This is a genomic window from Mycobacterium sp. E802, from assembly GCF_001666875.1.
Lineage (GTDB): Bacteria > Actinomycetota > Actinomycetes > Mycobacteriales > Mycobacteriaceae > Mycobacterium.
Window position 1 is genome coordinate 1 of the sequence record NZ_LZJD01000165.1, and the last position, 57,098, is coordinate 57,098.

Annotated in this window: 56 protein-coding genes and 1 pseudogene (1 of these 57 running past the window's edge); 22 read left to right on the plus strand and 35 right to left on the minus strand. The window is 67.8% G+C overall.

What is annotated here, in order from left to right; translation table 11 throughout:
• From A5699_RS24305 to A5699_RS24375, 15 genes and pseudogenes are all read right to left on the minus strand, one after another.
• Positions 1-879: pseudogene (locus A5699_RS24305) on the minus strand (hypothetical protein); the annotation flags it as partial.
• Positions 880-900: 21 nt separating this feature from the next.
• Positions 901-1,206 carry a type VII secretion target gene (locus tag A5699_RS24310; protein ID WP_067775129.1) on the minus strand — a complete coding sequence of 102 codons (306 nt, stop codon included), beginning with the start codon at positions 1,204-1,206 and terminating at the stop codon, positions 901-903.
• A gap of 37 nt (positions 1,207-1,243) precedes the next feature.
• On the minus strand, positions 1,244-2,584 hold the full coding sequence (gene glmM / locus A5699_RS24315; RefSeq protein ID WP_067775319.1) for a phosphoglucosamine mutase: 1,341 nt from the start codon (positions 2,582-2,584) through the stop codon (positions 1,244-1,246).
• A gap of 149 nt (positions 2,585-2,733) precedes the next feature.
• The gene (locus tag A5699_RS24320) at positions 2,734-3,204 is read right to left on the minus strand and encodes a hypothetical protein (protein ID WP_067775131.1); all 471 of its coding nucleotides are present in this window, start codon (positions 3,202-3,204) and stop codon (positions 2,734-2,736) included.
• 285 nt (positions 3,205-3,489) lie between these two features.
• The gene (rpsI, locus tag A5699_RS24325) at positions 3,490-3,933 is read right to left on the minus strand and encodes a 30S ribosomal protein S9 (RefSeq protein ID WP_142253955.1); all 444 of its coding nucleotides are present in this window, start codon (positions 3,931-3,933) and stop codon (positions 3,490-3,492) included.
• A 23-nt stretch (positions 3,934-3,956) separates the two neighbouring features.
• Complete coding sequence (gene rplM / locus A5699_RS24330; RefSeq protein ID WP_067775134.1) at positions 3,957-4,400, minus strand: 50S ribosomal protein L13; 444 nt, start codon at positions 4,398-4,400, stop codon at positions 3,957-3,959.
• 281 nt (positions 4,401-4,681) lie between these two features.
• Positions 4,682-5,947 carry an HAD family phosphatase gene (locus A5699_RS24335; protein WP_067775137.1) on the minus strand — a complete coding sequence of 422 codons (1,266 nt, stop codon included), beginning with the start codon at positions 5,945-5,947 and terminating at the stop codon, positions 4,682-4,684.
• Positions 5,948-5,959: 12 nt separating this feature from the next.
• Complete coding sequence (eutC, locus tag A5699_RS24340) at positions 5,960-6,733, minus strand: ethanolamine ammonia-lyase subunit EutC (protein ID WP_067775139.1); 774 nt, start codon at positions 6,731-6,733, stop codon at positions 5,960-5,962.
• On the minus strand, positions 6,730-8,145 hold the full coding sequence (locus A5699_RS24345) for an ethanolamine ammonia-lyase subunit EutB (RefSeq protein ID WP_067775142.1): 1,416 nt from the start codon (positions 8,143-8,145) through the stop codon (positions 6,730-6,732). Before A5699_RS24345 ends, eutC begins: the two co-directional genes overlap by 4 nt.
• The gene (gene eat / locus A5699_RS24350) at positions 8,142-9,557 is read right to left on the minus strand and encodes an ethanolamine permease (RefSeq protein WP_067775144.1); all 1,416 of its coding nucleotides are present in this window, start codon (positions 9,555-9,557) and stop codon (positions 8,142-8,144) included. Before eat ends, A5699_RS24345 begins: the two co-directional genes overlap by 4 nt.
• Positions 9,558-9,691: 134 nt before the next feature.
• On the minus strand, positions 9,692-10,006 hold the full coding sequence (locus A5699_RS24355; RefSeq protein WP_067775325.1) for a glycerol dehydratase reactivase beta/small subunit family protein: 315 nt from the start codon (positions 10,004-10,006) through the stop codon (positions 9,692-9,694).
• 34 nt (positions 10,007-10,040) lie between these two features.
• Positions 10,041-11,900 (minus strand): diol dehydratase reactivase subunit alpha, encoded by a 1,860-nt coding sequence (locus A5699_RS24360; RefSeq protein ID WP_067775147.1) that lies wholly within the window; start codon positions 11,898-11,900, stop codon positions 10,041-10,043.
• Positions 11,900-12,484 (minus strand): propanediol/glycerol family dehydratase medium subunit, encoded by a 585-nt coding sequence (locus A5699_RS24365; RefSeq protein ID WP_067775150.1) that lies wholly within the window; start codon positions 12,482-12,484, stop codon positions 11,900-11,902. The genes A5699_RS24360 and A5699_RS24365 overlap by 1 nt, the downstream gene beginning before the upstream one ends.
• A 1-nt stretch (position 12,485) precedes the next feature.
• Complete coding sequence (locus tag A5699_RS24370; RefSeq protein ID WP_067775153.1) at positions 12,486-14,204, minus strand: propanediol/glycerol family dehydratase large subunit; 1,719 nt, start codon at positions 14,202-14,204, stop codon at positions 12,486-12,488.
• Positions 14,205-14,213: 9 nt separating this feature from the next.
• Entirely contained in the window at positions 14,214-14,642 is a 429-nt protein-coding gene (locus tag A5699_RS24375; protein ID WP_067775157.1) for a diol dehydratase small subunit, read from the minus strand.
• Between the two features lie 124 nt (positions 14,643-14,766).
• Here A5699_RS24375 and A5699_RS24380 point away from each other — a divergent pair, with 124 nt between their 5' ends.
• Positions 14,767-15,465: a (2Fe-2S)-binding protein gene (locus tag A5699_RS24380; RefSeq protein ID WP_067775160.1), complete on the plus strand. Its 699-nt coding sequence runs from the start codon at positions 14,767-14,769 to the stop codon at positions 15,463-15,465.
• A 29-nt stretch (positions 15,466-15,494) separates the two neighbouring features.
• Here A5699_RS24380 and A5699_RS24385 read toward each other — a convergent pair whose 3' ends face one another.
• The 3 genes from A5699_RS24385 to A5699_RS24395 form a co-directional block, all read right to left on the minus strand.
• A complete protein-coding gene (locus A5699_RS24385; protein ID WP_067775163.1) occupies positions 15,495-15,893 on the minus strand; it encodes a heme-binding protein in 399 nt (132 codons plus the stop codon).
• A 91-nt stretch (positions 15,894-15,984) separates the two neighbouring features.
• On the minus strand, positions 15,985-17,508 hold the full coding sequence (adh, locus tag A5699_RS24390) for an aldehyde dehydrogenase (protein ID WP_067775327.1): 1,524 nt from the start codon (positions 17,506-17,508) through the stop codon (positions 15,985-15,987).
• A 132-nt stretch (positions 17,509-17,640) separates the two neighbouring features.
• Positions 17,641-18,906, minus strand: a complete 1,266-nt coding sequence (locus A5699_RS24395) for a GAF domain-containing protein (RefSeq protein WP_067775166.1) — start codon at positions 18,904-18,906, stop codon at positions 17,641-17,643.
• A gap of 277 nt (positions 18,907-19,183) precedes the next feature.
• Between A5699_RS24395 and A5699_RS24400 the strand changes: the two genes are divergently transcribed.
• Positions 19,184-20,569, plus strand: coding sequence for a DEAD/DEAH box helicase (locus tag A5699_RS24400; RefSeq protein WP_067775168.1), 1,386 nt, complete (start codon positions 19,184-19,186; stop codon positions 20,567-20,569).
• A 71-nt stretch (positions 20,570-20,640) separates the two neighbouring features.
• On the opposite strand, the gene A5699_RS24405 is transcribed toward A5699_RS24400, so the two are convergent.
• The 4 genes from A5699_RS24405 to eccCb form a co-directional block, all read right to left on the minus strand.
• Positions 20,641-20,937: a WXG100 family type VII secretion target gene (locus A5699_RS24405; RefSeq protein ID WP_067775171.1), complete on the minus strand. Its 297-nt coding sequence runs from the start codon at positions 20,935-20,937 to the stop codon at positions 20,641-20,643.
• Between the two features lie 10 nt (positions 20,938-20,947).
• Complete coding sequence (locus tag A5699_RS24410; RefSeq protein WP_067775174.1) at positions 20,948-21,271, minus strand: WXG100 family type VII secretion target; 324 nt, start codon at positions 21,269-21,271, stop codon at positions 20,948-20,950.
• A gap of 78 nt (positions 21,272-21,349) precedes the next feature.
• Positions 21,350-22,516: a type VII secretion-associated protein gene (locus A5699_RS24415; RefSeq protein ID WP_231965817.1), complete on the minus strand. Its 1,167-nt coding sequence runs from the start codon at positions 22,514-22,516 to the stop codon at positions 21,350-21,352.
• The gene (gene eccCb / locus A5699_RS24420; protein ID WP_067775184.1) at positions 22,513-26,307 is read right to left on the minus strand and encodes a type VII secretion protein EccCb; all 3,795 of its coding nucleotides are present in this window, start codon (positions 26,305-26,307) and stop codon (positions 22,513-22,515) included. Before eccCb ends, A5699_RS24415 begins: the two co-directional genes overlap by 4 nt.
• A gap of 121 nt (positions 26,308-26,428) precedes the next feature.
• Between eccCb and eccD the strand changes: the two genes are divergently transcribed.
• Positions 26,429-27,778: a type VII secretion integral membrane protein EccD gene (eccD, locus tag A5699_RS30045; RefSeq protein ID WP_067775187.1), complete on the plus strand. Its 1,350-nt coding sequence runs from the start codon at positions 26,429-26,431 to the stop codon at positions 27,776-27,778.
• Positions 27,775-29,088, plus strand: a complete 1,314-nt coding sequence (gene mycP, locus A5699_RS24430; protein WP_067775332.1) for a type VII secretion-associated serine protease mycosin — start codon at positions 27,775-27,777, stop codon at positions 29,086-29,088. The genes eccD and mycP overlap by 4 nt, the downstream gene beginning before the upstream one ends.
• On the opposite strand, the gene eccB is transcribed toward mycP, so the two are convergent.
• On the minus strand, positions 29,068-30,471 hold the full coding sequence (gene eccB / locus A5699_RS24435) for a type VII secretion protein EccB (protein WP_067775190.1): 1,404 nt from the start codon (positions 30,469-30,471) through the stop codon (positions 29,068-29,070). The two genes, mycP and eccB, sit on opposite strands and share 21 nt — an antisense overlap.
• Before the next feature lie 66 nt (positions 30,472-30,537).
• Complete coding sequence (locus A5699_RS24440; RefSeq protein ID WP_067775193.1) at positions 30,538-31,089, minus strand: CGNR zinc finger domain-containing protein; 552 nt, start codon at positions 31,087-31,089, stop codon at positions 30,538-30,540.
• A gap of 92 nt (positions 31,090-31,181) precedes the next feature.
• Here A5699_RS24440 and A5699_RS24445 point away from each other — a divergent pair, with 92 nt between their 5' ends.
• From A5699_RS24445 to A5699_RS24465, 5 genes are all read left to right on the plus strand, one after another.
• A complete protein-coding gene (locus A5699_RS24445; protein WP_067775195.1) occupies positions 31,182-32,150 on the plus strand; it encodes a DMT family transporter in 969 nt (322 codons plus the stop codon).
• A 15-nt stretch (positions 32,151-32,165) separates the two neighbouring features.
• Positions 32,166-32,846, plus strand: a complete 681-nt coding sequence (locus A5699_RS24450) for a cutinase family protein (RefSeq protein ID WP_067775198.1) — start codon at positions 32,166-32,168, stop codon at positions 32,844-32,846.
• Positions 32,847-32,883: 37 nt separating this feature from the next.
• Positions 32,884-33,549: a cutinase family protein gene (locus A5699_RS24455; protein WP_067775200.1), complete on the plus strand. Its 666-nt coding sequence runs from the start codon at positions 32,884-32,886 to the stop codon at positions 33,547-33,549.
• A gap of 63 nt (positions 33,550-33,612) precedes the next feature.
• On the plus strand, positions 33,613-34,266 hold the full coding sequence (locus tag A5699_RS24460) for a cutinase family protein (RefSeq protein WP_369806768.1): 654 nt from the start codon (positions 33,613-33,615) through the stop codon (positions 34,264-34,266).
• A gap of 46 nt (positions 34,267-34,312) precedes the next feature.
• On the plus strand, positions 34,313-35,176 hold the full coding sequence (locus A5699_RS24465) for a hypothetical protein (RefSeq protein WP_067775204.1): 864 nt from the start codon (positions 34,313-34,315) through the stop codon (positions 35,174-35,176).
• Positions 35,177-35,347: 171 nt separating this feature from the next.
• On the opposite strand, the gene truA is transcribed toward A5699_RS24465, so the two are convergent.
• From truA to infA, 8 genes are all read right to left on the minus strand, one after another.
• Entirely contained in the window at positions 35,348-36,241 is an 894-nt protein-coding gene (gene truA, locus A5699_RS24470; RefSeq protein ID WP_369806765.1) for a tRNA pseudouridine(38-40) synthase TruA, read from the minus strand.
• Positions 36,222-36,752, minus strand: coding sequence for a 50S ribosomal protein L17 (gene rplQ, locus A5699_RS24475; RefSeq protein ID WP_067775206.1), 531 nt, complete (start codon positions 36,750-36,752; stop codon positions 36,222-36,224). The genes truA and rplQ overlap by 20 nt, the downstream gene beginning before the upstream one ends.
• A gap of 63 nt (positions 36,753-36,815) precedes the next feature.
• Positions 36,816-37,871: a DNA-directed RNA polymerase subunit alpha gene (locus A5699_RS24480; protein ID WP_019347690.1), complete on the minus strand. Its 1,056-nt coding sequence runs from the start codon at positions 37,869-37,871 to the stop codon at positions 36,816-36,818.
• A gap of 78 nt (positions 37,872-37,949) precedes the next feature.
• Positions 37,950-38,555: a 30S ribosomal protein S4 gene (gene rpsD, locus A5699_RS24485; RefSeq protein WP_067775208.1), complete on the minus strand. Its 606-nt coding sequence runs from the start codon at positions 38,553-38,555 to the stop codon at positions 37,950-37,952.
• A gap of 15 nt (positions 38,556-38,570) precedes the next feature.
• Positions 38,571-38,984 (minus strand): 30S ribosomal protein S11, encoded by a 414-nt coding sequence (rpsK, locus tag A5699_RS24490; protein WP_004571524.1) that lies wholly within the window; start codon positions 38,982-38,984, stop codon positions 38,571-38,573.
• 5 nt (positions 38,985-38,989) lie between these two features.
• Positions 38,990-39,364: a 30S ribosomal protein S13 gene (gene rpsM, locus A5699_RS24495; protein WP_004571523.1), complete on the minus strand. Its 375-nt coding sequence runs from the start codon at positions 39,362-39,364 to the stop codon at positions 38,990-38,992.
• A gap of 187 nt (positions 39,365-39,551) precedes the next feature.
• A complete protein-coding gene (gene rpmJ / locus A5699_RS28800) occupies positions 39,552-39,665 on the minus strand; it encodes a 50S ribosomal protein L36 (RefSeq protein ID WP_003879483.1) in 114 nt (37 codons plus the stop codon).
• An 85-nt stretch (positions 39,666-39,750) separates the two neighbouring features.
• Positions 39,751-39,972: a translation initiation factor IF-1 gene (gene infA, locus A5699_RS24500; RefSeq protein WP_003418601.1), complete on the minus strand. Its 222-nt coding sequence runs from the start codon at positions 39,970-39,972 to the stop codon at positions 39,751-39,753.
• A 281-nt stretch (positions 39,973-40,253) separates the two neighbouring features.
• On the opposite strand from infA, the gene A5699_RS24505 reads away from it, so the two are divergent.
• From A5699_RS24505 to rfbC, 8 genes are all read left to right on the plus strand, one after another.
• Positions 40,254-40,796, plus strand: a complete 543-nt coding sequence (locus tag A5699_RS24505; protein WP_197508379.1) for an NfeD family protein — start codon at positions 40,254-40,256, stop codon at positions 40,794-40,796.
• A 75-nt stretch (positions 40,797-40,871) separates the two neighbouring features.
• Positions 40,872-42,431 carry a flotillin family protein gene (locus tag A5699_RS24510; protein WP_067775210.1) on the plus strand — a complete coding sequence of 520 codons (1,560 nt, stop codon included), beginning with the start codon at positions 40,872-40,874 and terminating at the stop codon, positions 42,429-42,431.
• A gap of 67 nt (positions 42,432-42,498) precedes the next feature.
• Positions 42,499-44,190 carry an FAD-dependent oxidoreductase gene (locus tag A5699_RS24515; protein WP_067775212.1) on the plus strand — a complete coding sequence of 564 codons (1,692 nt, stop codon included), beginning with the start codon at positions 42,499-42,501 and terminating at the stop codon, positions 44,188-44,190.
• Between the two features lie 13 nt (positions 44,191-44,203).
• Positions 44,204-45,706, plus strand: coding sequence for an ATP-binding protein (locus A5699_RS24520; protein WP_067775214.1), 1,503 nt, complete (start codon positions 44,204-44,206; stop codon positions 45,704-45,706).
• A 43-nt stretch (positions 45,707-45,749) separates the two neighbouring features.
• Positions 45,750-46,613, plus strand: a complete 864-nt coding sequence (locus A5699_RS24525; RefSeq protein WP_067775342.1) for an LLM class F420-dependent oxidoreductase — start codon at positions 45,750-45,752, stop codon at positions 46,611-46,613.
• 27 nt (positions 46,614-46,640) lie between these two features.
• Positions 46,641-47,492, plus strand: coding sequence for an LLM class F420-dependent oxidoreductase (locus tag A5699_RS24530; protein WP_067775217.1), 852 nt, complete (start codon positions 46,641-46,643; stop codon positions 47,490-47,492).
• A gap of 25 nt (positions 47,493-47,517) precedes the next feature.
• Complete coding sequence (gene rfbB / locus A5699_RS24535) at positions 47,518-48,513, plus strand: dTDP-glucose 4,6-dehydratase (protein ID WP_067775220.1); 996 nt, start codon at positions 47,518-47,520, stop codon at positions 48,511-48,513.
• The gene (gene rfbC / locus A5699_RS24540) at positions 48,510-49,121 is read left to right on the plus strand and encodes a dTDP-4-dehydrorhamnose 3,5-epimerase (protein WP_067775223.1); all 612 of its coding nucleotides are present in this window, start codon (positions 48,510-48,512) and stop codon (positions 49,119-49,121) included. Before rfbB ends, rfbC begins: the two co-directional genes overlap by 4 nt.
• Here rfbC and A5699_RS24545 read toward each other — a convergent pair.
• Together A5699_RS24545 and A5699_RS24550 are read right to left on the minus strand one after the other, a co-directional pair.
• Positions 49,112-50,533, minus strand: coding sequence for an APC family permease (locus tag A5699_RS24545; protein ID WP_067775226.1), 1,422 nt, complete (start codon positions 50,531-50,533; stop codon positions 49,112-49,114). The genes rfbC and A5699_RS24545 overlap by 10 nt on opposite strands.
• On the minus strand, positions 50,530-51,654 hold the full coding sequence (locus A5699_RS24550) for a P1 family peptidase (RefSeq protein WP_067775229.1): 1,125 nt from the start codon (positions 51,652-51,654) through the stop codon (positions 50,530-50,532). The genes A5699_RS24545 and A5699_RS24550 overlap by 4 nt, the downstream gene beginning before the upstream one ends.
• 98 nt (positions 51,655-51,752) lie before the next feature.
• Between A5699_RS24550 and A5699_RS24555 the strand changes: the two genes are divergently transcribed.
• From A5699_RS24555 to mmsB, 4 genes are all read left to right on the plus strand, one after another.
• Positions 51,753-52,364: a TetR/AcrR family transcriptional regulator gene (locus tag A5699_RS24555; protein ID WP_231965819.1), complete on the plus strand. Its 612-nt coding sequence runs from the start codon at positions 51,753-51,755 to the stop codon at positions 52,362-52,364.
• A 150-nt stretch (positions 52,365-52,514) separates the two neighbouring features.
• Positions 52,515-54,035, plus strand: coding sequence for a CoA-acylating methylmalonate-semialdehyde dehydrogenase (locus A5699_RS24560; protein ID WP_067775344.1), 1,521 nt, complete (start codon positions 52,515-52,517; stop codon positions 54,033-54,035).
• A gap of 13 nt (positions 54,036-54,048) precedes the next feature.
• Positions 54,049-55,203, plus strand: coding sequence for an isobutyryl-CoA dehydrogenase (locus A5699_RS24565; RefSeq protein WP_067775233.1), 1,155 nt, complete (start codon positions 54,049-54,051; stop codon positions 55,201-55,203).
• Between the two features lie 9 nt (positions 55,204-55,212).
• Complete coding sequence (gene mmsB / locus A5699_RS24570; RefSeq protein WP_067775237.1) at positions 55,213-56,085, plus strand: 3-hydroxyisobutyrate dehydrogenase; 873 nt, start codon at positions 55,213-55,215, stop codon at positions 56,083-56,085.
• A 28-nt stretch (positions 56,086-56,113) separates the two neighbouring features.
• Here the strand turns inward: mmsB and A5699_RS24575 are convergent, their stop codons facing one another.
• Positions 56,114-56,905 (minus strand): HAD family hydrolase, encoded by a 792-nt coding sequence (locus tag A5699_RS24575; RefSeq protein WP_067775240.1) that lies wholly within the window; start codon positions 56,903-56,905, stop codon positions 56,114-56,116.
• Positions 56,906-57,009: 104 nt separating this feature from the next.
• Here A5699_RS24575 and A5699_RS24580 point away from each other — a divergent pair, with 104 nt between their 5' ends.
• On the plus strand, positions 57,010-57,098 hold the start of the coding sequence (locus A5699_RS24580; protein WP_067775243.1) for a response regulator transcription factor. The gene runs 574 nt beyond the window's last position; only the first 89 of its 663 coding nucleotides appear in the window; the start codon lies at positions 57,010-57,012; its stop codon lies beyond the right edge, outside the window.

Genomic DNA, 57,098 nt, shown 5'->3' on the forward strand with positions numbered 1-57,098 from the left:
GGTGACGGGGGCGTCGGCACCGATGCCGCCCACCGGATCTGGAACCGGTGGTTGGGGTGCGGGGCTTCCCGGTGCAGACACCGACGCCGGCGCGGCAGCCGGTGCGGCATACGCAGGCGCGGAGGCGGGTACCGCCGAAACAGTTTGTGCTGGTGGGTAATACGACGGAACGCCCGCAGTGTCGAGCCGCCCTCCGCTTGTCGGCCCCAGCTGCCCGGGAACCGCGAACACAGGCAGCGGCGCGGCCCGGATCGCGCTGAGCGCATCCTCGTACGCGTCGGCCACCGCGGCGGTTCCGGCGCGCATCGCGGTCAGCCAATCACCGCCGACATGCTCGGCAACAAACGGCCTGACCTGTTGGTCGACGAGTTCGGCGGCCGTATCGCGCTGCCCCACCCCGCTGCGCACCGTCCGGGCCGCAGCCAACCAGACGTCGCGGTGCGAGGCGCACCGTTGCTCTATCTCGATGGCAGCCGAGACCTTGTCGTCGACCGCCCGCCACAATCGATCGCCAAGCGTGCCGAGCGCCTCGGCCGCGGTCCGCAACGCCGTGACCAGCTGCTCGGACGCGGTGGCGTGGCCCGTCAGAAAGGTGTGCGAGGCTGCCGCCCCGCCGCCCTGCCAGGCCGCGGCGAGCGCGTCGGCCTGCTCGCGCTGCAGCTGCAACGCTTGTTCGGCGACCGCCGCGGCTGCGGTGAGCGCGGCCCGGTCGGCCTCGAGTGCGCCAAGGTCGAGCCCCTCCTCGGCGCAGTACCGGTCGTACATCGCGGCGGGCTGGGTGGTCAGATCGGGGTGTTGGTAGCCGAGCTGGTGTGCCGCCCAGACGTATTCGGCCAGTGTGTCCACGGCGGGCATGCCCTGCGCCAAAGTCGTTGCCACGTCGCCACTTCGGGACATCACTCAGCCCACCCGGCTCGCGGCCAGCTCGTCGGTGGCCGCATACCGGTCGGCGCAGAGCCGCAGCATCGCCGCGATCTCACCGGCTGCTCGGGCCCACTGCCGCACGGCGTCGGCAAGGTCCTGGGTGCCGGATCGGACAGCCTCACCGTGGGCAACATGCTGTCGGCCGGCGGTGGCGCCGCCGAACGCAGGGCAGCTCAACCGGTTCCGGGAGTTGCCCTCGAGCAGGTCGGCGATCGCGTCGTACTGCTGCGCGGCGGCAAGCACCGCCGCGACGTCAATACGGGCCAGGTCAAGTTGTCCCATGCCCGGTTTAGACGCAACCGGACGCGTTCTGGTTCCCTCAGGCGGACTGGCCGCTGACCGAATCGGCCACGCGCACGGCCACCATCCGGGCCGTGTTCTCGTCGGCCGCTTCGACCATCACCCGAACCACCTGCTCGGTGCCCGACGGCCGCAACAGGATTCGGCCGGTATCGCCGAGTTCGGCCTCGGCCTCGGCGACCGCCGACTGCACGGACGGCGCCTCGGCCACCGCTGCCTTGTCCGCCACGGCCACATTGATGAGGACCTGCGGCAAGGTATGCATCGGCTCGGCGAGCGCGGCCAACGAGCTGAGGGTCTGAGCCATCCGCGACATCAGGCGCAGGCCCGTGACGATGCCGTCACCGGTCGTGCCGAGCCCGGGCAACACGATGTGGCCGGACTGCTCGCCACCGAGCGAATACTCGCCGGCCCGCAGCTCCTCCAGGACGTAACGGTCTCCGACGCCGGTGGTGCGAACCTCGATACCGGCGGCCCGCATGGCCAGGTGCAACCCGAGATTGCTCATCACGGTGGCCACGAGCGTGTTCGACGCCAGCTCGCCGGCCTCCTGCATCGCCAGTGCCAGCACCACCATGATCGCGTCCCCGTCGATCACCTGACCGGAGGCGTCCACGGCCAGGCACCGGTCGGCGTCGCCGTCGTGCGCGAGCCCCAGGTCGGCGCCGTGCTCGAGGACCGCGGCCTGCAGCGTCTCCATATGGGTGGACCCGCAGCCGTCGTTGATGTTGAGGCCGTTGGGCTCGGCGTTGATCGCGATGACGTTCGCTCCGGCGGCCCGGTAAGCCCGCGGCGCGGCGGCCCATGCCGCGCCGTGCGCGCAATCGACCACGACAGTCATGCCCTCCAGCCGGGTGGTGACGGCCTTGGAGGCGTGGCGGAGGTAGCGGTCCAGCGCGTCTTCGGCGTCGAGCACCCGGCCGATACCTGCGCCCGTGGGCCGGTTCCCGGGACCCGCCTGCACGAGTTCCTCGATCCGGTCCTCAGCGGCGTCGTCGAGCTTGTGTCCGCCCGGACCGAAGATCTTGATGCCGTTGTCGGGCATCGGGTTGTGCGACGCGGAGATCATCACCCCGAAGTCGGCGTCGTAGGCGCTGGTCAGATAGGCCACCGCCGGGGTCGGCAGCACCCCGACCCGTAGGGCGTCGACGCCCTCGCTGGTGATACCGGCGATCACCGCGGCTTCCAGCATCTCGCCGCTGGCCCGCGGATCGCGTCCGACGACCGCCACCGGGCGGCGGGTCCCGGAAGAGTTGGCGAGTCGCCGCGCCGCCGCCGAACCGAGCGCAACCGCCAGCTCGGCAGTCAGATCACGGTTGGCGACCCCGCGCACCCCATCGGTGCCGAACAGTCGACCCATGCTCTCAAACTTCTCATAATCGACCGTCAGAAACACAACCGACGAGGTCAGCGACCATCTCGGGGCTCAATCGAGATGACCCCGTGACCCCAGACGCAGATCACCGCCCGCACCTGGATCAGATGCGGGCGGTGATTCAGCGGATCGGATCAGCCGATCGGGGCGTCAGTGTCCTCGCTCGGGGCGGAACCGGGCGCCGGCGTCGTCGTGGGCGACGTCGTGGTGGTCGGCGCGGTATCGCTCTCCTCGGGACCCGTGCCCTCGGTGTAGCTCGACGGCTCGGTGGCGGCCCCGCTATGGGCCGGGGCGGCCTCGTTCTGACGGAAGCTCACGGCTCCGATCGTGTTGTCGCAGACGTTCTGCTCGGTGCCGCTGGCATCGACCTTCTGCGCGGCCGACGTCACCGTGCCGGCATCGGTGTCGCACACCTTGGCCGCCAACTCCGCGGCCGAGGAGACCTCGACATTCTCTAGCACCCCGGCCGAACCGACGGAGACGTCAACCCTGCCGTCCTGGGTATCGGCGTTGGCCAACCCCACACCGGCCGAGAAGAAGAGCGCCCCTCCCAGAGCGGCCCCTACCGTCACTCGTTTGAGGGTGTCGTTCTTCATCGAAAGCATGCAGTACTCCTCTCAGTCGGGAAGCGGTTCGGTCTGTTCCAGGCGCAGTACAGCGCCCCCACTTCGCCTCCACGGGTTGCACGCTTTCGGCGGTACTCAAACCAAAATTTAATAATTCGCCCTGGTCCCCGTCGCCGGTTCGGACCGCCTTGGGGTTCGCCCTGCTCACTTTCGACACTGGTGGCGGGGTCGGCGGCCGCTTGCTGAGGCACCCCGGAAAAAGACCGAAAAAAACCGCCGGGCATGGGAGTTGTCCCCATGCCCGGCGGCCATGACTCGCACAGATCAGCGCTTGCTGTACTGAGGCGCCTTGCGGGCCTTCTTGAGGCCGTACTTCTTGCGCTCGATGGCACGCGGGTCACGCGTCAGGAAGCCGGCACGCTTGAGTGCGGGCCGGTCCTCCGGCTGCACCAGGATCAGCGCACGGGCGATCGCCAGGCGCAGGGCGCCGGCCTGACCCGAGGGGCCGCCACCATCGAGGTGGGCGTAGATGTCGAACTGCTCGAGGCGGTCGACGGTCACCAACGGGGCCTTGATCAGCTGCTGGTGCACCTTGTTCGGGAAGTAGTTCTCCAGGCTGCGGCCGTCCAGGTTGAACTGGCCGGTGCCGGGCACCAGGCGCACCCGCACCACGGCCTCCTTGCGGCGGCCGACGGTCTGGATGGGACGGTCGATGATGACCGGCTCGCGCTGCTCCAGCTCCACGGTCTCGGTCACGGTTTCGACCACGTCACCGTTTTCAATCGTCTCGGTCACTGGGCCACCTGCTTGATCTCGTACGGAACCGGCTGCTGCGCGGCGTGCGGATGATCCGGGCCGGCGTAGACCTTGAGCTTCTTCTGGATCTGCCGACCGAGCTTGGTGTGCGGCAGCATGCCGATGATCGCGTTCTCGACGACGCGGGTCGGGTGCTTCTGCAGCAGCTCGCCGATGGTGCGCTTGCGCAGACCGCCCGGGTAACCCGAGTGGCTGTAAGCGAACTTGTTGGTCAGCTTGTTACCGCTGACGGAGATCTTGTCGGCGTTGATGACGATGACGAAGTCGCCACCGTCGACATTCGGCGTGAATGTCGGCTTGTGCTTGCCGCGCAGCAGATTGGCAGCTGCCGCGGCGAGCCGGCCGAGCACCACGTCTTGGGCGTCGATGACGTACCACTGACGCGTGGTGTCACCCGCCTTCGGCGTGTACGTAGGCACAGCGCTTACCTCTTCTTCTCGGGTTGAGTCCCAGGATGTCCCGGGGGCCGGTCAGGTCTGCGCTCTACGATGTCCCGGCGACCGACGTTGACCCGGGGACCGCGCCCACACGGGCAGCACACACCAACGGAGCAGCTTACCGGTGGGTGTCCGCGCAGGTCAAAACGCGCCTGGCGGCATCGGGAGTGCCCAACGTGAACACGTCGCGAGATTGTCGAGAAATTTCGCGATCGTGTTCACGTTCGGCGCCACTAGGTGTAATTCAACTAGGTGTAATTCAACTAAGACACCGAATCCTTTTGGTCAGGCACCACACTGCCGTCCGGGCGGCGAAGCGGGGCCTGGCTGCCGCTGGGCTCGATGAAGCCCTCCGTCGCGCATTCGTACGCCTCGACCTGCTTCTTCTTCGGGTCGATGAACATCGGGTTCACCAGCCAACGACCGTCGGCGTTGTCGTAGGCCGAGCACATCAGCTCGGTCTTGTTGCGGTTGAGCACAAGGCGCAAGGCGGTGGCATCGGTGAGGAACGTGACGTCGGTGTCGGAGTCCCCGGCGCCGAACGCCGCCCGCTGGGCCTCGGCCTGCTGCTCGAACGCAGCGGGGCCCTTGATCCCGAAGACCTCCTCGTTGACCCGGCATCGCTTGCCCTCGATGTACGGGATGGCCACCTCACCGCCGCACGGCACCAGCTTCGACGTCAGCACATCGCCGTCGCGCTCGGTGCGCACGCCCATCACCTTGTCCGGGGTGAAGCCGAGATCGGCCGCCCACACCCGCACCACCGGCTCGGCCGAGGCGGAGATGATTCGAACGTCGAAACCGTTGGCCCGCAATGTTTTCACCAGGTCGCGCATCTCTGGGTAGTACCGGACCCAGCCGGTCTCGTCACCGCTGCCGACCTTCTGCTCGGTGCCCTCGGGCGCGGCGAGATTCTCCTTGCGGGCGGCCTCGGCGAACCCGGTCAGTTCCGACTCGGGCCAGCCGGCCAGCATCTGGGCCGCCCACGCGTACGACGGCTCGAACCGGCGGGCGTTGAACCCGGCGAAGGCCGGTTCGTCGGCCCGCGTCTGCCCCTCGGTGTACACCGACACCAGTTCGTCGGCGCACCCGAGATCGGTGCCGGTCGGCATCGGCCGGCCCGGAGTGGTTGCGGCACAAGCCTTGCCGAGTGCCGCGGCGGCCTGCGGGGTGAGGTAGGGGCTGGTGGTCGACCAGTCGCCGCCGGCGGGCGCCCGCAACTTGCCGTTGCGCACCATCCAGAAGAAGGTGGCGTCACCGATGTCGTTTTTGACCACGGTGTTGTCCCAGTCGAAGAGCGCCAGCGGAGCACCGTCGGCCACTGAGCCATCCACGCCGCAGGTACCCAACTCCGCGAGCATCGCGTTGATCCGGTCCCGGTTGTCGCCGTACCAACCGGGGTTGTCGACCAGGGTGCGACACCCGGGCGCTTCGGCAGCGGACGACTCCCCCGAGTCCTCGCCGGTGCCGCAACCCGCCAAGGCGACCGTCGTCGCGGCGAGCAGAGACAGGACGGCACGTACGGTCATCGAGACTCCTGTTCAGTTGAGCTGGGTCATGCGGGTCGGGTCGAGCTCCGAGGTGCGTGAGGTGTCCTTCAGGTCGACGCCGGAGCGGCCCAGCGCCAGCGCGCCGTCGACCAGGCCGGCCGCCACCCGGGCGGCTTCGGCATATCCGAGGCCGTCGGGTGGGTGGATGTTGGAGATGCAGTTGCGATCGGCGTCGGTGCGGCCGGGCATCGGCAGGTGCGTGAGATAGATGCCCAGGCTGTCGGCGACGCTCAAGCCGGGGCGCTCCCCGATGATGACCAGCAGAGTCCGGACGTGCGCCTGGGCCCCGATGTGATCACCGAGGGCGACGCGGGCCTGGGTGGCGATCACCGGCGGAGCCAGGGTGTGACGGCCCTTGAGCTCGGCCACCAGGGCCGTCAGCAACGCCACACCGTGGCGGTCCAGCGCCGTCGGCGACAGCCCGTCGGCCAGCACGAAACCGATGTCGGCGCCGCTGTCGGGTACCGACATGCCCTCGGCGGGTTGGCGTCCCAAATCGGGCCGGCGCAGATACTCGTCGCGGGAGGTGGCCTTACTGGTCACCACGGTCGGCTCACCGATGCCCACATCGAGGAGAGCTTCCCGGAGTCGATCCACGTCCAGCGGCACGTGCACGGCATCGCGGGCCGCGGCATGTGCGGCGGACAGTTCCAGCACCCGTCGGGTCGGCAAGGCGTTACCGGCCCGGCCGAGACCGATCCGGGCCTGCGTGGTCTTGCGCAGCTCGTCCCAGAACTCTTGAACCGCAACCTCGTTCGAGCTCATCGCCCCTCCGCCGAGGTCAGCGACCGCAGCACCGACCGCTCCAGGTCGAACGGGGTTAGCTTGCCGGTGTCGTCGACCATGCCGACGCGGCGCAGCCACGCCTCGAACTCTGCGGCCGGCCGCAGGCCCAGCGTGCGCCGGGTGGTCAGCACATCGTGGAACGACAGGCTCTGATAGCCCAGCATCACGTCGTCGGCACCGGGCACGGTGATGACGAAGGCCACCCCCGCCGCCGCCAGCAGGGTCAGCAGTGTGTCCATGTCGTTCTGGTCGGCCTCGGCGTGGTTGGTGTAGCAGACGTCGACACCCATCGGCAGCCCGAGCAACTTGCCGCAGAAGTGGTCTTCGAGACCGGCGCGGATGATCTGCTTGCCGTCGTAGAGGTACTCCGGCCCGATGAACCCGACGACGGTGTTGACCAGCAGGGGTTGCAGGTCGCGAGCCACCGCGTAGGCCCGGGCCTCCAAGGTCTGCTGGTCCACCGGCTTGCCGCCGACACCCAGGTGCGTCCCGGAGCTCAGTACCGAGCCCTGCCCCGTCTCGAGGTACATGACGTTGTCGCCGACGGTGCCGCGGTTCAGGCTGCGCGCAGCATCCCGACCCTCCCGCAACAGCTGCAGATTCACCCCGAACGCCGAGTTGGCCCCTTCCGTGCCCGCGATCGACTGGAAGATCAGGTCCACCGGCGCCCCGGCCTCGACCAGGCCGATCGTGGTGGTGACATGCGACAGCACACAGGACTGCGCCGGGATGTCGTAGCGGGTGCGGATCGAGTCGAGCAGGTACAGCAGGTCGGCGGTGGCCTGTGGCGAATCGGTGGCCGGATTGATCCCGATCACCGCGTCACCGCAGCCCAGCAACAGCCCGTCGAGCACCGCCGCGGCGATACCGCGCGGATCGTCGGTCGGATGGTTGGGCTGCAACCGGGTGGCCAGTGTGCCGCGCGCGCCGACGGTGGTGCGAAACGCCGCGGTCACCTCCGCGGCGGCCGACACCGCGATCAGATCCTGGTTGCGCATGATCTTGCTGACCGCCGCCACCATCTCCGGGGTCAGTCCCGGCGCGACGGCGGAAAGCCGCTGCGCGCTGTGGTCGTGCGCGGTGACATCCATCAGCCAGTCACGCAGGCCACCGACGGTCAGGTGCGAGATCTCCGAAAAGGCTTGGCGGTCATGGCTATCCATGATCAGCCGGGTCACCTCGTCGGTGTCGTAATCCACCAGCTCCTCGTTGAGGAAGATGTCGAGCGGGAGGTCGGCGAGCACCCAGGCGGCCGCGGCGCGTTCACCGTCATGCTCGGCCGCGCAGCCGGCGAGCTGATCGCCCGAGCGCAGCGGGGTGGCCTTGGCCATCACCTCGACGAGCCCGTCGAAGCTGTAGGTCACCCCCGAAACCTGCTGGTGGTACTTCATTTCAATTCGCTCTCCGCCTCCGCGAGCATCGCGAACTCCTCATCGGGCGAGTTGGCCACCAGGCGGTGGCGGCTGTACACGGCGAAGTACAGCATGAACGCCGCGAACACCGCGAGACACAGACCCGCGGCCAGCGGGTTGACCAGGAAGGTCGCGATGAGTGCGACGACCGCGACGATCAACGCGAAGCCGGTGGTGACGACGCCGCCGGGGGTGCGGTACGGCCGGTTCATCTCCGGTTCGCGGACCCGCAGCACGATGTGGCTGACCATCATCAGCACGTAGCTGAGCGCGGCGCCGAACACCGCCATGTTCAGGATCAGGTCACCCTGGCCGGTCAGCGACAGCGCGAAGGCGACGACACCCGGGACGATCAGCGCCAGCGTCGGGGCCTTGCGCTTGTTGGTCACCGACAGCGAGGTGGGCAGGTAGCCGGCGCGCGACAGCGCGAACGTCTGCCGGGAGTAGGCGTAGATGATCGAGAAGAAGCTGGCGATCAGGCCGGCCAGCCCGATGTAGTTGACCAGTTTGGCGGCCGTGCCGTCGCCACCGAGGGCCTGCACCAACGGATCGTCCACGGTCGACATCGCCTCGGCGCCACCGGCTCCGGTGGTCAGGAACAGTACCGTCACGCAGGTGACGACCAGGACGGTCATCGCGGCGATGATGCCGCGCGGCACGTTGCGCTCCGGGTTGGCGGTTTCCTCGGCGGCCAGCGGGACCCCTTCGACGGCGAGGAAGAACCAGATGGCGAACGGGATGGCGGCCCAGATACCGAGGTAGCCGTGCGGCAGGAAGGCCGATGATCCGAGCGCTGCCGCGTCGGGGGCCATGTCGGTCAGGTTGGCGACGTCGAAGCTGCCGATGGCGCTCACCGCGAAGATCACCAGGCCGAGGATCGCGATGGCGGTGATGACGAACATCAGCCGCAGCGCCTCGCCGACGCCGGCGAGGTGGATGCCGATGAAGATGATGAACGCCGCCAGGTAGATCCACCAGCCCTTGTGGATGCCGAACAGCCCGAGGGATTCGACGTAGCCGCCGATGAACGTGGCGATGGCCGCCGGGGCGATCGAGTATTCGATCAGGATCGCGGTGCCGGTCGCGAAGCCGCCCCAGGGGCCGAGCGCTCGGCGGGCGAAGGTGTAGCCGCCGCCGGCCGCGGGCAGCGCCGAGGACAGCTCGGCCAACCCGAGCACCATGCAGAAGTACATCGCGGCGATGATCACCACGGCGATCAACAGACCGCCGAAGCCGCCCTGCTCGAGGCCGAAGTTCCAACCCGAGAAGTCGCCGGAGATGACGTAGCTGACACCGAGGCCCGCCAGGAGCAGCCAGCCCGCACTTCCGGATTTGAGCTGACGTTTCTGCAAATAGTCAGCGCTCTCCAGGTGTTCTTCCACACCCGCCATGTCAAACTCCTTTTTGTACCGCGTGTTTCGCGTGGCCCGAGTGGGCGTGACCCAAAGGTAGAAAACTCAACCTTTAATGGAAGAGTATTGCCCTCCGCGGCGGCCCTGTCTACCCCAACCGGCGAAAATCGGTGTCAATCGTCGGGTTTGAGCGGAAGACCCACGACGATGCGGGCCGCATTGTGTCCCAGGATTCGCGCCGCCGCGGCGTCGATTCCGCGGCCAGAGCTCAACTCGGGCAACGGGTCTGCCAATTTTGCGTGCCGGACACTCACCTCGCCGACGGCGGTCACCCCCACCCCCACCTGCAAGGGCGACCGCTGGGCCGCGCGAAGCGCCAACTCGGGCGCAGACACTGCGTCAGCGCCCGGCAACACGGTGTACGGAACACCTTCTTCCTCGATGCCGGCCAGTACCTGCCGCTCGACTTCTCCCTCGCCCGAGCTCATCACCACGATCACGGGAGGGTCGGGACGCCCACCACTACGCGTCAACGCCCGCCCCCACCGCTCGCGCGTGCGAGGCCACCAGGCCGGTGGCGACGGCATTGCGCGGCCCTTCGGTTCCGCGGACATTGCCGGTGCCGCAGACGATTCCGTACGGGGCCAAGGCGTCGGCGATGAGCTCGGGGATCTCGAAGTCCAGCGCGCACCCACCGAGCAGCACCACGAAGCCGATCTGGCGCAGATCCGCCCCGGGTGCGACGGACCGCAGGGCGCGCAGCGCGTTGACGACGAAGACGCGTTCCTTGGCCGCGCGCCGCACCAGCCTGATCCGATCCATCGAGTGCCGGGTCGGGATCGCGGTCATGCCGAACTCGCCGAGGGTCACCACCCTGGCGAATGAGGCAGCGGGTAATGGCTTCTCGAAAAATGACACGGTGCCGTTCTCGAGCCGCACATGAAAGAAGCTCTCGGCCTTGCCCAGCGGGAACCGTTTGATGTCCTCGGCCAGTTCCAGGTTGTCCAACCCCAACTCGGCGTCGATCAGCTTGGTGACCAGGTCGCCGGCGCCGGCCAGGTGCACGGTCTCGACCCGGGAGTCGGCCTCGATCAGCGCGGCATCGGTGGACCCGCCGCCCAGGTCCAACACCACGAGTGGCTTCTCGGTCCCGGGCGTCGTCAACGCACCGAGCACTGCCATCTCCGCCTCGACACCGCCGACCACCACCTGCACCGCGTCGGCCCCGGCCGCCTGCAACCGGTTGCGCACCTCCTCGGCCACCGCCCGCATGCCGCTTTCCCTGGTCCGCACCATCGCGGCCAGGGCCACCGCGTTCTCGAGCGCCACCTCACCGGCCACGCCACCGCGAACCTCCTGCGGCACAAAGGTATCCACCGCCAGCAGGTCCTGAATCCGGACGTCTGCGACAGCGTGGCCGGACAGCTCGGCCATGCTCTCGCGCACGTTGGCGATCATTCCCCCGGCGTTGGTTCCCGCTTCGCCGACGACGTCGGTCAGCGGGGCGACCCGCTCCAGTGCGGTCATGATCTCCAGCGCGCCACGGGATACGTCGACCGATGCCCGCTTCTGTGCACCGGCCAACTCGAGCGATCCCGCCGGGATCGTGCGGTCCGCGACGTCGCCGGCCGGGGTGCGCACCACGACCGCCGAGCGGTTCCCCGTCAACGCCCGAGCCACCGGCGACACCACCTTGGTCGCCGGCGCGTCGAGGCCGAAGATCGTCGCCAGGCCATAGGCATTGGACAGCGTCCGGATCGACATCCCCGGGGCGGCCACCTCGACCGCCGCCAACATGCCCAGCGGTACCGCGTCGATGCGGGACACCTCGTCGATCACCGGGATCACCGAGTCGAGCCGGTTGGCCACCAGCACGGCGTCGTCGTTGGCCAGGATCGCCCCGGTGACCCGCGCACCGCGAGCCGAGGCCGCGTTGATCGTGCGTGCGGCCACCTCGAAGTCGACGTCGCGGGGCACCACCACGATAACGTCGGCGTCACAAGGGGTTTGGCCCAGATCTCCGAATGCGACGGTGACACCTACGCCGAGGCCACGCCCCCCGGGTGTGCGCGGGTCGTGGCCGATCATGGTCGACTCGGTGATGATCGTCTCGGTGATGGTCTCCATCGCCATGCCGCTGATCACCGGGGTGGCCTCGTTCAGCAGGACGACGTCCAACTCGGCCAGCCGCGTGCCGGCCGCCTCCAACGCGCGCAGCACGGCCTGGGCCACCCCGTCGGCATTGCGTGGCGTGCCCTTGACACCCGTCGTGGGCGTCAGCGCGGCGCCGCTGAAGCGCACCGATCCGTCGGATGCGACGACCGCGGCGCTCGCCTCGGTCGTCGAGTTGCCGATGTCGACACCGACAACGGTCACCGCCATCAGGTCCCCAGTGCCTCGGAGGTGGGCTCGGCGAACTGCGGGGTCACCTCGACAGGCCGGGCCTGCTTACGGATCTGCTCGGTCTCCTTCAGGTGCAGCAGTGCCGCCTTGGCCTGCCAGCGTGGCCGGGCCATTTGATCGTTGAGCGTCGGAACCGGCTCGGGCGATTCACCTTTGGCGTACTGGGCGGCGTTCGACCCGATCTGGCGATAGGTCTCCAGAGTCATCAGCGGGCTCTGCGGAAACAGCTCCAGGCTCGACAACCGCGGCAGGTCACGCTGGTGGATCATCGACGTGCCGCGAGACAGGATCCCGATACCGATCCCCGACCCGCTCAGCCTGGCCGCCGCGTGCGCGATGACCGCGAGGTCACTGCTGTGCTGCACCCGGATACACCGGGCCGCCACCTCCTGCTCCTCGATGCCGGCCAAGATCTGCCGGATCACGTCGGCATGGGACAGGCCGATGATCGTCTGGCTGAAGAAGTCGGCAAAGGCCGGTGATATCGCCAGTACCACCTCGTCAGAGCGGGTTCCGGCAGTCGCGGGGCCCTCACCGGTGAAAGTGATTGTCCTGTCCGCCATGTCACTGGACCTCCTGCTCGGGGTTCTCGGCGCTGGTCACGTGCCGCAGCCGCTTCATCTCCTCCCAGCGATCGCCGGACGGTCGGTATCCGGTACCGGGACCCGCATAGTCGTTGCGGTCGTTGACTGCGGACAACGGTGTGAGGTCACGCGTCATGATCGCCGAGGTCTGCAGCAGATCACCGGAAACCCGTTGCCGCAGCACGGCCAACAGGTTTTCGGCGACATCGGAGAAGCCGGTGGATTCCAGCGCCTTGACCAGGTCCAGCCCGGTGATGTTGCGATCCATCACCTGCTGGGCGCCCTTGAGGTCTTCGAGGACGTCGCGCGGGATCAGCTCGCGGCTGCCATGGGCATACACGGCCGTCTCGATCTCGGCATCGGTGATGGCCGGCAGGTCGAGATAGGCGAACACCGCCTGCAGCGCCTTACCCGCGCGGCGGCGGGCCGCGAGGATCTCGGCCTCGTTCACGTGGCGCAGTCCGCCGTCGATCTGCAGGTCCCGCTGGATGGTGTTGAAGTCGTCGTAGTCTTCGGCGTCCAGGTTGGACCCGGCGAACATGTCGTCGTAGTTCGGCGGCGCCGAGTAGCCCGAGCAGATGAAGTCGGTGCCCGGCATCATCTGCGGCAACAACCGGGCGATCCGGCGCATCGGCGAATGCGAGAACGACTGGTCGTTACCCGAGGCGCATTCCAGGTCCAGCGCCGAGGCGATCAGGTTCTCGGCCGCGACGGCCCGGATGCCGGCCGGCACTGCGCCGGGCACACCGATGCACGAGATCGAACCGTTCTGCAATCCTTGTACGCCTGCACCTTTCGCGACCAGGATGCAGCGGATCTCCAGGTACAGCATGGACCGGCCTTCGGCATTGCCCATCTGTACCTCAGAGCCGGTGCCGGAGGTGAACCGCATCTTGATCCCGCGTGACGCATAGGCGGCGGCCAGAAACGCCTTCGACCATGGAGTGTCGTCGCCGTCGACGAACACCGATTCGGTGCCGTACACCGAGATGGTCTCGGCGTAGGCGGTGATGCCGCGCATACCCAGTTCCAGCTCGGTGGCCTCCTCCAGCGCGCACTGGGTCAGCCGGCCGCCGATGCCGACCTGGCTACCGATCTGCTGGGCCATCGCGACCAGCGGCGCGTAGCGCACGACGCCCAAAGTCGTTTCCACTTCCGAGAATCCGCGCAGCGATGCCTCGGCGGCCTCACAGGCGACCTGCAGTGGATTGTCCCGCGCACTCGTGCAGTGCGCCTGATTCGCCGGAGTGCGACGGGCCCGCATCTTCTGGATGCCCATCATGATCTCGACGATGTTGAGCGTCTTGGCGACTTCGAGCAGCTTGGCCGGGGTGAGGCCACCGGTCACCGCGATCACCTGTTCGCGGGTCACATGCGGGTCGACCAGCATCCGGGCGATCTCTGCCGCCGGGATCGCCATGGCCTGTTCGGTGGTCGCAATGTCGATGGCGTGATCGGCGATGAACTGGTCGATGAAGTCGAAATCGGCACGGGCCCGGCCGTCCATCTCCACGATGACGCCGTCGGCGACCCGCACGCTCGGCGCCGGATCGAAGGCGCTGTCCATGGCCACCATGCCGACCTCGGGCCATTCCTCGACGAAGCCGTCGAGGTTGACCGGCCGGTCTTCGAGGACCTTGGTGCGCTCGGACTGCCGGCGGTGGCCTGCCGCGGAATGCTGGGGCGATGCTGCTGTCACCGGTGTCTCCTATTCGCTGGTGGCCAGGATGTCGCGACGCTCGTATACGTCGGCGGCTTCACGGACGAGCTCGGCCAGCAATCCCGCGCCGTATTTCGTGTCCAACTCGTCGGCGATCGAGTCGAGCTCGGCCTTGGTCGAGGCGTTGGGCCGCAACGCGTTGTAGATCTGCAACACCCGCTCATCGCTGATTGCGGTCATCTCGGCGGCCCGGCGGAGGTTCGACCCCAGCTGGCGACGCCCCACCTTCTCGGCGATCTGCGCCTGCAGGCGCAATGTCTGCGGCGTGATGCGCAGGTCCGAGGCTTCGACCTCACCTGACATCACCGCCTCCACGGTGAGGTCGGTGATCGGCTTGCCGTTGGGGGTGAACAGCAAGTCCGTGCGATTGAGGCTCAGCGGGTAGTCCGCCGACGGATCGAGGGTCGGTTCTGTCATTCACTGCTCCAACTGATTCGGTGCGGTTCTCTCTCCGCGTGCAACACAACGCCCGACGATTGTGCGCTGCATCACGTTGCATGAAGGTTGCGCTGCAGGTCAGTGCGGCTAACCTGTCCCGACGATGCACGTTCCGGGATTCAGCTCGCTCGCCGCCCTCGGCGAGTTCTTTGCCCTGCCGACGGCTGAGGCGGCCACCTGGCGGCCCATCGGATCGCTGTGCGGCGACCCGGCGGTGTTACGCGAGTACACCATGCGCACCCGGGCCGCGACCGCATCCGGCTTCGGCGTCGACGAGGCCGACATCCCGGTCAAGGCAGCGGCCTCCTCGCTGCACCTGGCGATCACCGCGCGCCTGCTCTCCCCCGCCGTCGGCGCCGCGGTGTGCCTGGGCGCCGTTCCCGTGCTCACGCTGGATTCGCTCTTCTGGCAGGAGAATTCATCACATCGACCACTGCTGGGGTCCGACGGTGTCGAGTGGGTGCGTGAAACCGACCCACACCGCGGCGCAGCCATCATCGCCGATTCGCTGATCGGGCTCGTGTTGAACCTGCTGAACGACACGATGCGGCAGGCGGTTTCGCTGCCACCACAGGTGATGTGGGGCAACGTCGCATCGGCGGCCAACGGTGCCGTCACCGTGCTGGCCGGCTCCCGTCCCGACGCCGCCGCGCACGGCCGCGAACTGGTGACGGCACTGCTCACGACCGAGCGGCTGCGTGGGACCGCAGAGGTTGCGGGACAACGGTTTCGGCGGCGCAACTGCTGCCTGTTCTACCAAGTGCCCGGCGGCGGCTACTGTGGTGACTGCGTGTTGGTGTGATGCCTACAGGGCTGCCACTCCGGCTTCTGTCAGATTGCCGCTGCCGCGGCGGTCGCCACCGCCACATCCTGCTCCACACTTCCCGCACTGACACCGACCGCGCCGATGACGATGCCATCGGCCTCCAGCGGAATGCCACCGCCGAACACTACGAGGCCGCCCGCGGTCTGCTCCAGGCCGTACAACTCACCGCCGGGCTGAACCAGGTCCATCAGCGCGCTGGTGGGCAGGTTCATCAGCACCGCGGTGCGCGCCTTGCGGATCGAGATGTCGATGCTGGCCTTGATCGCACCGTCCATCCGGACGAATGCCACCAGATGGCCTCCGTCATCGACCACCGCGATGTTCATCGGCTGGCCGATCTCGTTCGCCTTCGCGATGGCGGCGTCGATCACCTTCTGCGCCGTGGACAACGGCAGGGATGTCATATGTCCTCCAGGTAGACCGCGAACGTGAGCTTGTGTGCGAGATTTGCGGGGGGGTTACGCACACAAGCCCACGTTCGGCGGTGGCTCGGTGTCAGAAAAAGCCTTGGGCCTTGTTCCCGTAGCTGACCAACAGGTTCTTGGTCTGCTGGTAGTGGTCGAGCATCATCTTGTGGTTCTCCCGGCCGATGCCCGACTGCTTGTAGCCACCGAACGCGGCATGCGCGGGGTACTGGTGGTAGCAGTTGGTCCACACCCGGCCGGCCTTGATGTCCCGGCCGGCCCGGTAGGCGGTGTTGCCGTTGCGGCTCCACACACCGGCGCCGAGGCCATAGAGGGTGTCGTTGGCGATCGAGATGGCCTCGTCGTAGTCCTTGAACGAGGTCACCGCGACGACGGGGCCGAAAATCTCCTCCTGGAACAGTCGCATCTTGTTGTTGCCGGTGAAGATCGTCGGCGCCACGTAGAAGCCGCCGCCCAGATCACCACCCAGATCGGCCCGTTCACCACCGGTGATCAGTTGGGCGCCTTCGGATTTCCCGATCTCGATGTAGGACAGGATCTTTTCCAGCTGATCGTTGGAGGCCTGCGCACCGATCATCGTCTCGGTGTCCAGCGGGTCGCCCTGGCGCACGGCCTTGGTGCGGATCGCGGCCAGCTCGAGGAACTCGTCGTAGATGTCGGCCTGGATCAGCGACCGCGACGGGCACGTGCACACCTCGCCCTGGTTCAGGGCGAACATGGTGAAGCCTTCCAGCGCCTTGTCCTGGAAGTCATCGGTGGCCGCCAGCACGTCGGAGAAGAAGATGTTGGGGCTCTTGCCGCCCAACTCGAGCGTCACCGGGATCAGGTTTTGGCTGGCGTACTGCATGATCAGCCGGCCCGTGGTGGTCTCACCGGTGAAGGCGATCTTGGCGATCCGGTTGCTGGAGGCCAGCGGCTTGCCGCACTCGACGCCGAAACCGTTGACCACGTTGACCACACCGGCAGGCAGCAGGTCACCGATCAACGACATCAGGTACAGCACCGAAACCGGAGTCTGCTCAGCAGGTTTGAGCACCACGGCGTTACCTGCGGCCAGCGCGGGCGCCAGCTTCCAGACCGCCATCAGGATCGGGAAGTTCCACGGGATGATCTGGCCGACCACGCCGAGGGGCTCGTGGAAGTGGTAGGCGACGGTGTCCTCGTCGATCTGCGAGAGCGAACCTTCCTGGGCGCGCAGCACCCCGGCGAAGTACCGGAAGTGGTCGATTGCCAGCGGGATGTCGGCGTTCAGCGTCTCGCGAATCGGCTTGCCGTTGTCCCACGACTCGGCCAGCGCCACGGATTCGAGGTTCTCCTCGATCCGGTCGGCGATCTTGTTGAGGATGACGGCGCGGGCGGCCGGCGAGGTCTTGCCCCAGGCCGGTGCGGCGGCGTGCGCGGCGTCCAGCGCCTTCTCGACGTCGGCCTCCGAGGAGCGGGCCACCTCGCAGAACACCTGGCCCGTCACCGGCGTCGGGTTCTCGAAGTAACGGCCTTCTACGGGAGCAACCCACTCTCCGCCGATGTAGTTGTCATAGCGGGATTCGAAGGACATCAGAGCGCCGTCGGCACCCGGGCGGGCATATACAGTCATGGCAATCTCCTGCATTCGGACACGGTTGTGTGTCGGTCATCACTAAAGGTAGTCAGCAGTACGTTGCAGCACAGTTGCACACGTGAAATGCGTCGGCGGGCCGACGATTCAACCCGTCGGCCGGCCGACGATTCAGGCCAGTTCTGAGTCGATTCCGGCCAGATGTCCGCGAGCCTGCGCGCGGGCCACCGGGTCGGCGTCGGCGTGATCGTGCAGCACTCGCCAGCCGCGGCGATCGTCACGGCCGTCGGGCAGCTCCAACCACCGGCGCAGCAGTTGCAGGTTGCCGCCGGTCAGGACCGCTTCACGCAGGCTGGCGCTCAGCTCGGTACGCAGCCGGGCGATCGCCGGAGACACCGACTGCGGCAACAACGCCCCCGCGTACGCATCGAGGGCGGCCGCCACGTTCCCGGCCTGCAGCGCGTCGTACACGTCACCCATGTCGCTGGCCACCGGCGCGAGCAGTCGGTACGGCCGCGAGGCGATGTACTGGCCACCGATGACCCGGCGTAGCCGCGACACCTCGGCGCGCACCGTGACCACGTCGAGGTCTTTGTCGTCGAGCAGCAGCGCCAGATGATCCGCGCTCAAGCCCTCGGGGTGGCGGATCAGCAACACCAGGATGTCGGCGTGCCGCCCGGTCAGCACACTGTCCTGCGGCCGGCCGGTGGCATCGGGCACCCGCCAGCGCGGCCGGTCGGCGCCCAGCACCCGCAGCCGCGCGCCCTCGTCCTTCGGGGCGACGACGGGTGTGGTGAGGCGCAGCAGGGCCAACTGGTTCTCCACTGCCGCCGCGGTCGCCCTGACCAGGGCCAACGTCTGCGGTGACGCCACCTTTGACCCGCCGGTCAGATCGATGGCACCCAGTAGTGCGCCGGTGGCCGGGTCGTGCACCGGAACCGCCGTACAACTCCACGGGTGCACGATGCGGGAGAAGTGCTCGGAGCCCAAGATCTGCAGTTCGCGGTCCAACGCCAGGGCGGTGCCCGGGGCGTTGGTCCCGGCCGTGCGCTCGCTCCAGTCCGATCCGGGCACGAAGTTCATCGCCTCGGCTTTGCGGCGCACGCCATGGTCGCCCTCGACCCAGAGCAGCGTGCCGTCGGCCGCGGTGATCGCCACCAGCACCCCGGCGTCGACGGCATCATCGACCAGGAGCCGCCGGATCAGCGGCAAGGTGGCAGCCAACGGATGGCTCTCGCGCAGTTCGGTCAGCGCCGTCGCGGCAGCCGCGGCCCTGGCGCCGAGGTCAGGATCCACACCGGTAGCCAGGCTGCGCTGCCAACTCTCGGCGATGATGCGGCGCACCGGGGCCGAATCCAGATAGTCGGCATCCACCCGACCCTCGATGAACAGGTCATGGATGGCACGCACCTTCGCGGGCTGTGCCCGGGTTGACATCCGGCCTCCCGCGGTTCTCGATGCGGCCACCGCTATCACGCTCCCGGCATGGACATGGCATTGACGCGTGACCGCCAGGATAGTTGACCTGCCGGTTGCGTGTATGCCACCGCGTGGTCACACGCTGGCGAATCGGTGAATCGGTCGCCGGCCGGTATAGTGGTGTCACGGCGGCTTGCTCGTTCTGCCTTTGCCGCGATCTCGATCTCACCATCTCAGCGCCGCGGGAGTCACCCGCGCCGAGCAGAACGTCGCCTACTTTCTTCGGAGTTGTTTTTTGTCTGCCCAGACCACGTTTGCCGACCTCGGCCTGCCCACCGAACTTGTGGCGGCACTTGCCGCCAACGGTGTGACCACGCCGTTCCCCATCCAGGCCGCCACCCTGCCTGACTCGCTGACCGGCCGCGATGTGCTCGGCCGCGGCCGCACCGGCTCCGGCAAGACCTATGCGTTCCTGCTCCCGCTGGTGTCGCGCCTGGCCAAAAGCGGAACCCGGCGGGCTCCCAACCGCCCGCGCGCGCTGATCCTGGCGCCCACCCGCGAACTGGTCACCCAGATCGAGGCGTCGCTGGCCCCGCTGGCGGCGGCCACCGGTTTGCGGTCGGTCAACATCTTCGGCGGTGTGGGCCCCAACCCGCAGATCGCGGCGCTGCAGCGCGGGGTGGACATCGTGATCGCGTGCCCGGGACGGCTCGAGGACCACATGCGTTCGGGTCACGCCGATCTGTCCGCGGTGGAGATCACCGTGCTCGACGAGGCCGACCACATGGCCGATCTCGGCTTCCTGCCCGGCGTGAAGCGGCTGCTGGACCGCACGCCGAAGAACTGCCAGCGGCTGCTGTTCTCGGCCACCCTCGACGCCGGGGTGGACGTCCTGGTGGACCGCTACCTGCACGAACCGGTGGTGCACAGCGTGGACTCCGCCCAGTCCCCGGTGACCGCGATGGTGCACCACGTGCTGCACGTGGACAATTCGACGCGGATCAACGTGGTCGCCGACCTGGCCGCCGCACCGGGCCGCACGATCGTCTTCGCCCGCACCAAGTACGGTGCGAAAAACCTCACCCGCCAACTGAATTCACGCGGTATCGCGGCAGTTGAGCTGCACGGCAACCTGTCCCAGAACGCCCGTACCCGTAACCTGACGGCGTTCTCCGACGGATCGGCGGGCGTGCTGGTGGCCACCGACATCGCCGCCCGCGGTATCCACGTCGACGACGTCAGCCTCGTCGTGCACGCCGACCCGCCGGTCGAGCACAAGGCCTACCTGCATCGGTCCGGCCGCACGGCCCGCGCCGGCAACGAGGGCACCGTCGTGACGATCATGCACGACGCCCAGGTTTCCGACGTGCGCAGCCTGACCCGCAAGGCCGGGGTCAAGCCCACCATCACCCGGGTGAAGGGCACCGACCATCCGGTGCTTCGTGAGATCGCGCCCGGCGACCGGGTTTTCGGTGATCCGATCCGCCCCGAGCCCGCTGCGCAGCCCGCCCAGGCGCCGCGCCGCCAGGGTGGCGGTAAGTCCGGTCAGCAGCAGCGACGCAACCGTCCCAGCGGTGGCAACCGCAACGGCGGAGCTCCGGCCCGCTCCGGTACCGGCGGCCATCAGCGCGGTGGGCCGCGGCGCCCCCGGCGGGCAGGCGACGCCAACTCCAGCCGGTAGAAACCGGGCCGCCGGCACCTGAAGTGTGCGGTCCCGCTCGCCTCTCCATGTCGAACGGGACCGCACCGGCTTCAGCTGCCCCAGGCGTTCGCCGCGCTGCGGTCGGTGGCGGCCACGTCATCCGCACCGTCGCGCACCGCGTTGCCCAGGGTGAACAGGATTTCGTTGAGTGCTGCGGCCGCCTGGTTCCATCGCGCTTGCTCGACGGCGTAGGCCTGCGCGGCCTCCCGCGTCCAGACCTGCTGCAGCGGCGCGATCTGGGCCCGCAATTCGTCCAGGGCGGCGTTGAACCGGCTGGAGGTGGTGTGGATCTCTTGGCGGACGGTGTATTCGATCTCACCGAAGTCGTATGACAACACGTTGCTCATCGCCGGCCCCTCAGATGCCGTCGCCGACGGCACCGAGCCGCTGCGCGTGGGAGTCGACGGCCGCGCGCAACGTCCGTTCGTTGGCGCGGATGGTCTCGGCGATGCGGCCCAACGTGGTGTGCAATGTCAGTGATTCACTGTTCCAGCGGTCGACCACATCACGGAACCGCGCTGCCGCCACCCCGCCCCACACCGAAGGCGGCACACTGCTCATCCGCCCGATGAAGGTCGAAAGCATGGCGCGGACATCGACGTTGAGCACGTCGATCCGGCCGGCCACGCTCGTCATCACGTCGAAGTCGGTGCCCAGCGGCCCGGTCAGTCCTGGTGGCATGTGTCCTGCCCTTCCGGTCTTGTCTTGCGGGATATAACAATTCGACGCAGCGCAGCCCGGTTCGGTTCCATCCGATTTCTACCGCACCACATGGGCCGACCGGATCGCCGCTTCACATGCGGGCCGGACCACCTCACCGGCTCCCGAAGGGCTCTGGCAGCCGAGCGCGATCCGGACCGGACCGTCCGCGAGCACGCCCCATCGGATCTCGCGTCCGGAACGGACTTCCCGGTACCGGACCACCGGACGCCCGGCGACGACCGCCGCGCGATCGAAGTCGACGAAGACTCCCGACGGTTGGCCCGCAAGTGCCTCCTGGAGGGTGTCGGCGATCGCGCCGTCGCCGACGGCGGACTGCGTCAGGTGGAGCATCACCTGCGGGTCCGACGGCGAGACAATCTGCACCCGAGCCGATCCCGGCCCGTCGGTGACCCGCTGCACCGTCCACCCGGCCGGTATCTGGACGCCGACACGGCCCTCGACCAGAACGGTCATCGGCGGGGTGCGCCCGTGCCAGGCGGCAACGGCCAGTCCTCCCAGGATCAGGGCCACCGCGACGGCCACTGCGACGGCCGCGCTCATCATCGATCGACCCCGACGGGTCGGCGCATCCGCAGGCACCGGGGCAGCGGATGCGGTGGGCGCGGCGCGCCAGGCGCCGACGTCGGCCGACGTAACATCCATCCCTGCGGCACGCAGTCCGGCCGCCACGGCAGCACCCAGACCGGCGGCTGCGATGACATCCGGTGGCGCATCGACGATCACCCCACCCGCGCCGCCTCCCATCGCGATCACCGCGCGCACGATCGCGGCCGGGTCCACATCGGGTTCGTCGCCGTCGGCATGGCGGGCCACGACCACCGGAACGGCGTCGGCCTCGCCACCCGAGATCACCACCAGCTCGTCGGCGATCTCCACCACCATCCGGGACACCCCGCCGACCACCCGGTTCAGGGCTGGAATCCGCTGCATCACAACCACTTCAACCCCTGACGACGTGGCCGCGGCGGCCAACCTCCGCCGTTGATCGGCGGTCCACCACGTCGGGCAGACCAGCGTGAGGTGGTCCGCGCCCGCGCCCGCCGCGTCCAGAAGTTCTGCCCACAGATCCGCTGCCGCTACCGGTTCGTCCTCGACCAGCACGGTCTCGTCGTCAATTCCGGCCACCGCGATTGCGGCCCGCGCAGCCGGCACCGGCCCCGGCCCGCGCACCGTCACCGGGCCCACCTCGACGACCGTCGTCACCACGGTTCGTCCGGCCCGGGTATCGCGACCTGCACCAGTTGATCCGGCGCACCGCGGGTGATCAATGTGCCGCGTCCGGGCGGAAGCCGTACCGGTCTCACCGATCCCCACAGCACGCCCTCGTCGGGGCTTGCGCTCATCACCAGGCCCATGCCGCCGAGATCTTTGACCGCCGCCAGGACCGGATCGAACATGGCCCGGGCCGCACCGCCCGACCGACGGGCCACCACCAGATGCACACCGAGATCGCGCGCGTACGGCAGGACGTTCGACAACGGAGACAACGGATTCGCGCCGGCCGTGGCGACCAGATCGTAGTCGTCGACCACGATGTAGAACTCCGGGCCGGTCCACCAGGATCGGTCGCGAAGCGCCCCCTGCGTCACGTCGGGCCCGGGCATCCGGCTACGCAGAATATCGAGCACCGGCGGCAGCGCGGCCTCGAGCGCGCCGGGCGAGGCGGCATATCCGGTCAGATGCTCCGATTCCACTGCACCGAGCAACGCCCGGCGGAAGTCGACGATGAGCAGCTGCACGTCCGACGGGTCGTTGGCGGCCACCAGATCGGCGCACAGTGCACGCAACGCGGTGGATTTGCCGCAGCCGGTGTCACCGAGGATCACCAGATCGGGGTGGGCCGCGAAATCGACCAGCACCGGGGCGAGTTCGCGTTCACCCAGCCCCAGCAGCACCTCGGTGGCGCGACGCCGAGGCACCGGCGGCAGTTCGTCGCTGCACACCCGCGGTGGCAGCAGCCGGATACGCGGGGCCCGGTCACCACCGTGCTGAGCAGACAGCGTGTCGGCGACCCGGTTCAGCGCCGCGGTGATTCCGGTCGTGCTCGGTGTGCCGTCCAGCCGGGGCAGCGCGACGAGCAGCTCCCTGCCCTCACGGGTGAGCCCGGTGCCCGGCCGGCCGAGACCGAGCTCGCGGGCACGCTTGCGGTCCATCTCCGATTCGGCGGGATCACCGAGCCGCAGCTCGATCCGGGTGCCCAGCTGATCCTTGAGCGCCGGCCGGAAATCAGCCCACCGCGACGCGGTCACCACGATGTGCACACCAAGCGAAAGGCCCTGTACGGCAAGGGCGGTAATCGCCGGCTCCAGTGAATCGAATTCACCACGGAAGCTCGACCAGCCGTCGATGACCAGGAACACGTCACCGAACGGATCGCCGACTTCCCCGGTGGCGCGCCGTGCCCGGTACTCGGCCATGGAGCTGATGCCCAGTGCGGTGAAGCGGTCCTCGCGGACGCGTACCAGAGTCTGCAACTCGGCGATGGTGCGCCGAACCAGATCGGGATCGCCGCGCCCGGCCACCGCCCCGACATGCGGCAGTGCCTGCAGTCCACCGAGTGCGCCGCTGCCGAAGTCCAGCCCGTAGATCTGTACGTCACGCGGAGCATGCGACGCTGCCAGAGCGAGCGCCACAGTCATTGCGGCGGTGGACTTCCCCGACTGCGGGCCACCGACGACCGCCACGTTGCCCTGGCCGGCAGCCAATTCCAGCAACAGCCGGTCACGCCGTTGCTCGAAGGGGCGGTCGATCAGGCCGATCGCCACGGTGAGCGGCTCGTGATCGGTGAACAGCACATCACTGAGCGGGATGGCCGCCGGCAGCGGCGGCAACCACACCTGGTGTGCCGGTGTCCCGTGACCGCTCAACCGATCGACGACACGCTGCAGCACGGTCGTCGTCGCTGCCGGCGGTGACGACCGGGTTGATGCCGTCCAGGACAACGAGAAGCGCCGCGGGGCGGGGTCGTCGCTGTCCTTCGCGCGGAAAGCCGGCTGTCCCAGCGTATGTGGTGCCGAGGCGAAGGCGGTCTGAAATCGGACGATCTCACCGGAGGGCGTCTTGAGGTAGGCCGCTCCCGGTGTGTTCGGCAGCTCGTACGCGTCGGAGATTCCGAGCACCGAACGGGACTCGCTGGGCGAGAACGTCTTGAGGCACACCCGATAGGACAGGTGGCTGTCCAAGCCACGCAGCCGGCCTTCATCGAGCCGCTGACTGGCCAGCAACAGATGGATCCCCAGCGATCGTCCGAGCCGGCCGATCGCCACGAACAGCTCGGCAAAATCAGGGTGCTGCTGCAGCAGCTCGGAGAACTCGTCGACCACGATCAGCAGGGCCGGGAGGCCGGGCAGGTCGGTGCGACGCCGGTATTCGTCGAGGTTCGCGAGATTTCCGGCCGTCCGCAGCAGTTCCTGCCGACGGGTCATCTCGCCGGCCAGAGCGTCGGCCATCCGCGCCACCAGGTGTGCTTCCTCGGACAGGTTGGTGATCAGCGCGCTGACGTGGCGGGTTCGGTTCAGGCCGAGAAACGTTGCGCCACCTTTGAAGTCGATCAGCACCAGGTTGAGCACCTCAGGCGGATGGGTGGCGATCAACCCGAGCACAAGGGTGCGGAGGAACTCCGACTTACCGGATCCGGTGGCACCGACACACAGCCCATGTGGTCCCATCCCGTCGTGCGCCGCCTCTTTCAGGTCGAGATGCACCGCGCTGCCGTCCTGGGTTCGCCCGATGGGCACCCGAAGGAACCGCTGCAGTGGTGGTGGGTGCACCGGCGGCTCCATCCGTTCCACGTCGTCGACACCGATCAGCGCCGGCCAACCGGAGGTGTCCGGCACCGGTGCGGCCCGGTGCCGCGCCAGCCGTCGGGCGCACGTGAGCGCTTCGGTGAGGGTCAGCTGATCGACGCGCACCGGCGTATCGCCGCATCGCGGAACTTCCGCGTCGAGGTCCAGATGTAGATCGGCGGTGCCGGTTTCGGTGGTCGCGGCCACGCTCAGCAGGGTGAGCGCGCCACCGGGCCCCGGATTCGCGACGCCGGCGGTGACCGAATCGACGATGACGACGGTGTGCACGGCCGGGTCAGCGCACGGCAGCTCGGTGAGCCTACGGACCCGTAATGGGACGGGCTGCCCATCGGGAACGGAACTCCAGTGGTGTGCAAGCCATTTCAGCCAGTCCCAGTGCTCGACCACGGCTGCGCCGAGGACCGCCGCGATCCGCACGTGTCGAGGGCTGTGGGCCGTCGCCAGCTGGCAGATCACCGCCCGCAGCAGAGCCCGAGACGTGTCCACCGACCCAGCCACGGCGAGGTGGCCAAGCTCGCGGAGGTTCACGGTGACCGGTGCGTCGTCTACCATCGACCGGCGCCGGAGCAGTTGCCCCAGAGCCGATGCCGTTACCGGATCGGTTTCTTGCCCCGAGGTGTCTTCGTGCCAGTTGTCTTCGTGCCAGTTGTCTTGGGCCACCACCAACCGCGTCCACAGCGGCTGCTGCCCGACTCCGATCCGCACCTCACAGAAGTCCGGCGCGTCCGGGCGACGATCCCATATCCGCTCCGCCGCAGCCAACGTCCACAACCGCCGCGGATCGGGATGCGCCGCATGCGCCTGGAGCCACTGGGAGCGGGCTGTTTCAGCTGCCACGGTGTCGACCCCATCGAGGTAACGGAGGTACGCGCAACGGTCCCGGTGCAGTTCGGCGGCTCCGCCGCCGCCCCTGAGGCCGAAGACGACGGTGCCGATCGCCGACAGGGCCATCATGATCGGGAACATCATCGCCGTGGGTCCGCGCGTCGCCATGGCCCCCGACGACACGTACACCGCGATCATGCCCGCCATTGCCACCACAAGCACAATCGGGAACACCCTGGTCAGCGGGTTGACCGGGGCACGGCGAGGCAGCGCGGGCGGCGCGTCGACCACCATCTGCCCGGTGCCCGGCGAGCCCGCCGCGGCGGACCCGCGGGTCGCCGGTGGTGTGCAGGAAGGTTCCATCGACTTTTGGACGCATGCCGGCCCTGTCCGGTTCCCATTTCGGCCCAGAAAAATTCGTGCGTCGGGGTGCGCGCCGGGTCGGTTACCGTGACAGTGTCGGCGTCAACCGGGGGGTGATGCGATGCCGGATTCGTTGTGCCACGTATCGATTCACTGCGGATCGTCGAACGGATCGTCGAGCGCGGCCGATTCCGGGAATACGTTCGATCTGTCCCTGCCCAGGGCGTTGACCGTCGGCGAGCTGCTGCCCTGGATCGTCGATGTCGTCAACGCAGGCCATGGCGCCCCGCACCGCTGGCGGCTGTCCCTTCTGGGCGGATATCACCTGGACGAGTCGGCCACGCTGACGCAGAACGGGATTCACGACGGTGATCTGCTCGTCCTGGAGGGTGTCGACGAGCACCCGTCGCCGAATCGGACGCTGATCACCGCCCTGACCGTGCACGCGCCCGATGAGCGAATACCCATCAGCGTGCGCGCGATGGGCTGCCTGTGGACCTGCGCGCTCGGTCTCCTCGCGGCGTTGTGGGCCGGTGTCGACGGCCACGGCTGGGGGCGCATCGCCGCAGCGGCGGCCATCGCTGTCGCCGTGGGCGCCGTGGCAATGGCCGCGCACCGGCTGGACCTCGAACCAGCACTGGCTACGGTGGCCGACGCCGTGGCCGTGGGGTGCGCCGCGGCCCTGGGATTCCTCGTGGTTCCGGGCGGACCCGCTGCGGCGAACGTCTTTCTGGCTGCCGTGGCAGCCGGCTCGCTCGGTGCCGTCCTGCTCCGGTTGCCGGGGCGCGACAAGGAACTCCTGATTGCGGTGGTGACTGCCACCGGACTGATCGCCGTTGCCACCGCGGGCGCGGTGTTGTGGGCCTTGACGACGACCGCATCGGCTGCGCTGCTCAGCGCACTGGGCATCGGCTTGTTGCCACTGGCCCCGCGGTTGTCCATCGCACTTGCCGGCCTGACACCCCCGGTGCCTGACTGCGGGTCAGAAGGTATCGCTGTCAATGCTTCTGACGTGGATGCCCAGGCCCGTGAGGGGCACCGCAACCTGGTCGGCCTGGTCCTCGGTTGTTCGGCCGCGGCCGCATTGGGCACCATCACTCTCGTGGTCGCCGGCCTACGGCAGGTGAGCGCAATCGAGGTCGCGTTCGCGGTGTCTGTCGGCGTGGTACTGCTGCTGCGCACACGTACCTACGCGTCCGGCCGCTGCCGCATCGGATCCATGGTCACCGGATTCTGTTCACTCACTGCCGCTTTCCTGCTCGTGGTGGCGTGGGCACCGGAGTATGGCGGATGGGCCGGCGTGATCGCCGTTGGCGCCGGACTCGCCGGGCTCTGGCCGGTCCGGTTCGAAAGCCCGCTAACCGCCCGACTCGCCGATGCGGCGGAATACGGTGCCCTGGCGGCGATCGTCCCGCTGGCCTGCTGGCTCGGCGGGGCCTTCGATGTCGTACGCGCCGCGGGGTTGTGGTGAGCAGCGCGGGCCGGCTGGTTGTGGCGGTGATTGCCGGGTTGCCGTTGGTGGCGATCACCCCGGCCCAGGCTGTGGGGCCTGCAGTTGTCGTCCCACCGGCGGTCGATTCCACCTTGCTCCCCCGACCGGCGCCACCGGCGCCGCCCCGGCCGACGCAACAACGCCAGCCCTGTTACCGATCCGCCGCGGCTCCCACCACGGTCGTCGGCACCCCGCTGGCGTTGGACTCGGTGTGGCCGCTGTCGCGGGGCGAGGGCCAGACGATCGCGGTGATCGACACCGGCGTCGCCCGGCACCGGCTCCTGCCGCACCTGGTCGGTGGTGGCGACTATGTGTCACACGGCGACGGCACCGCTGATTGCGACGGCCACGGCACCATCGTCGCCGGAATCGCCGGTGCCGCAACGGACAACGGCTTCAGTGGGGTGGCGCCCGATGCGACCATCCTGGCGATCCGGCAGTCGAGCACCAAGTTCGCCGAGGCCGCCGACGCGACGGGCGTGGGCGATGTCGAGTCCTTGGCACAGGCGGTCCGCACGGCGGCCGATCTCGGCGCCACTGTCATCAACATCTCGTCTCCGGCCTGTGTGGCAGCAGACTCCGCACCCGATGATCGGGCACTCGGTGCGGCCCTGAAATTTGCCGTCGAGGAACGCAACGTCGTGGTCGTCGCCGCGGCCGGCAACGTCGGCGCGGGCTGTGCCCAGCAGGACGCGCCAACCGGGCCGAGCGGTCAAGCCGACTGGGACAGTGTGCGTTCGGTGTCGAGCCCGGGCTGGTACGACGATCTGGTGCTGTGCGTCGGATCGGTCGGACGCGACGGCACGGCATCGGATTTCAGCCTGGCCGGGCCCTGGGTCGACGTGGCCGCAGCGGGTGAAAATCTGACCTCCCTGCATCCCGACGGCGAGCACCTGATCGACACCATCGGTCGGCACACCGCGATCTCGGGCACCAATTACGCCGCACCCGTGGTGGCCGGGATCGCCGCACTGGTGCGCGCCCGCTTCCCCCGGCTCAACGCCCGCGAGGTGATGCGTCGGATCGAGGACACCGCGCGCACTCCCGCCGGCGGCTGGAATCCCGTTGTCGGACATGGTGTTGTCGACCCGTTGGCCGCGGTCAGCGGCTCGGCACCGTCGGGTCCGGCGGCACCGTTGGTGCGGGCATCGGTGACGCCATCCATTCCGGCCCCGATCGATTCGCGGGCGCGACGTATCGCCTTCGGTGGCGGCGGTGTGTGTGTCGGCCTCACGGTCCTGATCGCACTGGCGTTGTCGACCAGCGGGTTACGCCGGCGCCGCGGGTAGCCCGGACAACGAATCCCGCGTAACCGAGGCCGCTTCGCGGCTCAGCTCCGGTCCCCGCGGCAGCATCGCCAGCATCGGCCACGGTGCAGGCACCGGCGTGGTGCCGAGACCCAACAGCTCAGCAGTTGCCCCGTCACGGATTCCGAACAGCACGCCGAGGTCGTCGAGGAGATACAGCGGGCCACTGAAGCCGCCCGCGCCGTCCGCGCCCTCGACCCCGGTGGCCTGCAGCAGCACGCTGCGCCCGGCCGGGATGTGGGTGCGGTCGACGTTCGGCCCGGCCCCGTCGGCCTGAGCCAGTTGAACGCTGCCGTCGGGAAGTGAATCAGCCACGACCACTGCGGTATTCGCGGACGGTTCGGACGGTTGCGTACTCCACCGGGCACAGATCACCGCTCGCGCACCGGTCAGCACCCGCTCCGGGAACCGGCCCACGGCAAGGCTGTGGGCGATCGGAACCGCGGCGAGGTCGTCGGCGGCGATGACCGGTGGTTCGGCGCCGGGCTGCGCCACGCTGAACCGGATGACGTCAGCGGCCACCCGGCCGATACGTTGAAGCCCGTCGGTAAGCACCACATAGAACTCGGCCGGGCCGGTGCGCACCACGCGCACCACGGTGCCGACGGGCAGCCCGCCCAGCGCAGCCGGCCCGGGCGTACCCACGCCGGTGATCGAGGGTGCGCGCAGGGCGGGGACCTCGGGGACGGAGTCCAGCAGCGCTTGCGAAACCGGCTGAGCGGTAACCTGATCGAGATGAAGTGCGCGTACCACCGCGATATCGCGCAGGTCGACGCGAGCCCGGCGGCCATCGCTCAGCAGGTAAGTGGGCGCTCCCGCGGTGCGTGCCGACACCAACAACCCCTGCCCCTCGGGTATCGGCGCCATTGCCGGCCCAGCCAGAAGCACTGTCTCGGCAGGCTTCCTGATATCGCAGATGGCCCAATCCGTTTCGTCGAGGCGCAGCGGTGGGCCGAGATGCGAGGGCGCACCGGGGATGCCGACCAGCGGGCCGCGCCGAAGCTTCGCCAGGGCCGCCTCGTTGACCGCGACCGGGTTCGCCGGTGCGCCGGCGACGAGCCGGGCCGAGGTCAGGTTGAGCGCGGGGTGTACGACGTCGCCGACCCTGACGTACAGCGCCCCGGTATCCCGGGCCATCAGGATCGGTGCCTCCCGCGGTGCCGCACCGGGCCGCACGACGGCGATCACCGCGCACACCCCGACTGCGACGGCGGCCAGCACGCAGCCTGCGCTGTAGGCCACGGCTTGTGCGCGCAACGGATCGTCGAGCATGCGGGCATCACCGCGGACCAGTGCATGCGCCATGCGTCGCATCAGAAATCGATGCCCGCTGAGCTGTAACCGAGTGGCCGATCGCCGTGCCATATCTCCCCCGTGGGCAACCCTATCCCGGGGCGAGACACCACGATCACGCCGATTTACGACCTGGGGTCAGTCGGCGCGTTGCCGCTGCCGGTAGGCGGCGACGTGCTGACGGTTGCCGCAGTTTCCGGTGTCGCAGAAAATGCGGGAACGGTTGCGTGACAGATCGGTCAACACGGCCTCACAGTCGGGCGCCGCGCAGATCTTGAGCCGGCGGAGTTCACCGCCGCGGATCAGATCGGCCAGCGCCATCGCCATCTCCGCTCCCATCCGCTGCGCCAGCGGGTCGTCGACCGAGGCCAGGTGCAGATGCCATTCCGGCATCTCCTTGTGGCGGGTCAGCCACGGCGCGGCCTTGGTGTCACTGAGCAAGGCGTTGACCCGACGGACCGTCTCCTCTTCGTCGGCGGCCACCGCCCAGATCTCGCCGAGTCGTCCGCGCAGGCCGCGCACGGCCGCCAATTCGGCCTCGTCGCGGTCGCGTCGCCCGGTCCATCCGAATTCGTCGAGATAGGCGCTCAGCGCGGCCTGGTCGGTGAGCGTCTCGCCCGTCACCCGATCGGTGTTGACCAGCACCATCGCGGCCCGCAGTGTGAGCTCTGTGTCATAGGTGAAAAGCATTTGACTCATGACTCCCTGTCGCCGTAGCGTCAACACTACTGTCACTACCATAGACATTTTTACTCATGACATGCCCCCGGGGAGGTGTACCGATGACCGCCGAGATCCAGCTCAACCGCACGACCGCCGACAACCACTTCCGACTCGGACTGATGTTCGCCGTGAGTTCCGCGCTGGCGTTCGGGTCATCGGGCCCGTTCGCCAAAGCGCTGATGGAGTCCGGTTGGAGCCCGACCGCGGCCGTCACGGCCCGGCTCGCCGGCGGCGCGCTGATGATGGCCGTCTTCGCCTGCATCGTGCGCCCCGGTTGGCTTCGCGAAGTGCGCGACCATGCCCGGACCGTCGTCGCCTACGGCGTCTTCCCGATCGCCGGCGCCCAACTCTGCTACTACAACGCCGTCGCCCACCTGTCGGTCGGCGTGGCCCTGTTACTCGAATACACCGCGCCGGTCCTGGTGGTCGGCTGGGTATGGGCCACCACTCGCCGGCGCCCCGGCGCCATGACGTTCGGCGGGGTGGCACTGGCGATCGTCGGGATCATCCTGGTGCTCGACGTGTTCAGCGGCGCCCACATCAACCTCGTCGGGGTGGGCTGGGGCCTGGCCGCCGCCGTGTGCGCCGCCTGCTACTTCCTGATGTCCAACCGGGTCAGCACCGACGGCGACGGGCTCAATCCGATCAGCCTGGCCGCCGGCGGCCTGATCGTCGGCACCGCAGCGGTGTCACTGCTCGGGTTCAGCGGTGTGATGCCGTTGACCTTCACCGCCAACGCGGTGATGCTCGCCGGGCACGCCACCGCGTGGATCGTGCCGGTGTTCGCCCTCGGTCTGATCCCCACGGCGCTGGCCTACACCCTCGGCATTCTCGGTATCGCCCGTCTCAAGCCGCGCTTCGCCTCACTGGTCGGCCTCTCGGAGGTACTGTTCGCGGTCCTCATCGCGTGGGCCATGCTCGGCGAGGCCATCTCGATGAGCCAGGCGATCGGCGGCGCGGTGGTGCTGACCGGGCTGGCCCTGGCCCGCCAAGGCGACCGTAGTGAGCAAACGATTAGCCTTGGCTAACCATTTTGTGTGACTATGGCGGTCGTGACTTTTCTGTGGAAGCCGTTCCGGCTGGCCGCCATGGTCTCAGCCATCGTCTGCGCAGGCGCCCTGGCCACCGTCTCTTCTCCGAGCATCCCGACCGCCGCGGCTGAGCCCTGCTCCGACGTCGAGCTGATCTTCGGGCGCGGCACCAGCGAGCCGCCGGGCATCGGACGCGTCGGGCAGGCCCTCGCGGACGCACTGCAGGCGCAACTCGGCGGCCGCACGGTGAGCACCTACGGCGTCAACTACCCGGCCACCTACGACTTCATGGCCGCGGCCGACGGCGCCAACGACGCCACCAACCGCGTCGCCACCCTGGCCGAGCAGTGTCCCTCCACCCGTGTGGTGCTCGGCGGCTACTCGCAGGGCGCCGCGATCGTCGACATGCTGATCGGTGTGCCCCCGTTGGGCAACAAGGTCGGTGAGGTCGGCTCGGCCCCGCCGCTGCCCGCGGATCTGAACAAGAACATCGCCGCGGTCGCGGTCTTCGGCAACCCGTCGGCCAAGTTCGGCATCCCGGTGACGTCCAGCCGGTTCGGCGGACGTGCGATCGACCTGTGCAGTGACGGCGACCCGATCTGCTCCGGCGGCCGAAACCCGTTTGCGCACACGCATTATGAGAGCTCGCCGTTCATTCAGCAGGCTGCCGGGTTCATCGCCGGATTGGTCTGATCCGGCGGCCCGCTCGCGGCAGACGTTACGATTCGGTGTGGCCAATGATCTTGTTCGTCGCTGCACCGTATTCCTCGCGGCAGCGCTGACCGCTGCTGTCGCCGTCCTCGCCCCCGTGCTGATGCCCACTCCCACCGGGAGCCTCGGCGTGGCCGCGGCGGACTGCCCCGACATCGAGGTGGTCTTCGCGCGCGGTACCAATGACACGCCCGGCCTCGGCCGGATCGGCAACGCGTTCGTCAGCTCGCTGCGCAACAAGGTCGGCGGTCGGTCGGTGGGCGCCTACGCGGTGAACTATCCGGCCAGCTTCGACTTCCTGGCCGCGGCCGGCGGTGCGAACGACGCCTCCGGCCACATCCAGTGGATGGTGGACAACTGCCCCGACACCCGGCTGGTGCTCGGCGGCTACTCCCAGGGCGCCGCGGTGATCGATGTCATCGCCGCCGTACCGTTCCCGGCCGTCGGCTTCACGGCGCCGTTGCCGCCGAACGTGCCCGAACACGTCGCCGCCGTCGCCGTGTTCGGCAACCCGTCGGCCAAATTGGGTCTGCCGCTGACCGCGAGTCCGGTGTACGGATCCCGTGCCATCGACCTGTGCAACCCCGGCGATCCCATCTGCGGCGACGGCGACAGTGTTGCGGCGCACCGCGCCTACGAAGGCCCGGCCAACGAGGCCGCCGGCTTCGTCGCCGGGCTGTTGTAGCCAACGTCCGCTACGATCGCTTAGGTGGTCAAACTTTCGGGTGGCCGACGACTTCGGCGATGGATCTCGGTAGGTGCCATCCTGGCTGCGGTCGCTACCGCGCTGCCGGTGGGCTCGGCGGTCTTTTCGGGCTCGCTGGCCGTGGCCGACGCGGCGCCGTGCCCTCCGGTCGAGGTGGTCTTCGCCCGTGGCCGGACGGAGCCGGCCGGGGTCGGGACGCTGGGCAACGCCTTCGTCAATGCCCTGCGCTCGCGGGTCGACAAGACCATCGGCGTCTATGCCGTGAAGTACCCGGCTGACACCGAAGTCGACATCGGCGCCAACGACATGAGCAGCCACATCCAGTACATGATGAACAACTGCCCGGACACCCGGTTGGTGATCGGCGGATACTCGCTGGGCGCCGCGGTCGCCGACGTGGTGCTGGCCGTTCCGTTCACCGGTTTCGGGTTCAAGACTCCGCTACCGGCCGGCGCCGACGGGCACATCGCCGCGGTCGCGCTGTTCGGCAACGGCGCGGCCTGGGTGGGCCCCATCAGCAACTTCAGTCCGATCTATGCCGACCGCACCATCGAGTTGTGTCACGGTGCCGATCCGATCTGCAACCCGGCCGATCCCAACACCTGGAAGAACAACTGGCCCGATCACCTGGCGGGCGCCTACATCGAGGGTGGCATGGTCAACCAGGCTGCGGACTTCGTGGCGGGCCGGCTCTGACCTGACCTGACCTAACGTTGTCGGTGGCCTCGGCGACGCTGGGCCCATGAACCAACCGTTGCTGGGCAGCCGCGCGCTTGCCACCGGGTTCCTCACCGACCACGACCTGCGGACGAATTATCAACCTGTGTACCGAAATGTGTACCTGGCCAATGACGTCGATCTGACGGCGGCGCTACGCGCCCGCGCGGCGTGGCTCTTCGCCGGACCGGACGCTGTCCTGTGCGGTGTGTCGGCTGCAGCGGTACACGGCGTTTCGTGGCTGGACGCCAACGCTCCGGCCGAGGTGGTGCGCACCAATCGTCGAGCCCCGGCCGGACTGCGGGTGCGTTCGTATGCGCTGTCCCCGGACGACATATGCGAGGTCGACGGTATGCGCCTCACCACCGTAGCCCGGACAGTGTTCGACCTCGGTCGCTCGCTGTCTTTTTCCGATGCGGTCCCGATCATGGATGCCCTGCTGCACCACACCGGCCTCGACCCGGGCCAGGTGTGGTCGTTGGTCGATGCCCATCCAGGGATTCGTGGCATCGACCGCCTGCGAGCGGCGCTGTCGTACGCCGACGGCAGTGCGGGGTCGCCACTTCAGAGTCGAACTCGAATGATGCTGCGGAACGTAGGAATACCCGGGCTCGAGACGAGAATTCCCATTCTCGACCAGTGGGGAATGATCGGGACGCACGCCGCGATGGGCTGGCCTCGTCTGCGGGTCGCGGTCGAGTGCGACGAAGCTCTCGATTCAGCCGATCCAACCGCCGACCGAACCTGGGTGCACGCTCACACCGCCGACCTCGAAGACCACGGCTGGGTCGTCGTCTGGGTCACCGAGCCGATGATGTCTCGGCAGCGCGCGATAGTGGCGCGGGTCCGAGAGAAGTTGTTCACCGCGCTGCGGCGGCGGGCGAGCTGAGCGGCCCGATATCCGCTTCCGCGCACTGTGACGAATGTGCCGGATATCGTGCCCACCGTCGTCGGATTCAACGAGAACGTACACAGTCGTCACAGTGTTCGAGACGGTATACGCAGCGGGGTGAGGCGGTCGCCCGTCAGACGCGAAGCGCCCGATCCCAGACGTCAGACGTCACAGCGTGCGCAGGTCCCGGGTGACGACGTTGCGGGCGGCCATTTCCTCATCGGCCGGATAGTCGACCCGCACGAGCGTGAGCCCCCGGGCCGGCGCGGCGGCGAAATCACTGGACCGGCTGGTCTCGCTCAACAGCCCGGCCGTCCAGTCAGGCGACCGCCTGCCCTCCCCCACCGCGAGCAATGCGCCGACCAAGGAACGAACCATGTTCCAGCAGAAGGCATCTGCGGTGACATAAGCGGTGACGTAGTGGCCGACACGCTCCCATTCCAGGCGCTGCAGGTCGCGGATCGTGGTGGCTCCGGGCCGATGCCGACAGAAGGCCGCAAAGTCGTTGAGCCCCAACAACTCTTGCGAGGCGGAAGTCATCGCGTCGAGGTCGAGCGGCTTGGCCCACGGCGTGACGAACCGGGCCTCGGCCGGCTCAACACCATAGGGAGCCAAACTCAACCGGTAGGTGTAGTGGCGGCACAGCGCCGAGAAGCGGGCATCGAAACCCGCAGGCGCCCGCACGATGTCACGCACCCGGACATCCGTCGGCAACAGCCGCGCCAGCCGGCGCACCAGCGGGGTGAACTCCGAATCGCCTTCGCGAGTGCTGCGCGGGTAGGCGTGCGGAAGTGCGTCGGCCGGGACGTCGACGTGGGCGACCTGGCCGGTGGCATGCACGCCGGTGTCGGTACGTCCCGCAGTGCGGGTCACCACCGGGGTGCGGAACACCGTGGAGAGCGCGTCGTCGATCACGCCGGCGACCGTGCGCTGACCGGCCTGCAGCGCCCACCCGGCGAAATCGGTGCCGTCATAGGCAATGTCGAGCCGCAAACGAACATGCCCGCCACCGGATTCGGTGGCGGGCATGTCCATGTTGTCACTACGACTTGGCAGCGTCATCCTCAGCAGCTGCCTCGTCGGCGGGTGCCTCGTCGGTCGCCTCGACCTTGGCTTCCTCGGCCTCTTCAGCCTCGGCCTCGTCAGCCTCGGCCTCTTCAGCCTTGGCCTGCGCGGCGGCAGCGCGACGTGCGCGATCCGCCTCGGAGGTCACGGTCTTCTCCCGCACCAGCTCGATGACCGCCATGGGAGCGTTGTCGCCCTTACGGTTCTCGACCTTGATGATGCGGGTGTAGCCACCGTTACGGTCGGCGAAGTGCGGGCCGATCTCGTCGAACAGGACGTGCACGACGTCCTTGTCGCGGATCTTCTTCATCACCTCGCGCCGGTTGTGCAGCTCACCCTTCTTGGCGTGGGTGATCAGCTTCTCGGCGTACGGACGCAACGCCCGGGCCTTCGGCTCGGTGGTCTTGATCCGGCCGTGCTCGAACAGCGACGTGGCCAGGTTGGCCAGCAGTGCCTTCTGGTGTGAGGACGACCCGCCGAGGCGAGGACCCTTGGTGGGTTTGGGCATTGCGACTATCTCCTAATTGGGGCCGGCCCCCGTATCAGGTAGGACCGGGACGACTGTTCTTCTTTAGAGCTGTTCGGTTTCGGCGTAGTCCTGGGTGTCGTCCAGGTCGTAGCCGCCGGCGTCCGCGGTCCAGGTGCCGGTTGCGGCGTCGTAGCCGGCGACCTCGGACGGATCGAACGTGGCCGGGCTGTCCTTGAGCGAGAGACCCAGCTGGTGCAGCTTGATCTTGACCTCGTCGATGGACTTCTGGCCGAAGTTGCGGATGTCCAGCAGGTCGGACTCCGTGCGGGCGACAAGCTCGCCCACCGTGTGCACACCCTCGCGCTTGAGGCAGTTGTACGAGCGGACCGTCAGGTCCAGATCGTCGATCGGCAGCGCGAAGCTGGCGATGTGGTCTGCCTCGGCCGGCGACGGGCCGATCTCGATGCCCTCGGCCTCGACGTTGAGTTCCCGTGCCAGACCGAACAATTCGACCAGGGTCTTGCCGGCCGACGCCAGGGCGTCACGCGGGCTGATCGAGTTCTTGGTCTCGACGTCCAGGATCAGCTTGTCGAAGTCGGTGCGCTGCTCGACACGGGTGGCCTCGACCTTGTAGGTCACCTTCAGCACCGGGCTGTAGATCGAATCGACCGGGATACGGCCGATCTCAGCGCCCGAGGCCTTGTTCTGCACGGCCGGGACGTAGCCGCGACCGCGCTCGACGACGAGCTCGACCTCCAGCTTGCCCTTGTCGTTCAGCGTCGCGATGTGCATGTCCGGGTTGTGCACCGTCACACCGGCCGGGGGCACGATGTCACCGGCGGTGACCGCACCCGGGCCCTGCTTGCGCAGGTACATGGTGACCGGCTCGTCCTCCTCGGAGGACACGACCAGGCCCTTGAGGTTCAGGATGATGTCGGTGACGTCTTCCTTGACCCCGGGGACGGTGGTGAACTCGTGCAGCACACCGTCGATGCGGATGCTCGTCACGGCTGCGCCCGGGATGGACGACAGCAGTGTGCGCCGCAGCGAATTGCCCAGGGTGTAACCGAAACCGGGCTCCAGCGGCTCGATGACGAACTTGGAGCGGTTGTCGGCGAGGGTTTCCTCGGACAGTGTGGGTCGCTGAGAGATCAGCATGGTGTTTCTTCTCCTTCTCGGCACCCGCTATTTGATGCCGTCTGGTACCTGCCGGTCGGCTGACCGGCAGGTCATTCACTACTTCGAGTAGAACTCGACGATGAGCTGTTCGGTGAGCGGAACGTCGATCTGCGCGCGCTCGGGCAGCTGGTGGACCAGCACCCGCTGACGCTCGCCGACGACCTGCAGCCACGACGGGATCGGGCGCTCACCCGCGGTCTGCCGAGCCACCTCAAACGGCAGGGTGTTGAGCGACTTCTCCTTGATGTCGATGATGTCGTACTGCGACACCCGGTAGCTCGGGATGTTCACCTTGACACCGTTGACGGTGAAGTGGCCGTGGCTGACCAGCTGACGGGCCATCCGGCGGGTGCGCGCCAGACCGGCGCGGTACACCACGTTGTCCAGCCGGCTCTCCAGGATCTGGAGCAGGTTCTCGCCGGTCTTACCCGACTGCCGGTTGGCCTCTTCGTAGTAGCGGCGGAACTGCTTCTCCAGCACGCCGTAGGTGAAGCGAGCCTTCTGCTTCTCCTGCAGCTGGGTGCGGTATTCGCTCTCCTTGATCCGCGCGCGGCCGTGCTGGCCGGGCGGGTAGGGGCGCTTCTCGAACGACTGATCTCCACCGACCAGGTCGACGCCGAGACGACGCGACTTACGGGTGGCGGGTCCGGTATAACGAGCCATTTTCTTTTATCCTCCCTAGACCCGGCGCCGCTTGGGCGGACGGCAGCCGTTGTGCGGCTGCGGAGTGACGTCGGAAATCGCGCCCACCTCGAGGCCGGCGGCCTGCAGCGAGCGGATGGCGGTCTCGCGGCCCGAACCCGGGCCCTTGACGAACACGTCGACCTTCTTCACGCCGTGCTCCTGCGCCTTGCGGGCAGCGTTCTCGGCGGCCAGCTGTGCGGCGAACGGGGTCGACTTACGCGAACCCTTGAAGCCGACGTGACCCGACGATGCCCAGGCGATGACGTTGCCCTGGGGATCGGTGATCGAGACGATCGTGTTGTTGAACGTGCTCTTGATGTGAGCGGCGCCGTGCGGGACGTTCTTCTTTTCCCGGCGACGGGTGGTCTTACCGCGCTTGGCGCCGGCTGCCTTCTTCGGGGGTGCCATCGTGGTTACCTAGCCTTCTTCTTGCCGGCGATGGTGCGCTTCGGACCCTTGCGGGTACGCGCATTGGTCTTGGTCCGCTGGCCGCGCACGGGCAGACCACGGCGGTGCCGCAGGCCCTGGTAGCAGCCGATCTCGATCTTGCGGCGAATGTCGGCCTGCACCTCGCGGCGCAGGTCACCCTCAACCTTGAGGTTGCCTTCGATGTAGTCGCGCAGAACGGTCACCTGATCGTCGGTCAGGTCCTTGGTGCGCATGTTCTTGTCGATGCCCGTCGCGGCGAGAATCTCGTTCGAACGGGTACGGCCGATGCCGTAGATGTAGGTCAGGGCAATCTCCATGCGCTTGTCGCGCGGAAGATCAACGCCCACGAGCCGTGCCATGTGGCGGTTTCCTTCTTCTCTGTCGGAGGTCTGGTCCCAGCCCGTTCCCGTCAGCCCCTAAGGGCTCCAAGGGGTCCGGCCTCCGTGCCGGACGTGGATGACTGCTCATCGCGGATGAACGGCGGATCCGTTCAGTGGTGCTGGGAGTTCATCATTCAGTTGTGTTGTGATCCGTCAGTTGACGGGATCAGCCCTGCCGCTGCTTGTGGCGGGGATCGCTGCAGATCACCATGACCCGCCCATGCCGGCGGATCACCCTGCACTTATCGCAGATGGGCTTGACGCTCGGGTTCACCTTCACGGCTGTTCGATCCTTCTGGCTTGTTGGTGACATGCAGGCACGCACGCCGCCGTTTCTCGTCGTTACTGGTCGGGCTTCTATCGGGTCACTTGTACCGGTACACGATGCGGCCCCGGGACAGGTCGTAGGGAGAGAGCTCCACCACTACGCGGTCCTCGGGCAGGATGCGGATGTAGTGCTGCCGCATCTTGCCGCTGATGTGGGCCAAGACCTTGTGTCCGTTCTCCAGCTCAATGCGGAACATCGCATTGGGCAGAGGTTCGACCACGCGACCCTCGACCTCGATGGCACCGTCTTTCTTGGCCATACTTTTCGGCGATCCTTGCTTTCGTTTCGTAGCTTCATCAGTCTCAATGCAGCCCGTCGTGATGCTGCGACCGACCAACTTCAAAACGTGAGCCGGATCGAGGCGAAGTTGCAGAAATTCAGCAGTTCCAAGACGGGGCACGCAAAAAGTCGGCGCGATAGCCGCACCGTTGGTCCACAATACCCGCTCGGCGGCCGGTACCAAAATCACGGCTGATCAGCTCCGGCAACCCAGATCTGTGCCGAAGATTGGTGCACGGCGATGCCGCCGTTCAGGCGAGAATGGTACGGACTGATCCGCGCTCTGCGAACGGAGACCCCGAGCTCGTGTTGGCTGTGTACCTGGCCGCATTCGTCGTCGGCGGCATCGCCGTTCTGGCCGCCCTGTTGCTCGCCGACGTCGGGCACGGCGACGGCATGCCCTTCCTGAGCCTGACCGGCCTGTCGGTCGGTCTGCTCGGCGCGGGCGTCGGCGGCCTGATCGGCACCTGGCTCGGGCTCGGCGCCCTCTGGTCTGCGGTGCTGGCCGGAGCCTGCGCCGTCGTGCTGGTCTTCACCCTCAACGGTCTGTTGTTGCCCTACATGCGCCGGCAGCAGTCGAACTCCCATCACGGCCGGTCCTCCTACGTCGGCCTGCTCGGCACCGTCACCCTCGAAGTCCCGGCGGGCGGCTGGGGTGAGGTCTCGTTCGTCGACGCCGACGGCAATCGGGTGTTCTCCCGGGCCAAGAGCGACGAGGCCGACGCGCTCCCCAAGGCCACCCGCGTCTATATCGCCGATATCGATCCGGATTTCGTCCACGTCGTCGCCGTTCCAGAAGCCTGAGCAGTTCCAGAAGCCTGAGCCGTTCCAGAAGCCTGAGCAGTTCCCGAGCACTGACCCACCGAGAAAGGCACCACCGTGTCCCTGTTGCTCATCGTCGTCTTGGCCGCCATCGCCGCCATCCTGATCCTGGTGGTGCTGCCGATGGTCTATGTGAAGAACTACATCAAGGTGCCACCCAACGAGGTGGCCGTGTTCACCGGGCGCGGTACCCCCAAGGTGGTCCGCGGCGGGGCCCGGTTCCGGATGCCAGGCATCGAGCGCGTCGACATCATGAGCCTCGAGCCGTTCAACGTCAGCATCAACCTGCAGAACGCCCTGTCCAACAACGGTGTCCCCGTCAATGTCGAGGCGGTCGGTCTGGTCCGCATCGGTTCGGCCGATGAGGCCGTGCAGACCGCGGTGCAGCGCTTTTTGACCTCCGACCTCAACGAGTTGCAGCGTCAGATCAACGAGATCCTGGCCGGGTCCCTGCGCGGCATCACCGCGACCATGACCGTCGAGGACCTGAACTCCAACCGCGACAGCCTGGCCCGCAGCGTGGTCGAGGAGGCCGGCGGCGATCTGGCCCGCATCGGTATGGAGGTCGACGTCCTCAAGATCGCCGGTATCTCCGACGCCAACGACTACCTGAAGTCGCTGGGGCAGCGCCGTATCGCCGAGGTCAAGCGCGACGCCACCGTCGGCACCGCCGAAGCCGAGCGCGACGCCCAGATCCAGTCGGCCAAGGCCCGCCAGGAGGGGTCGATCGCCCAGGCCGAGGCGGATACCGCGATCGCGACCGCGAACCAGAAGCGCGATGTCGAGCTGGCCCGGCTGCGCGCCCAGACCGAGGCCGAGAATGCCCAGGCCGATCAGGCCGGACCGCTGGCCAACGCCCGCGCCCAGAAGGACGTCGGCATCGCGATCGAGCAGGCCGAGGCAGCCCGGGTGCAGGCCCGCATCGAGGTGGAACAGCGCCGTGCCGAGCAGGCGCAGGCCGCCCTGCAGGCCGACGTGATCGCCCCGGCCGAGGCGAAGCGACAGGCCGACATCGCGATCGCCGAAGGTCAGCGGCAGTCCTCGATCCTGGCCGCCGAGGCCGCGGCCGAAACCGAGCGGCGCAAGGGTCAGGCCGAGGCCGACGCCCGCAAGGCCGCCGCCGACGCACTGCGGGTCGAGAAGCAGGCGGAGGCAGACAGCTTGCAGGCCAAGTTGGTCGCCGAGGCCGCCGGTAAGAAGGAACTGGCCGATGCACTGCGCGTCGAGCAGCAGGCCGAGGCCGCCGGTATCGAGGCCAAGCTGCTGGCCGAGGCCAACGGTAAGAAGGAGATCGCGGCCGCCCTCAACGGCTACACCGCCGACGCCGCGCGGCTGCTGATGCTGCCCGACGTGCTGGCCTCGGTGGTCAAGGCGACCGAGGCGGCCGCCTCGCCGCTGGCCGAGATCGAGCGGCTGTCGATCATCGGCGGGTCGCGGGACACCCAGGACGCCGTCGGCGGACTGCTCGGCATCAGCCCGCTGGCCGTGGCCAACATCCTCGAATCGCTCAAGTCCTCGGGCATCGACGTCGCGGCGATGCTCAAGGGTTCGACAGATCCCGACCCCGCCACCAATGGCAAGCCGGTGCCGACCGGGCCGGCCCCCACTGAGGAGTGAGCCAGGCGTTCTTCAGCGCCGACCGAGGTGAGAAAACCGCTGGCGGCGGGGCGCATAATTACTAGCGATGACTGGCCCCGCCTCCCAGCCCCGTAAACCCGTGATCCTCACCGTCGACGACGACCCCGCGGTGTCCCGGGCTGTTGCCCGCGACCTGCGTCGTCATTACGGCGAGCGGTATCGGATCGTGCGGGCCGAATCCGGCCCCGACGCCCTGGAAACTCTCAACGAACTGAAGCTACGCGGCGACACCGTCGCGGTGTTCGTCGCCGATTACCGGATGCCGCAGATGAGCGGCATCGAGTTCCTGGAATCGGCCATGGACCTCTACCCGATGGCCCGGCGGGTGTTGCTGACCGCCTATGCCGACACCACCGCGGCCATCGACGCCATCAACGTCGTCGACCTCGATCACTACCTGCTCAAACCGTGGGACCCGCCGCAGGAGAAGCTCTACCCGGTGATCGACGGCCTGTTGGAGGCCTGGCACGCCGTCGGCGACCGGGCCATCCCGCACACCAAGGTGATCGGGCACCAGTGGAGTTCGCGGTCCTGGGAGGTGCGCCAGTTCCTGGCCCGCAATCAGCACACCTTCCGCGCCTTCACCACCGACGAGCCCACGGGCCGCCAACTCCTCGACGCCGCCGGTCTGGACGGCCTGCAGTTGCCGGTGGTGATCACCGAGGGCGGGGAAACCCTCGTCGAACCCACCGACGGCGAACTCGCCGACATGCTCGGACTTTCCACCGCCCCGTCGCTGACTATGTACGACCTGGCAGTGATCGGCGGCGGCCCGGCCGGTCTGGCCGCCGCGGTGTACGGCGCGTCCGAGGGGCTCAAGACCGTGCTGATCGAAGGCACCACCACGGGTGGGCAAGCCGGTCGCAGCTCCCGCATCGAGAATTACCTGGGCTTTCCGACCGGGGTGTCCGGTGCCGAGCTGGCCACCTCGGCGCGGCGGCAGGCCGAGCGGTTCGGCGCCGAGGTGATCACCACCCGCGAGGCCGTCGCCCTCGACGTCGCCGGCGCCGCGCGCACCATCACGTTCGCCGATGGCGAGACCATCGGTGCCCGCGCGGTCATCCTGGCCACCGGCGTGGAATACCGCGAACTGCCGGTGGCCGGCTGCTGGGCCGATCCCGACAATCCGAGCCACCTCGTGGGGCGCGGGGTGTACTACGGCGCCTCGGTGTCGGACGCGTCCGAATGCCGAGGCGAGGACGTCTACATCGTCGGCGGGGCCAACTCGGCCGGGCAGGCCGCGATGTTCATGTCGCGCGAGGCGAAGTCGGTGACGCTGCTGGTCCGTGGGCCGTCGCTGGAGGCGTCGATGTCGTACTACCTCATTCAGCAGATCGAACAGACACCGAACATCCATGTGCGGACCTGCACCGAGGTCGTCGGCGCCACGGGTGAGGACGATCATCTCGTCCGCCTGGAGTTGGTGAACCGGCAGACCGGAGAGCACGAGGAGGTTCCGGCGACGCGGCTGTGCTGCTTCATCGGGGCAACTCCGCGCACCGACTGGCTCGACGGGGTGGTCGCCCGCGACGACCACGGGTTCATCCTGGCCGGGCCCGATCTGCGCGACGTGTGCGGCTGGACCCTGGACCGTCCGCCGCATCATCTGGAAACAAGTGTGCCCGGGGTGTTTGTTGCAGGGGACGTGCGGGCGGAGTCCGCCAAGCGGGTGGCGGCCGCCGTCGGCGAAGGGTCGATGGCAGTGATGCTGGTGCACCGCTACCTGGCCGAAGCGTGAGGAGCAGCTGAAGATGGGCGAGACCTGCGTTCGCGACGAACTGCGGACCCTGTTCCTGTTCGAGCACCTGTCTGACGAGCAACTCGACACGCTCTGCGAGGCCGGCAGCATCGAGACGTTCCCGGCCGGCCCGATCGTCACCGAGGGTGATCCGGCCACGTGCTTCTACGTGATGCTCGACGGTGAACTCGTGATGTCGAAACGCTCCGGCGGCGTCGACATCCAGACCAACCGCACTTCTCAACGCGGCGTCTACTTCGGCGCCTGGTCGGCGTACATCCCCGGTGAGGAGCACATTTACGAGGCGTCGGTCCGGCTGACCAAGCCGTCGCGGGTGTTCGTCCTCGACGCCAACGCCTTCGCGGGTTTCATGCAGTCCCAGTTCCCGATGGCGGTCCATCTTCTGGAGGGACACAAGGTCGGTGGGCGGCGCACCAGCCAGATCATCGATCAGCGCGAGAAGCTGCTGGCGCTGGGCAACATCACCGCAGGCCTGACCCACCAGCTCAACAACCCGGCCGCGGCCACCGCCCGCGCCGTGGCAGACCTGCGCGAGGGGGTCGGCAAGATGCGCCACAAGCTGGCGATGCTGGCCGACGGCAAGTTCACCCCGCAGGCGCTGCGAATGCTGGTGACCATTCAGGACGAGGTGGCCGAGCAGGTCGCCAAGAGCAGGGGCCTGGAGCTCACCGCGCTGGAGATCTCCGACCGCGAAGACGAGATGGGCGACTGGCTCGAAGACCACGACATCGTCGGCGCCTGGGACTACGCGCCGACGTTCGTCGAAGCCGGCCTCGACATCGACTGGCTGGAACGCATTTCGGCGTCGGTCGACGACGCGCTCCGCGACGGCGACACGTCGGCGACCCTGCAAGCCGCCCTCGGCTGGCTGAAGTACACGATCGACACCGAGTTGCGGATGAACGAGATCGCCGAGGCCAGCAAGCGGATCTCGGCGCTGCTGGCCGGCGCCAAGCAGTACTCGCAGATGGATCGCGGCTCCTATCAGAGCGCCGACGTCCACGAACTGCTGCGCAGCACGCTGATGATGTTCGGCGACAAGATCGGCAAGGACAAACCGGTCGCCCTGATCAAGGATCTCGACAAGACGTTGCCGGAATTGCAGTGCTATCCAGGCGATCTCAATCAGGTGTGGACCAACATCATCGACAACGCCATCCAGGCGATGGCAGGCCACGGCACCTTGACCCTGCGGACGTCGCGAGAGAACGACGACATGATCCGGGTGGAGATCTGCGACGACGGGCCCGGGATATCCGAGGAGGACCTCGGCCACATCTTCACCCCGTTCTTCACCACCAAGCCGTTCGGTGAGGGCACCGGGTTGGGCCTCGACCTGGCGTGGCGCGTCGTGGTGAAAAAGCACCACGGGGATCTGCGGGTGGAGTCCCGACCGGGCAACACCTGCTTCATCGTGCTCCTGCCGTTGCAGGCCCCCGAGCCGGATGCGTTGTACTCGGCCGACTTTTCGGAGCCGACTCCAGGATCTCGGTGATTTCATCGGAATAGCCCCCGCCGAGAGCCGAGTTGAGGTGTTCATGACCCAGACCACCGCGGGCCCCAAGCCTGACCTCGGCACGTTCGGCGCATTCGGCCACTACTCCCAGTTCCAGCAGTTGTCCCCGCAGCAGTTGCGCGACATCGAAAGCCTGGGTTACGGCGCGATCTGGGCCGGCGGCTCCCCGCCGGCCGAGCTGGATTGGATCGACCCGATCCTGGCCGCCACCACCACCCTGCAGCTGGCGACGGGCATCGTGAACATCTGGTCAGCCGACGCCGAGGCAGTGGCAGGATCTTTCCACCGCATCGAGGCGGCCTACCCGGGCCGATTCCTGCTGGGCATCGGGGTGGGACACCGAGAGGCGATCGGTGAGTACCGCAAACCTCTCGACGCACTCAACGACTACCTCGACAAGCTCGACGAGTACGGCGTGCCGCGGCACCGCCGGGTGGTCGCCGCGCTCGGCCCGAAGGTGCTGCACCTGTCCGCGGCGCGTTCGGCCGGCGCCCACCCCTACCTGACCACCCCCGAACACACCGCGCGAGCCCGTGAGCTGATCGGCCCCGACGCGTTCCTGGCCCCCGAACACAAGGCGGTCCTGACCACCGATGCCGACAAGGCCCGGAGCGTGGGCCGCAAGGCGCTCGACGTCTACCTCGGTCTGTCCAACTACCTCAACAACTTCAGGCGTCTCGGCTTCACCGAGGAGGATCTGGCCAAGCCGGGCAGTGACCGGTTCATCGACGCCGTCGTCGCTCATGGCACGGTGGACACCGTGGCGGCCCGGCTGCGGCAGCATCTGGAAGCCGGAGCCGACCACGTGCCTGTACAAGTGTTGACCTCACCGGCGAAACTGGTACCGGCACTGGCTGAACTCGCCGGGCCGCTCGGCTTGACGTAGACAACCCAAAGACAAGGATTCTCATCGATGACCGAATCGCTCTCGCTCAAGCCGGAATTGGGCCGCTTTGGCGTGTGGACCTTCGGGGCGGTCCAGCCCGACCAGGCCGTAGAGATCGAGAACCTCGGTTACGGCGCGCTGTGGGTGGGTGGCTCCCCCGCCGCCGACCTCGCGTTCGTCGAGCCGATCCTGGAGCGCACCGAAACGCTTCAGGTGGCCACGGGCATCGTCAACATCTGGACGGCCGACGCCAATGAGGTGGCCGAATCGTTTCACCGCATCGAGGCGGCGCACCCGGGCCGGTTCGTGCTCGGGGTCGGGGTAGGGCATCCCGAACACACCGACGAATATCGCAAACCCTATGACGCGTTGGTGGAGTATCTCGACGTCCTCGATGCGGCCACGGTGCCGACCAGCCGGCGGGTGCTTGCTGCGCTGGGCGACAAGGTGCTCAAGCTCTCGGCACAGCGCAGCGCCGGGGCCCACCCCTACCTGACGACACCCGAGCACACCGCGCACGCTCGCGATGTCCTCGGCGAGGCGGTGTTCCTGGCCCCGGAGCACAAGGTGGTGCTGACCACCGACGGCGCGGCGGCCCGTGCGATCGGCCGCGACACGGTCGACTTCTATCTGAATCTGAGCAACTACGTGAACAACTGGCGCCGGCTCGGTTTCACCGAAGAGGACGTCGCCAAGCCTGGCAGCGACAAGCTGATCGACGCCGTCGTGGCGCATGGCAGCGCAGACGCCATCGCGGCACGTCTGCAGCAACATGTCGCCAACGGTGCCGACCACGTTGCGATCCAGGTCCTCGGCGGCCCGGACAAGCTGATTCCGACGCTGGCCGAATTGGCGGGGCCGCTGGGTCTCCGGGACTGACGCCTTCGGCCGTTAGGGTTGACCCATGCGGCTACTGGTCACCGGCGGCGCCGGATTCATCGGTGCGAACTTTGTGCATCTGGCCCTTCGTGAGGCTCTCACCACCTCGGTGACCGTGCTCGACGCGATGACCTATGCCGGCAGTCAGGAATCGCTGGCACCGGTGGCCGACCGAATCCGGTTGGTGCAGGGCGATGTGGCCGACGCCGATCTGGTGACCCAGTTGGTCGGCGAGTCCGACGCCGTCGTGCACTTCGCCGCCGAAACACACGTCGACAACTCCGTGGCGAACCCGCAGCCGTTCCTGCACAGCAACATCATCGGCACCTATGCGGTGCTGGAGGCGGTGCGGGCGCACGGCATTCGGCTGCACCACATTTCGACCGACGAGGTGTACGGCGACCTGGAGCTCGACGATCCGGCCCGGTTCACCCCGGGCACCCCGTACAACCCGTCGAGCCCGTACTCGTCGACCAAGGCCGCCGCGGATCTGCTGGTACGGGCCTGGGTGCGGTCGTACGGCGTGCAGGCGACGATCTCGAACTGCTCGAACAACTACGGCCCGTATCAGCATGTCGAGAAGTTCATCCCGCGCCAGATCACCAATGTCCTCACCGGCCGGCGGCCCAAGCTCTACGGCGCCGGCGCCAATGTCCGTGACTGGATCCACGTCGACGACCACAACACGGCGGTGTGGCGGATTCTGACCGGCGGCACCATCGGACGGACGTACCTGATCGGCGCCGAATGCGAGCGCAACAACCTCACGGTGATGCGCACCGTGCTGCGCCTGATGGGCCGCGACCCCGACGACTTCGACCACGTGACGGATCGGGCCGGTCATGATCTGCGCTACGCGATCGACCCGTCGGCCCTGCACGACGAACTGGGCTGGGCGCCCAAGCACACCGATTTCGACGAGGGCCTGCAGGCCACGATCGACTGGTACCGCGAGAACGAATCCTGGTGGCGCCCACTCAAAGACGCCGTGGAGGCGAATTACGCGGAGCGTGGCCAGTGACGGCGCGCGAGCTGAGCATCCCCGGCGCCTGGGAGATCACGCCCAAATTGCACGGTGATGCGCGCGGCATGTTCTTCGAGTGGTTCACCGAGGCCGGCTTCGCCGAGATGACCGGGCACCGCCTCGATGTCCGGCAGGCCAACTGCTCGGTGTCGGCAGCCGGGGTGCTGCGCGGCGTGCATTTCGCTCAAGTGCCGCCCAGCCAGGCCAAGTACGTGACCTGCGTGCGCGGCGCCGTGCTCGACGTCGTGGTCGACATCCGGGTGGGCTCCCCCACCTTCGGGCAGTGGGATTCGGTACTGCTGGATGAACGCGACCGGCGCTCGATCTATGTGTCCGAGGGTTTGGGGCACGCGTTCTTGTCGCTGGAGGACAACTCCACGGTGATGTACCTGTGTTCGGCGCCCTACAGCCCGGACCGCGAGCACACCATCCTGGCCACCGACCTCGGGATCGACTGGCCGATCGAGGGTGAACCGGTGCTCTCGGAGCGAGATGCCGCCGCCCCCACCCTGGAGCAGGTGCGCGCGAGAGGGCTGTTGCCGACGTGGGAGGAGGCCCGGGCGTTCGTCGAGGAGCTACGCGCCCGGGCCCAGGCTCACGCTTGAGGTGAACCCGGCCTGCGCGCCAGCGCGCCCACCAGCAGGCCGGCGAACGGAATCGCGGCCAGGACGGCGCTGAGCGTCACGCTGCCTCCGGTCACCAGGGTGAAGTTGGTGAGCACCAGCCACAGGCTGCCCAGCAGTCCGGCGCAGGCCAGCATCGGAGCGATGCGGGTCTGCCAGAGGCGTCCGCGCGCGTGCTCGGGGTGGCGCACGAAGTACACCAGCACCGCCACCGACGTGGTGAGCATCAGCAGCACCATCCCGACGGTGGCCACCCCGGCCATCGAGCCGAACACGCCGACCAACGGGTCGACTCCGAGGACCGCCAGGATGCTCACGATCACCGCGGCGGTGACGGTTTGCACCACCGAGGACACCGACGGTGAACCGTGCCGATCATGCACGGTGGCAAGCGGTTTGGGCAGCAAGCCTTTTCGGGCCAGCGCGAACTGATAGCGGGCGATGACGTTGTGGAACGACAAGACGCAGGCGAACAGACTGGTCAACAACAGCACGTTGACGATGTCACGCCCCAGCCGGCCCAGGTTGTCGTTGGTGGTGTCCAGCAGCATGTTGGCCTCTCCGTCGAGGGTGCGCTGGGCCACCTCGGCGACCTGATCCGGACCGATCGCCACCACGAAGGCCCAGCAGGTCAGCGCGTAGAAACCACCGATCAGCAGCACCGCGGCGTAGGTGGCCCGCGGAATGGTGCGCTCGGGGTCGCGGGCCTCGTCGCGAAACACGGCAGTGGCCTCGAAGCCGATGAACCCGGTGAGCGCGAAAAGCACCGCGATGCCGAGCACACCGTTGGTGAACACCCCCGGTGTGAACGACGCCAGGCTGAGCCCGGCCGGGCCGGGATCGGCCACGATCACCAGATCGAGCAGCACCACGATGCCGATCTCGCACACCAGGGCCACTCCGAGCACTTTGGCACTCAGGTCGATGTGCCGGTAACCCAGCAGCGCCACGATGGCCAGCGTGGCCAACGAGTAGACCGGCCAAGGGATTTGCGGGCCGCCGTAGAACCGCACGGTGTCGTCGATGGCCCAGCCGATATAGCCGTAGATGCCCACTTGGATTGCGGTGTAGGCGATCAGGGCGACTGCGGCGATGCCGTTGCCCAGTCGCTGACCGAGCCCAAGCGTCACATAGGAGAAGAAGGCACCCGCCTCGGGCACATAGGGCGTCATCGCCACGAATCCGACGCTGAACACCAGCAGCACCAGGGCGGCGATCAGGAATCCGACCGGGGCCCCGGCGCCGTTGCCCAGGCCCATGCCCAGTGGCATGTTGCCGCCGATCACGGTCAGCGGCGCGGCGGCGGCAACCACCATGAACACCACCCCGACCGGGCCGAGTTTTCCGTGCAGGCGCTGTTGTTCGCCGGTGGTCACGGTCTGTTGGCTGCTCAATGTCCCTCCAGCAGTAGTGCGGTGCGCAGCAGCTTGTGGTCGAGGGCGTGCGCGGTCAGTCCGCCTCGGCCGGAAAGGGTTTCGGCTGCCACCATCGCGTTGACGATGGCCTCCTCGGTGGCCTCGATCACCAGGTCGAACAGCCGGGTCATCAGCTGGGGAGCCATCATGCGTACCGGGATCTCGGGACGCTCGACGTCGACGTTCTCGTCCCAGGCGTAGGGCGGGATGCCGCGGTTGCCGGTGGAGAAGGCCAGCATCAGATCGCCGCTGTACTGTTCACCGGTTCCGCCCAGGCGCCCCACGGCCAGGGCCGAGCGCTGCGCCAGCCGGGTGCACTGGTGCGGCAGCAACGGCGCGTCGGTGGCGATCACGACGATGATCGAGCCGGAGCCTGGCGCATACGCCGTCGGCAGCTCCGGCGTGGGGACCAGGTCCGGACCGATCATCTCCCCGACGTGCGCACCGTTGATCCGGAGGCGTTCGCGGCGACCATGGTTGGCCTGGACCAGAGCGCCGACGGTGTAGCGGCCGCCTGCGGTGTCGGTGACCCGGGAGGCGGTGCCGATCCCGCCCTTGAAGCCGTGGCAGATCATGCCGGTGCCGCCGCCGACGTTGCCCTCGGCCACCGGTCCGTCGGAGGCCGAGGCCAGGGCAGCCTCGACGTGTTCGGCGCGCACGTGGTGGCCGTTGATGTCGTTGAGCAGCCCGTCGTAGGTCTCCCCGACCACGGGCAGCGACCAGTACAAGCCTTCGCCACGGGCCTGCACCTGGGCATCCACCAACGCATCGCGCACGACGCCGACGCTGTGGGTGTTGGTCAGACCGATGGCCGTGGTGAGCTCGCCGGATTCCCGGATCCACTCGACCCCGGTGAGCTCGCCGCTGCCGTTGAGGCGGTGGGTACCGGCGAACACCGGCTCGGTGAATATGCCGGGATGTGGGACGACGACGGTCACCCCGGTGTTCACCGGATTCGGGCCGGGCTGCTGGATCGTGGTGTGCCCCACGCGCACCCCGGCCACGTCGGTGATGGCGTTGTGCTCACCGGTGGGGTGCTCACCTATGACGACGCCGATGTCGCGGGCCCGGGCCCGCGATGGTTGGGAGCCATTGGTCATGCGGCCTCCGTTGCTCGAGTTTTTTTCACGATCGGAAAATAATGACCTCGGGTGCCCTCCGGCGCAACCGAAACGGGGAAATCGGTAAGGATGGAGCTGTGGCACGGCCAAACCGACAGGCACAACGACGCGAGGAGATCCTCGACGCGGCGATCGCGTTGATCGAGCATCACGACCTGGCCACGCTGCGCATCGCCGATGTCGCCGCCGAGCTCGGGCTCACCCCCAACGCCGTGCGGTACTACTTCCGGGAGATGGACCAGCTGCTCTCAGAGTTGGCGCAACGCTCCGACAGCCGGTTCTATGACGACCGACTCGCCGCGGTGGATCGGCTGGACAACGCCGGCGATCAGCTCGCACTGACCATCGCCGCCGGCCTGCCCAGCGGGGCAGACGATGCCGAGTGGCGGGCGATCTGGCGGGCGGTGCTGGCCGCCGGGTTCGAACTCGACCAACGCCGCGATGTCCAGCACATCTATCACCGGCAGGTGAGCCTCTACGTGAGGATTCTCGAAAACGGCTCTGCTGCAGGCACGTTCAACCTGGCCGCACCGGCCCGCGACATCGCGATGACGTTGATGGCCATGGAGGATTATCTCGGCTACCGCATCGTGGCACGGGATCCCGACCTCGACCGTGTCATCGCGCTGCGATTGATGCGCGGGTACGCCGAACTGGCGACCGGGGCCACGCTTCCGGTGACGGAGTAACGGGTCGCGCCCCATTCGGAGCCGCTGCCGAACCTCTCGGCTGAACCCTTGCCAAACACTTCAGACGATTACTAGGATATCCAAGTATCTCGGGTCTTTCCGGGCTGTACCACTCTGCTACCGCTGCGCATATTTCTTTGGATGGATGTCATGACCACACAAATTCAGCACTACATCGACGGCCAGCGCACCAACGCCGGGTCGACCCGCACCGCCGACGTGCTCAACCCCAGTACCGGACAGGTCCAGGCCCAGGTCCTGCTGGCCTCGGCCGCCGATGTGGACAACGCGGTCGCCTCGGCCGTGAAGGCCCAGAAGGAGTGGGCGGCCTACAACCCGCAGCGCCGCGCCCGCGTGCTGATGAAGTTCATCGAGCTGGTCAACGCGAACGCAGACGAACTGGCCGAACTGCTCTCCAAGGAACACGGCAAGACCGTCGCCGACTCACACGGTGACATCCAGCGCGGCATCGAGGTCATCGAGTTCGCCGTCGGCATCCCGCACCTGATGAAGGGCGAGTTCACCGAGGGCGCCGGCACCGGCATCGACGTCTACTCGATCCGCCAACCGCTGGGCGTGGTCGCCGGCATCACCCCGTTCAACTTCCCGGCGATGATTCCGCTGTGGAAGGCCGGACCGGCCCTGGCCTGCGGAAACGCCCTGATCCTCAAGCCTTCCGAGCGCGATCCCTCGGTGCCGCTGCGGCTGGCCGAGCTGTTCACCGAGGCCGGCCTGCCCCCGGGCGTGCTGCAGGTCGTGCAGGGCGACAAGGAAGCCGTCGACGCCATCCTGGAACATCCCGACATCAAGGCCGTCGGCTTCGTCGGCTCGTCGGACATCGCGCAGTACATCTACTCCGGTGCGGCCGCGCACGGCAAGCGCGCCCAGTGCTTCGGCGGCGCCAAGAACCACATGATCGTGCTGCCCGACGCCGATCTGGATCAGGCCGTCGACGCCCTGATCGGCGCCGGCTACGGCAGCGCCGGCGAGCGTTGCATGGCGATCAGCGTGGCCGTGCCGGTCGGCGAAGAAACCGCGAATCGCCTGCGCGCCAGGCTGGTCGAGCGGATCAACCAGCTGCGGGTCGGCCACAGCCTGGACCCCAAGGCCGACTACGGCCCACTGGTCACCGGCGCCGCCCTGGAACGCGTCAAGGACTACATCAACCAGGGCGTCGAGGCCGGCGCGGAGTTGGTGGTCGACGGCCGTGAACGGGCCAGTGACGACTTGACCTTCGGTGAAGAGGATCTATCCAAGGGCTACTTCATCGGCCCTACCCTCTTCGACAACGTCACCGCCGACATGTCGATCTACACCGACGAGATCTTCGGCCCGGTGCTGTGCATCGTGCGTGCCCATGACTACGAGGAGGCCCTCCGGTTGCCGTCGGAGCACGAGTACGGCAACGGCGTGGCGGTGTTCACCCGCGACGGCGACGCCGCCCGGGACTTCGTCTCCCGCGTGCAGGTCGGCATGGTCGGCGTGAACGTGCCGATCCCGGTTCCGGTGTCCTACCACAGCTTCGGCGGTTGGAAGCGGTCCGGCTTCGGCGACCTCAACCAGTACGGCACCGCGTCGATCCAGTTCTACACCAAGGTCAAGACCGTGACCGAGCGCTGGCCGTCGGGCATCAAGGATGGCGCCGAGTTCGTCATCCCGACCTTCAAGTAGTTCGGGCACGCACATGTTCGAGATGGATGACGACGAACGCGTGATCGCCGATACGGCGGCCGCGTTCGCCGAGAAGCGCATCGCGCCATACGCGTTGGAGTGGGACGAGACCCACCACTTCCCCACCGACGTATTGCGTGAGGCGGCCGAGCTCGGCATGGGCGCCATCTACTGCAGTGAGGACACCGGCGGCAGCGGGCTTCGCCGACTGGATGCGGTGCGCATCTTCGAGGCTCTCGCCGCTGCCGATCCCACCCTGGCGGCGTTCCTGTCCATCCACAACATGTGCGCGTGGATGGTGGACAGCTTCGGCACCGAAGAACAGCGCAAGACGTGGGTGCCGAAGCTGGCCTCGATGGAGGCGATCGCGAGTTACTGCCTGACCGAGCCGGGCGCCGGGTCCGACGCGGCCGCACTGCGGACCCGGGCCGTGCGCGACGGTGACGACTACGTGCTCGACGGCGTCAAGCAGTTCATCTCCGGTGCCGGCGCGTCGGATGTCTACATCGTCATGGCCCGCACCGGAGCGGACGGCCCGAAGGGGATCTCCACCTTCGTGGTCGAAAAAGACACGCCGGGGCTGAGTTTCGGGCCCAACGAGGCGAAGATGGGCTGGAACGCCCAGCCCACCGCGCAGGTGATCTTCGAGGGCGCCCGGGTTCCGGCTGAGGCGCTGCTGGGCGGCACCGAGGGCACGGGATTCGGGATCGCGATGAACGGGCTCAACGGCGGGCGGATCAACATCGCCGCCTGCTCGCTCGGTGGTGCGCAGGCCGCCTACGACAAGACCCTGAGCTACCTGGCCGACCGCCAGGCGTTCGGCGGCGCCCTGCTCGACGAGCCGACCATCCGGTTCACGTTGGCCGACATGGCCACCGGTCTGGAGACGTCGCGAAACATGTTGTGGCGGGCGGCGTCCGCGCTCGATTCCGATCACCCCGACAAGGTGACGCTGTGCGCGATGGCCAAGCTGTACGTCACCGACACCTGCTTCGAGGTCGCCGACAAGGCGTTGCAGCTCCACGGCGGCTATGGGTATCTGCGCGAGTACGGTCTGGAGAAAATCGTCCGGGATCTGCGGGTACATCGCATCCTTGAGGGAACCAACGAAATCATGCGTGTGGTGATCGGGCGCTCCGAATCGTCGCGCGTGCGCAACTCTGCATAGGAGATCTACGTGAGCACGATCGCGTTCCTCGGTTTGGGACACATGGGTGGTCCGATGGCGGCCAACCTGGTCGCCGCAGGCCATACCGTGCACGGGTTTGATCCGGTGCCGGCGTCGAAGGCAGCCGCTGAAGCCAACGGCATCAAGGTTTTCGACACCGGCGCCGAGGCCGTCGGCGACGCCGACGTGGTGATCACCTCACTGCCCAACGGCAACATCGTCAAGGCGTGTTACGCCGAGGTGCTGCCCGTCGCGCCGAAAGGCACGTTGTTCATCGACACCTCCACCATCTCGGTCGACGATGCCCGTGAGATTCACGCGAAAGCAGGCGAACACGGCCACGCCCAGATCGACGCCCCGGTGTCCGGCGGCGTGAAGGGCGCCACCGCCGGCACGCTGGCGTTCATGGTCGGCGGCTCCGACGACGCGGTCGAGCGCGCCCGTCCGGTGCTGGATCCCATGGCAGGCAAGATCATCCACTGTGGCGGATCGGGTACCGGTCAGGCCGCCAAGCTCTGCAACAACATGGTGCTCGCCGTCCAGCAGATCGCGGTCGGTGAGGCTTTCGTCCTGGCCGAGAAGCTGGGTCTGTCGGCACAGTCATTGTTCGATGTGGTCACCGGTGCGACCGGCAACTGCTGGGCGGTACACACGAATTGCCCGGTGCCAGGCCCGGTTCCGACGTCACCGGCCAACAACGATTTCACGCCGGGCTTCGCCACCGCGCTGATGAACAAGGACCTGGGGTTGGCGATGGCGGCGGTGATGTCGACCAAGTCCTCGGCGCCGTTGGGAACCCACGCGGCTCAGATCTACGCCGACTTCGCTCAAGAGCACGCCGACAAGGACTTCAGCGCGATCATCGAGACGCTTCGCGGCTGAGCGCATTCGGGGCTGACAATCGCGGAAGTTACGCCGCCGTCGGACTGCGCTGAGCCCACCATTGGGTATGCAGCCGCTGGCACGCCGGCAGGCGTAGCGGGTCGCCCCCGGCGAAATCGGGCCGGACGGCGATCGCCGTGGGGCAGAGCGCGCCGACGTACGGATCGATGAGCACGCCGGCCATCCCGGCGTCGGCGCCGGCGCGCAGACCCATCGCCGATCCCGTGATCGCAAGCGCGTCGGGTCCCGGCACACCCAGTTCCGCCAGCACGTGCGGGTACAACCCGGGGGCGCTGACGTCGTCGGTGGTCACCACGGTTTCCACCAGGCCGTCACCGACCAGTTGTCGGATCAGGGGCTCCGCCCAGCGCCGGCGACCGGCGGCCACCACCCCGACCGGCAGACCGGCCAGGAACGCGTCGTTCATCAGATCCACCAGACCCGGCCGCGGCGTCAGACCGGCGCCGAGGATCATCTCGTCGAACATCATGTCCTTGGTCATGCAGATCTCGTCGGCGAGAACTTCGGTGAGCACATCGCATTCCGGCCCCACGCAGCGCTTGCGCAGCTCAGCGGTGACCCGCTGACGCTCGTCACGTAGTGCCAGCAGCTGCCGATACCGGGCGACACCCCATTGGATGGGCAGGTCGTGCGCGGCGAATGCGGCGTTGAACACGACGCGATGGCCGTCGACATCGAGGTCGGTCAGCGCATCGAGATCGAGGATCAGCGCCCGCAGCGGATGGGGCCGGCTCTCGGCCTGCGGACAGTCCCACCAGAACCGCCCGGCACGCCATGACTTCTCCTGTGGTGTGGTCACGCATCGAGAGTGTCGTAGGTCACATCGGCGGCGCGTCCCCCCTACGGGGGATTGGGCAGTGGAAGTTCGGCCACCGACGCGGCCACCCCCTTTAGGGTGATGCCATGGCGCCCTCCACTCCGGTGCGCCTTGTGCTGGTCGACGACCACGAGATGGTCATCGAGGGTCTCAAGGCCATGCTTGCCACGTTCAG

What these genes read in the sequence shown, in the direction of transcription:
- A5699_RS24480 (WP_019347690.1), bottom strand. Translation starts at nt 37,871, where the DNA reads ATGCTGATCTCTCAGCGACCCACACTGTCCGAGGAAACCCTCGCCGAC.
- A5699_RS24405 (WP_067775171.1), bottom strand. Translation starts at nt 20,937, where the DNA reads ATGAGCAACGTGTTGTCATACGACTTCGGTGAGATCGAATACACCGTC.
- eutC (WP_067775139.1), bottom strand. Translation starts at nt 6,733, where the DNA reads ATGAGCTCGAACGAGGTTGCGGTTCAAGAGTTCTGGGACGAGCTGCGC.
- eccCb (WP_067775184.1), bottom strand. Translation starts at nt 26,307, where the DNA reads ATGGAACCTTCCTGCACACCACCGGCGACCCGCGGGTCCGCCGCGGCG.
- truA (WP_369806765.1), bottom strand. Translation starts at nt 36,241, where the DNA reads ATGACGCTGCCAAGTCGTAGTGACAACATGGACATGCCCGCCACCGAA.
- A5699_RS24505 (WP_197508379.1), top strand. Translation starts at nt 40,254, where the DNA reads ATGGTACGGACTGATCCGCGCTCTGCGAACGGAGACCCCGAGCTCGTG.
- A5699_RS24410 (WP_067775174.1), bottom strand. Translation starts at nt 21,271, where the DNA reads ATGCCACCAGGACTGACCGGGCCGCTGGGCACCGACTTCGACGTGATG.
- A5699_RS24565 (WP_067775233.1), top strand. Translation starts at nt 54,049, where the DNA reads ATGTTCGAGATGGATGACGACGAACGCGTGATCGCCGATACGGCGGCC.
- A5699_RS24355 (WP_067775325.1), bottom strand. Translation starts at nt 10,006, where the DNA reads ATGAGCTCGGGCGAGGGAGAAGTCGAGCGGCAGGTACTGGCCGGCATC.
- A5699_RS24560 (WP_067775344.1), top strand. Translation starts at nt 52,515, where the DNA reads ATGACCACACAAATTCAGCACTACATCGACGGCCAGCGCACCAACGCC.
- rpsM (WP_004571523.1), bottom strand. Translation starts at nt 39,364, where the DNA reads ATGGCACGGCTCGTGGGCGTTGATCTTCCGCGCGACAAGCGCATGGAG.
- eccB (WP_067775190.1), bottom strand. Translation starts at nt 30,471, where the DNA reads ATGGCACGGCGATCGGCCACTCGGTTACAGCTCAGCGGGCATCGATTT.
- A5699_RS24335 (WP_067775137.1), bottom strand. Translation starts at nt 5,947, where the DNA reads ATGACCGTACGTGCCGTCCTGTCTCTGCTCGCCGCGACGACGGTCGCC.
- A5699_RS24385 (WP_067775163.1), bottom strand. Translation starts at nt 15,893, where the DNA reads ATGACATCCCTGCCGTTGTCCACGGCGCAGAAGGTGATCGACGCCGCC.
- A5699_RS24395 (WP_067775166.1), bottom strand. Translation starts at nt 18,906, where the DNA reads ATGTCAACCCGGGCACAGCCCGCGAAGGTGCGTGCCATCCATGACCTG.
- A5699_RS24465 (WP_067775204.1), top strand. Translation starts at nt 34,313, where the DNA reads ATGAACCAACCGTTGCTGGGCAGCCGCGCGCTTGCCACCGGGTTCCTC.
- A5699_RS24520 (WP_067775214.1), top strand. Translation starts at nt 44,204, where the DNA reads ATGGGCGAGACCTGCGTTCGCGACGAACTGCGGACCCTGTTCCTGTTC.
- infA (WP_003418601.1), bottom strand. Translation starts at nt 39,972, where the DNA reads ATGGCCAAGAAAGACGGTGCCATCGAGGTCGAGGGTCGCGTGGTCGAA.
- A5699_RS24445 (WP_067775195.1), top strand. Translation starts at nt 31,182, where the DNA reads ATGACCGCCGAGATCCAGCTCAACCGCACGACCGCCGACAACCACTTC.
- A5699_RS24525 (WP_067775342.1), top strand. Translation starts at nt 45,750, where the DNA reads ATGACCCAGACCACCGCGGGCCCCAAGCCTGACCTCGGCACGTTCGGC.
- A5699_RS24440 (WP_067775193.1), bottom strand. Translation starts at nt 31,089, where the DNA reads ATGCTTTTCACCTATGACACAGAGCTCACACTGCGGGCCGCGATGGTG.
- A5699_RS24530 (WP_067775217.1), top strand. Translation starts at nt 46,641, where the DNA reads ATGACCGAATCGCTCTCGCTCAAGCCGGAATTGGGCCGCTTTGGCGTG.
- A5699_RS24515 (WP_067775212.1), top strand. Translation starts at nt 42,499, where the DNA reads ATGACTGGCCCCGCCTCCCAGCCCCGTAAACCCGTGATCCTCACCGTC.
- A5699_RS24345 (WP_067775142.1), bottom strand. Translation starts at nt 8,145, where the DNA reads ATGAAGTACCACCAGCAGGTTTCGGGGGTGACCTACAGCTTCGACGGG.
- A5699_RS24375 (WP_067775157.1), bottom strand. Translation starts at nt 14,642, where the DNA reads ATGACAGAACCGACCCTCGATCCGTCGGCGGACTACCCGCTGAGCCTC.
- A5699_RS24380 (WP_067775160.1), top strand. Translation starts at nt 14,767, where the DNA reads ATGCACGTTCCGGGATTCAGCTCGCTCGCCGCCCTCGGCGAGTTCTTT.
- A5699_RS24550 (WP_067775229.1), bottom strand. Translation starts at nt 51,654, where the DNA reads ATGACCAATGGCTCCCAACCATCGCGGGCCCGGGCCCGCGACATCGGC.
- A5699_RS24310 (WP_067775129.1), bottom strand. Translation starts at nt 1,206, where the DNA reads ATGGGACAACTTGACCTGGCCCGTATTGACGTCGCGGCGGTGCTTGCC.
- rpsD (WP_067775208.1), bottom strand. Translation starts at nt 38,555, where the DNA reads ATGGCTCGTTATACCGGACCCGCCACCCGTAAGTCGCGTCGTCTCGGC.
- rpsK (WP_004571524.1), bottom strand. Translation starts at nt 38,984, where the DNA reads ATGGCACCCCCGAAGAAGGCAGCCGGCGCCAAGCGCGGTAAGACCACC.
- adh (WP_067775327.1), bottom strand. Translation starts at nt 17,508, where the DNA reads ATGACTGTATATGCCCGCCCGGGTGCCGACGGCGCTCTGATGTCCTTC.
- rplQ (WP_067775206.1), bottom strand. Translation starts at nt 36,752, where the DNA reads ATGCCCAAACCCACCAAGGGTCCTCGCCTCGGCGGGTCGTCCTCACAC.
- A5699_RS24360 (WP_067775147.1), bottom strand. Translation starts at nt 11,900, where the DNA reads ATGGCGGTGACCGTTGTCGGTGTCGACATCGGCAACTCGACGACCGAG.
- A5699_RS24365 (WP_067775150.1), bottom strand. Translation starts at nt 12,484, where the DNA reads ATGGCGGACAGGACAATCACTTTCACCGGTGAGGGCCCCGCGACTGCC.
- A5699_RS24450 (WP_067775198.1), top strand. Translation starts at nt 32,166, where the DNA reads ATGGCGGTCGTGACTTTTCTGTGGAAGCCGTTCCGGCTGGCCGCCATG.
- eccD (WP_067775187.1), top strand. Translation starts at nt 26,429, where the DNA reads ATGCCGGATTCGTTGTGCCACGTATCGATTCACTGCGGATCGTCGAAC.
- A5699_RS24320 (WP_067775131.1), bottom strand. Translation starts at nt 3,204, where the DNA reads ATGCTTTCGATGAAGAACGACACCCTCAAACGAGTGACGGTAGGGGCC.
- glmM (WP_067775319.1), bottom strand. Translation starts at nt 2,584, where the DNA reads ATGGGTCGACTGTTCGGCACCGATGGGGTGCGCGGGGTCGCCAACCGT.
- rfbB (WP_067775220.1), top strand. Translation starts at nt 47,518, where the DNA reads ATGCGGCTACTGGTCACCGGCGGCGCCGGATTCATCGGTGCGAACTTT.
- eat (WP_067775144.1), bottom strand. Translation starts at nt 9,557, where the DNA reads ATGGCGGGTGTGGAAGAACACCTGGAGAGCGCTGACTATTTGCAGAAA.